Annotated in this window: 36 protein-coding genes (2 of these 36 cut by a window edge); 17 read left to right on the forward strand and 19 right to left on the reverse strand. The window is 40.5% G+C overall.

The features are described 5' to 3' along the window. From Q4574_RS08340 to Q4574_RS08360, 5 genes are all read right to left on the reverse strand, one after another. On the reverse strand, positions 1–1,055 hold the 5' portion of the coding sequence (locus tag Q4574_RS08340; protein ID WP_303473475.1) for an alpha-L-rhamnosidase N-terminal domain-containing protein. It extends 1,315 nt beyond the left edge of the window; 1,055 of the gene's 2,370 nt are visible here — the first part of the coding sequence; its start codon is at positions 1,053–1,055; the stop codon falls past the left edge of the window. Between the two features lie 90 nt (positions 1,056–1,145). Then, on the reverse strand, positions 1,146–4,631 hold the full coding sequence (locus Q4574_RS08345; RefSeq protein WP_303473477.1) for a glycosyl hydrolase: 3,486 nt from the start codon (positions 4,629–4,631) through the stop codon (positions 1,146–1,148). Positions 4,632–4,707: 76 nt separating this feature from the next. Beyond that, positions 4,708–5,649: a TIM barrel protein gene (locus tag Q4574_RS08350; protein ID WP_303473479.1), complete on the reverse strand. Its 942-nt coding sequence runs from the start codon at positions 5,647–5,649 to the stop codon at positions 4,708–4,710. Next, the gene (locus Q4574_RS08355) at positions 5,649–7,391 is read right to left on the reverse strand and encodes a GMC oxidoreductase (protein ID WP_303473481.1); all 1,743 of its coding nucleotides are present in this window, start codon (positions 7,389–7,391) and stop codon (positions 5,649–5,651) included. Before Q4574_RS08355 ends, Q4574_RS08350 begins: the two co-directional genes overlap by 1 nt. Further along, positions 7,388–7,957 (reverse strand): gluconate 2-dehydrogenase subunit 3 family protein, encoded by a 570-nt coding sequence (locus Q4574_RS08360; protein ID WP_303473484.1) that lies wholly within the window; start codon positions 7,955–7,957, stop codon positions 7,388–7,390. Before Q4574_RS08360 ends, Q4574_RS08355 begins: the two co-directional genes overlap by 4 nt. 205 nt (positions 7,958–8,162) lie before the next feature. Between Q4574_RS08360 and Q4574_RS08365 the strand changes: the two genes are divergently transcribed. The 6 genes from Q4574_RS08365 (at position 8,163) to Q4574_RS08390 (ending at position 18,963) form a co-directional block, all read left to right on the forward strand. Next, positions 8,163–9,914 (forward strand): sulfatase, encoded by a 1,752-nt coding sequence (locus Q4574_RS08365; RefSeq protein WP_303473486.1) that lies wholly within the window; start codon positions 8,163–8,165, stop codon positions 9,912–9,914. Between the two features lie 49 nt (positions 9,915–9,963). Then, on the forward strand, positions 9,964–12,768 hold the full coding sequence (locus Q4574_RS08370) for a family 78 glycoside hydrolase catalytic domain (RefSeq protein ID WP_303473490.1): 2,805 nt from the start codon (positions 9,964–9,966) through the stop codon (positions 12,766–12,768). Positions 12,769–12,828: 60 nt separating this feature from the next. Then, positions 12,829–14,247 carry a sulfatase gene (locus tag Q4574_RS08375; RefSeq protein WP_303473492.1) on the forward strand — a complete coding sequence of 473 codons (1,419 nt, stop codon included), beginning with the start codon at positions 12,829–12,831 and terminating at the stop codon, positions 14,245–14,247. 60 nt (positions 14,248–14,307) lie between these two features. Next, positions 14,308–15,741, forward strand: a complete 1,434-nt coding sequence (locus Q4574_RS08380; protein ID WP_303473494.1) for a BNR-4 repeat-containing protein — start codon at positions 14,308–14,310, stop codon at positions 15,739–15,741. A gap of 506 nt (positions 15,742–16,247) precedes the next feature. Continuing rightward, positions 16,248–17,948, forward strand: a complete 1,701-nt coding sequence (locus Q4574_RS08385) for a BNR-4 repeat-containing protein (RefSeq protein WP_303473496.1) — start codon at positions 16,248–16,250, stop codon at positions 17,946–17,948. A 67-nt stretch (positions 17,949–18,015) separates the two neighbouring features. Continuing rightward, the gene (locus Q4574_RS08390; protein ID WP_303473498.1) at positions 18,016–18,963 is read left to right on the forward strand and encodes a heparin lyase I family protein; all 948 of its coding nucleotides are present in this window, start codon (positions 18,016–18,018) and stop codon (positions 18,961–18,963) included. 173 nt (positions 18,964–19,136) lie between these two features. On the opposite strand, the gene Q4574_RS08395 is transcribed toward Q4574_RS08390, so the two are convergent. The 7 genes from Q4574_RS08395 to Q4574_RS08425 all read right to left on the reverse strand — a co-directional run bounded on the left by Q4574_RS08395 (position 19,137) and on the right by Q4574_RS08425 (position 31,226). Then, on the reverse strand, positions 19,137–20,588 hold the full coding sequence (locus tag Q4574_RS08395; RefSeq protein WP_303473501.1) for a BNR-4 repeat-containing protein: 1,452 nt from the start codon (positions 20,586–20,588) through the stop codon (positions 19,137–19,139). A 153-nt stretch (positions 20,589–20,741) separates the two neighbouring features. After that, complete coding sequence (locus tag Q4574_RS08400) at positions 20,742–21,269, reverse strand: hypothetical protein (protein ID WP_303473503.1); 528 nt, start codon at positions 21,267–21,269, stop codon at positions 20,742–20,744. A gap of 115 nt (positions 21,270–21,384) precedes the next feature. Next, positions 21,385–25,239, reverse strand: coding sequence for a BNR-4 repeat-containing protein (locus Q4574_RS08405; RefSeq protein WP_303473506.1), 3,855 nt, complete (start codon positions 25,237–25,239; stop codon positions 21,385–21,387). 457 nt (positions 25,240–25,696) lie between these two features. Further along, positions 25,697–27,211: a sulfatase gene (locus Q4574_RS08410; RefSeq protein ID WP_303473508.1), complete on the reverse strand. Its 1,515-nt coding sequence runs from the start codon at positions 27,209–27,211 to the stop codon at positions 25,697–25,699. Further along, entirely contained in the window at positions 27,208–28,410 is a 1,203-nt protein-coding gene (locus Q4574_RS08415) for a glycoside hydrolase family 105 protein (RefSeq protein ID WP_303473510.1), read from the reverse strand. The genes Q4574_RS08410 and Q4574_RS08415 overlap by 4 nt, the downstream gene beginning before the upstream one ends. Next, positions 28,410–29,639: a glycoside hydrolase family 105 protein gene (locus tag Q4574_RS08420; RefSeq protein WP_303473512.1), complete on the reverse strand. Its 1,230-nt coding sequence runs from the start codon at positions 29,637–29,639 to the stop codon at positions 28,410–28,412. The genes Q4574_RS08415 and Q4574_RS08420 overlap by 1 nt, the downstream gene beginning before the upstream one ends. 114 nt (positions 29,640–29,753) lie before the next feature. Next, positions 29,754–31,226 (reverse strand): sulfatase, encoded by a 1,473-nt coding sequence (locus Q4574_RS08425; RefSeq protein WP_303473515.1) that lies wholly within the window; start codon positions 31,224–31,226, stop codon positions 29,754–29,756. 619 nt (positions 31,227–31,845) lie between these two features. Here Q4574_RS08425 and Q4574_RS08430 point away from each other — a divergent pair. The 3 genes from Q4574_RS08430 (at position 31,846) to Q4574_RS08440 (ending at position 39,322) form a co-directional block, all read left to right on the forward strand. Then, positions 31,846–33,534 carry a hypothetical protein gene (locus tag Q4574_RS08430; RefSeq protein ID WP_303473518.1) on the forward strand — a complete coding sequence of 563 codons (1,689 nt, stop codon included), beginning with the start codon at positions 31,846–31,848 and terminating at the stop codon, positions 33,532–33,534. 68 nt (positions 33,535–33,602) lie between these two features. Then, complete coding sequence (locus tag Q4574_RS08435) at positions 33,603–36,455, forward strand: alpha-L-rhamnosidase (RefSeq protein WP_303473520.1); 2,853 nt, start codon at positions 33,603–33,605, stop codon at positions 36,453–36,455. A 35-nt stretch (positions 36,456–36,490) separates the two neighbouring features. Continuing rightward, a complete protein-coding gene (locus tag Q4574_RS08440) occupies positions 36,491–39,322 on the forward strand; it encodes an alpha-L-rhamnosidase (RefSeq protein WP_303473521.1) in 2,832 nt (943 codons plus the stop codon). 55 nt (positions 39,323–39,377) lie between these two features. Here Q4574_RS08440 and rhaM read toward each other — a convergent pair whose 3' ends face one another. Both rhaM and Q4574_RS08450 read right to left on the reverse strand, forming a co-directional pair. Then, positions 39,378–39,692, reverse strand: coding sequence for an L-rhamnose mutarotase (rhaM, locus tag Q4574_RS08445; protein ID WP_303473525.1), 315 nt, complete (start codon positions 39,690–39,692; stop codon positions 39,378–39,380). A 59-nt stretch (positions 39,693–39,751) separates the two neighbouring features. Then, the gene (locus tag Q4574_RS08450) at positions 39,752–40,654 is read right to left on the reverse strand and encodes a DUF4861 family protein (RefSeq protein ID WP_303473528.1); all 903 of its coding nucleotides are present in this window, start codon (positions 40,652–40,654) and stop codon (positions 39,752–39,754) included. Positions 40,655–41,549: 895 nt separating this feature from the next. Between Q4574_RS08450 and Q4574_RS08455 the strand changes: the two genes are divergently transcribed. The 3 genes from Q4574_RS08455 (at position 41,550) to Q4574_RS08465 (ending at position 45,746) form a co-directional block, all read left to right on the forward strand. After that, complete coding sequence (locus Q4574_RS08455) at positions 41,550–42,695, forward strand: alpha-hydroxy acid oxidase (RefSeq protein ID WP_303473530.1); 1,146 nt, start codon at positions 41,550–41,552, stop codon at positions 42,693–42,695. A gap of 99 nt (positions 42,696–42,794) precedes the next feature. Then, on the forward strand, positions 42,795–44,210 hold the full coding sequence (locus tag Q4574_RS08460; RefSeq protein ID WP_303473532.1) for a cellulase family glycosylhydrolase: 1,416 nt from the start codon (positions 42,795–42,797) through the stop codon (positions 44,208–44,210). A 63-nt stretch (positions 44,211–44,273) separates the two neighbouring features. Beyond that, entirely contained in the window at positions 44,274–45,746 is a 1,473-nt protein-coding gene (locus tag Q4574_RS08465; RefSeq protein WP_303473535.1) for a sulfatase, read from the forward strand. 176 nt (positions 45,747–45,922) lie between these two features. Here the strand turns inward: Q4574_RS08465 and Q4574_RS08470 are convergent, their stop codons facing one another. The 3 genes from Q4574_RS08470 to Q4574_RS08480 form a co-directional block, all read right to left on the reverse strand. Then, complete coding sequence (locus tag Q4574_RS08470; RefSeq protein WP_303473538.1) at positions 45,923–46,486, reverse strand: YgjV family protein; 564 nt, start codon at positions 46,484–46,486, stop codon at positions 45,923–45,925. Between the two features lie 122 nt (positions 46,487–46,608). Next, positions 46,609–47,706, reverse strand: coding sequence for a hypothetical protein (locus Q4574_RS08475; RefSeq protein WP_303473539.1), 1,098 nt, complete (start codon positions 47,704–47,706; stop codon positions 46,609–46,611). A gap of 252 nt (positions 47,707–47,958) precedes the next feature. Further along, positions 47,959–48,891 carry a hypothetical protein gene (locus Q4574_RS08480; RefSeq protein ID WP_303473541.1) on the reverse strand — a complete coding sequence of 311 codons (933 nt, stop codon included), beginning with the start codon at positions 48,889–48,891 and terminating at the stop codon, positions 47,959–47,961. 254 nt (positions 48,892–49,145) lie between these two features. Here Q4574_RS08480 and Q4574_RS08485 point away from each other — a divergent pair, with 254 nt between their 5' ends. Together Q4574_RS08485 and Q4574_RS08490 are read left to right on the forward strand one after the other, a co-directional pair. Continuing rightward, entirely contained in the window at positions 49,146–50,516 is a 1,371-nt protein-coding gene (locus Q4574_RS08485) for a BNR repeat-containing protein (protein ID WP_303473543.1), read from the forward strand. Between the two features lie 179 nt (positions 50,517–50,695). Continuing rightward, positions 50,696–51,334 carry an RpiB/LacA/LacB family sugar-phosphate isomerase gene (locus Q4574_RS08490; protein WP_303473545.1) on the forward strand — a complete coding sequence of 213 codons (639 nt, stop codon included), beginning with the start codon at positions 50,696–50,698 and terminating at the stop codon, positions 51,332–51,334. Positions 51,335–51,407: 73 nt separating this feature from the next. Here the strand turns inward: Q4574_RS08490 and Q4574_RS08495 are convergent, their stop codons facing one another. Further along, positions 51,408–53,087 carry a glycosyl hydrolase family 28-related protein gene (locus Q4574_RS08495; protein ID WP_303473547.1) on the reverse strand — a complete coding sequence of 560 codons (1,680 nt, stop codon included), beginning with the start codon at positions 53,085–53,087 and terminating at the stop codon, positions 51,408–51,410. A gap of 638 nt (positions 53,088–53,725) precedes the next feature. Between Q4574_RS08495 and Q4574_RS08500 the strand changes: the two genes are divergently transcribed. Genes Q4574_RS08500 through Q4574_RS08510 form a run of 3 tightly spaced genes read left to right on the forward strand, consistent with a single transcriptional unit; the run spans position 53,726 to position 56,541 of the window. Beyond that, positions 53,726–54,874: an NAD(P) transhydrogenase subunit alpha gene (locus Q4574_RS08500; RefSeq protein WP_303473549.1), complete on the forward strand. Its 1,149-nt coding sequence runs from the start codon at positions 53,726–53,728 to the stop codon at positions 54,872–54,874. Then, positions 54,874–55,149, forward strand: coding sequence for an NAD(P) transhydrogenase subunit alpha (locus tag Q4574_RS08505; protein WP_303473551.1), 276 nt, complete (start codon positions 54,874–54,876; stop codon positions 55,147–55,149). Before Q4574_RS08500 ends, Q4574_RS08505 begins: the two co-directional genes overlap by 1 nt. Positions 55,150–55,167: 18 nt before the next feature. Beyond that, entirely contained in the window at positions 55,168–56,541 is a 1,374-nt protein-coding gene (locus tag Q4574_RS08510) for an NAD(P)(+) transhydrogenase (Re/Si-specific) subunit beta (protein WP_303473794.1), read from the forward strand. Between the two features lie 156 nt (positions 56,542–56,697). Here Q4574_RS08510 and Q4574_RS08515 read toward each other — a convergent pair whose 3' ends face one another. Further along, positions 56,698–57,671, reverse strand: the 3' portion of a protein-coding gene (locus tag Q4574_RS08515; RefSeq protein WP_303473553.1) for an FGGY-family carbohydrate kinase. The gene runs 424 nt beyond the window's last position; the window shows 974 of its 1,398 coding nt (coding positions 425–1,398); its start codon lies off the right edge, out of view; it ends in the stop codon at positions 56,698–56,700.

Below are 57,671 nucleotides of genomic sequence, written 5' to 3' on the forward strand. Positions count from 1 at the left end.
GTATTGCCAATACCGGTCCAGCGGTACTTCAAACCATGTACTTTTACGCCTTTCGGTATGGTAAATTCGATCACACTGCCATTGGTCCATGAAAAAGATTCAAATTGTTGACGACCTGCTTTGGTAGTGTAGAAAGTTTCTATAGTGTTTAAGCGCATGTTTGATTTAATGTGGATATCCAGCCCAGCTTCACTTTCAATATCAAAATAAGGGGTAAAATTTTTATTAAAATCAAGTGTGCATTCAATCTTTTCGCCGTCAGCAATAAATGGAAATTTTGTAGTGGGGTAATTTGTGCAATTTGCCAATCCAAAATTGTTTAGAATAGGAATTTCACTCGCAAATAAATCATAAAAAGGAGCCCGAGGAATACTAAGAGCACGTTTTGGATGTTGCCATTGAGAGTCGTCAAAGTTGGGTAAATACCAGGCCCTATTACTCCAATCGTGCAGGTCGTTTCTGGCATCATATTTAATATTCCAAGCGGCAACTCGGTATGGTTTACGTTTATCTACGTGTTGTATATAAGCGGGATGACGTTTCACTTTCCATGTTGTATCAGTTGCGATAAGTGTGTTACCCGCTTGAGCTTGAAAGAAAAAGCCGCCATTACCAGAGGATAAATTAGTTCCTTTGTCACCGTTAGAACCGTAATACCAGACTAGCGCAGCAATTGTGTTATTTCCTGCCTTTAAGTATTTAGAAATATCCACAGTGTCGTAATAACGATTGCTGGCGACAGGAATTTTATCTATTCGGGGGCCGGCTTTTACCGGTGAGGGTCCACCCGTATAACTACCTTCAAACACGACCATTTCACCGTTAATCCATAGCCAATATTTAGTATCCGCGCTGATATAAGCCAGTGTCGGTGTACTTTCTAAATTATCTAATAACACTTGGTGGCGAAATGCCATCCATGAGTTAGGGATCATGGCATCTTTACCCCAGATCCAAGCTCCTTCCCATTTTTTTGGGGATGCGTGACTTGTGCAAGTGGTTAAGATAGTAAAAATAAGAATAACAAGCCAAAGAATTTTTGATGTTTGATACATAAACTTACCTAGTTCTAATTATTAGAAAATGAACGAGACTGAATAGCTACCTTGAATGTTTTTGTTTTCATTCTTTGCGCCGACCCAAAGCTACAGTTCCACAGTTTTAAGCGGAGTTAAGGTCACAGGTCCTAACAAACCTGAACTAACCAAAGGATCACCTTTGTTGACGAACTTATAGGTAGTGAAGGTCATCCGGTGGCCCTTTTTCCCAGACATAGGTAGAGGTTCATTGTTTGTATACCACGTGGGCATAACGCTTTCGGGTTTTCCATTGGATTGCCAAAATTCAGATGTGTCGGGATAGTTTTCATCGGTGATCATACGGTTTGTCCATGAACTTGCGACCTCAATGCGAATATCATTTTTACCTGGGATTAAGTAGCTAGTTACATCCAAGCTAAAGGGGGCTATCCAAACAATGCCTGCTTCAACACCATTAATAAACACTTGGGCGCTATCATCTACTTGGCCTAAATCTAAAATGACTTTTTGTTTGTTTACTAACATATCCTTTGATAAATCAAATGATTGTTCATATATACTAATTCCTGAATAGGCTTGGATTTCGGGATCTGAATGATCTTTAAAATGCGTAAGCCGATCAAAAGTGACTGTTTTTTCTAAACCATATTGTTTGAGAAATGTAACCTTCCAACTACCGTTTAAAGTTTGGGCTTTAGGCAAGGTATCAAATGAAACGCTTTGCTCTTGACCATTAACCAATAAGTTGAAGGTTTTATTGGTTTTACTGGAAACAGTTAGTTCCATGCGGTCGGTGTAGCTCACTTCAATGTCGTGTTCTCGAAGCAATTCAGGATCTATCGATTTCACACCTTTAGCTGATTGTTGAAATACAACAAAGGTCGACTCGTTTGGATCTAATCGAAACGTTAGCCGTGTTCCTGTATTATTTTCTTTAAAACTTGCTAGTTTTTTACTTTGACCTGTTCTTGCATCCCATAATTCAGGAATTTTGCCGCTTACTGCAAAGGTCGCGTCAAACAACTTTCGTTGGTCAGAATCGTTGTAAAGGAAGTAAATATCTTGTGAGCTCGTTTTTCGATGGGCGTAATATAAGTTGTCTAGGCCCTCCACTTGCAGATCATAGTTAAAACGGTGCTTTTTATATAAATCTTTCCACTCAGCTTCGTTTTTTACACTTAGGTGCGTATTTGGCTGTGACCAAATATATTCAACCATTTCGGAAAATTGTTGTTGTTGCTCTGGTGTGATGTTTCTACCTGCCAGTTGCTTGATTGGGGTACCAATAATCACACCACCTTGGGTGGCGAATTGATGAATTTTTTTAACCGAATCAAAATATAAAGTGGCGTTATTATTAAGTTTTAATACTTTGTATTTCACACCATGTGCTAATTGGTATCGACCGTTCTCAAAGTATAAATCTTGTAATTTTTCACGATTCAGACAATCGTAATTAATGTTAGTCGGAATATTTTTACCGTTATGTCGACGGTCCGGGCAAGTAGTAGGTGCTGCGTCACCCACGTACCATAAAACATCAGAAACTGGCTGGCCTTGGCGCAACATAAGTTGGCCACGGCTAAGATAAGTCATCCAATCTTTCCCCGCAGTTGCAAACCAAGGTTGTGTGGCATCGATATGAGCTCCCCATCGTTCCATGGTTATTCCAGGAACAACGTGAGTATTCGCTTGATGGACAAACCGGTGAAAAACAAACTGATTAATTCCTAAAGCCCAACTGAAATCACCGTCATATTTGGCATAGGCTGGATTAAAACGCCAATTGTGTTCAGGCAATGCAGTAAAAGCTTCAGCACTGATCACGTTTTTATCGTAAATATGCCCTGCTGAGGTGCTAGATTGAATCATGTAGATGTTTCGTTTTAGCCAAAACTCACCCATAGGAATATCCGCCTTACTACCTGCATCAAGGTCGTTAAACGGACCTATACCGTATGGTTCAATATAGGTTTTAATGCCATCAGCATTAGCAAGCTCGGTAAAGTATTGATAATAGTTTTTGGTAATGAGTTGATTATTTAAATCACGAATATCCCACAACACTGACTCTGTGGTGGCTGGAGTGTCAATAAATTTTCCAGCAAACAAAGGCAAAAACGGTACTAATTCATAATCGTATTGCTGCTTAAATTTTTCCTCGTAACCCTGTGTCCAGTTTTGACCACCCACTTCGTAACTGTCTATTTCTAAACTATGCATAACGCCCGGCGCAACTTGGTTCACTTTATTAATTACGTTGGTCACGTAGGCATCGTAATGCGCTTTGAAAGCTGTACGACTGTATTTATCTACTTCTAAACCTCTACCTTCAGGGGTGGGAGGAATATTTGTCGTTCCTTTAGCAGTATAACCAAAGCGCATAATCGTCCAATTGCCAGGAGGCAGGGAAGTTGTCAGATTTCCCGTTTCTGATAATTTATCACTTAGGTTAATAATTGTGCTTGGGTCGGTAATGTCTTGTTTACTGGGGGGAATATTTTCAGGCAACTGATTGTAATCAGTTCTCGTTGCTGACATGCGTCCCAGGTAGTTTCCGACTCTAGGAATACTCGATAAACTCGCTTCATAAATATTGAGCGTTTTGTTCGCCACAATTCTAAAATGTTTGGCAGTTATACCTTCAAATGCGCCGTCAAGTGCCCATCGTATCCGGCCTGGGCGGTTTACTTTTAAATCCACATGTTTTTGGAAGTTTTTGCCGTCGTTAGAATATTGCAATTCGTACTTAATGTGTTTACCAAAATTGATATCCATACTGGCAAACCGAATGGTGACAGGTTTGTCATAAGAAAATTGCAACCAAACAGCTTGACCATTATGAGATTTAATTGATGACATGTTCATTACTTCGATATTCGAAACAACACTAACGTCAAAGTCTGGATCGGAAGCACTTATTTTCGGCTCTAATTGCGCATCGATTAATTCGCTTTCGAGGGAGGGATAGGCTAGCACGGCAATATCTTGATAATAATCTAACATTGTCATTGGTTGAGGTATGTGCAAATTAATCTTGCCACCATTATTTGCATGGCTTTGGACAACTGTTTCATTCCAAGTGACTTGTTTCATTGAATGTTCTGGAGTAACCCAAGGGCCACCACTTGAAGACCAACCATCACAGTTGTGTAAACCAAAACTTAATCCTAAACGTTTCGATTCAGCTGCCATATGACCAATTAACTCGATATGTTGTTCTGAATTAAATAAGACCTTACCTTTAGGCATATTTAACCCAATATTAAATAGTATTGTTCCCCCTATGCCAGCGTCAGCCATGGCTTCCAAGTCTTTGGTGATACCTTCTTTAGACATATTGGCGTTCATCACGTGATACCATGTCAATGGTTTAGTTTCGTGTGGGGGAGTTTGAAAATTATGCTGTAAAGCGTCAGGATTAAGGCTAGTAAAAATTTCCGCAGCGTTTTTATGTTCAATACTACTTTCACTAGTAGAGTTGTTATTGATAGTCGCTTGGGGCGAAGCAACATCCTCATCAGTGCAACTTAGCAAAAAGCTAAAAGTGAATATAACAACTGAGTATTTTAATTTGCTTCTAAATTTCATTAATAGGGTCCATTTGTTTTAAAAACTAGTGCTAGTTAACAAGTGAATTACACACTAAGAAGATGTTTTATTTAATTTAGGTAATGATGGTGTCAGCCAAGTTAATCCGTTTTGCTATTTTGGCTATGTCAGACGCGGCTTTTAGTTGGTCTTTATCTTTAGGAAAAAACTCCGCACCGATATAGCCTTTGTATCCCAAGTCGCGGAGTTTGGTGAACACTCGGTCATAAGCGACTTCTCCTGTGCCTGGTTGGTTGCGGCCGGGTGAATCAGCGAACTGAACATAGCCTATTTGCTCAAAGCCACTTTCTAAGTGTGTAATTAAGTTGCCATTGCTGCGTTGCATATGAAAAAAGTCCCAATTCAATTTGATGCTTGGCGAATTGATTTCACGACAAATACTTAGTGCGGGTTCGTTTCCGTAAAGGAAATCTCCTTTATGATTAAAGGGATTGTATGGCTCAATCGTTGCCATCATATTTTCCGCTTCTAAGCGAGGAACGGCGAGTTTTAGAACACGGGTGTAGTTGGCAACCATTTGTTTTATCGATAAGCCTTCAACTAGCTTGTGTCCCGTTAAATTGAAATTGGCGACTTTAAGTGTTTTGCCTGCAGCTATCGCCATTTCTAACCACTGTAGAAATTTTTCTTCGTTTTTCGGGTCTGCCATTGCCGGCGCATTGGGTGAATAAGTCGTTATGCGTATGCCTTGTTCTTGTGCACGTTGGGCAATAGATTCTGGGGTTTTTCCTCGCTTTTCTTGATACGGATTCCATATTTCTACCGCTGAAAAACCTAAGGCTTTTGCCGCATTAATACGATCTAAAAACGGCATTGGCCTGAACCACTGTTCAATATTACAAGAGAAAGAACGTAGCCAGCGTTGTCGTTCTGGCAAAGGCATGATATCTGTTTGTGATTTTTCAATTATGCTTGGATTGGTATTTGAACATGCCGATAGCCCGCTAGCGGCTATGGCGGCTGCTGTTGAGCGAGCAATAAATTGACGTCTATCCATTATAGTTTTCCAGTGCGCATTAATTTTGCAGCATAGTCTGCCGCGCGAGCCGTAATCGCCATATAAGTAAGAGAGGGGTTTTGTGTGGCACAAGACGACATACAAGCGCCATCGGTTACGAACAAGTTTTCTACATCATGGCTTTGCGCCCACTTATTTAAAACTGATGTAGCAGGATTACTACCCATACATGCTCCACCCATTTCATGGGTTCGTTTACCGAGCGTAAAGTGTTTTTCCAAATCAGCTTGACTAATTTTTATATTGCTGCAGCCGGCTACTTTTAACATCTCTTCGATATCAGCTGCGGCTTGCTTAATCATCTTACGTTCGTTTTCGCCAATTTTGGCATCAATGTGTAATTGGGGAATACCCCATTGATCTGTTTTTGTGGGATGTAAGCTGGCCTTGTTGTCAAAATAAGGCAAAGTTTCACCGTACATTAAGGCCTTAAATTGCCATGGTTTAGCTTGTTTGGCGGCATTCTTAGCTTGTGCACCTATGCCCACAGATTTTGCTGTTGTACCAGAATTAGGGCGTGATCCTGCGGTGGCCTGAAAACCGTAGCCTCGGATAAAATCGACATCTTCAGTCTTTTCGTGGCGATAATTAGGAACATAGGTCGCGATGGGACGGCGTCCATAACTATATTTGTCTTCAAGCCCTAAAACGTCGGCTTTTGCAAATACACCCATAAAGTGGTCCATAATGTAGTGACCTACAGCGCCACTTGAGTTCGCTATGCCATTAGGAAATGTTTTTGATTTAGAGTTAAGCATTATTTGCACTGAAGCCAACGCTGATGCACACAAAAACACAACGCGAGCTTTGTAACTGCGTTGCTTTTTAGTTTTCGCATCGATGACTGTGATACCTGACGCTTTGCCTGTTTGTTCATCGTAATCAACAGTAGAAGCAATGGCATCTGTCACTACGGTTAAATTTCCCGTCTTCTTAGCACTTGGCAAGGTGGCTGACAGCGAACTAAAATAGGCGCCGAAAGTACACCCTCTCTGGCAATAGGAACGTGCTTGGCATTTTCCGCGTCCCAACCCCGTTTGCAATGCACTGGGTTCTGTCAGGTTGGCTGAACGTCCAATTATCAAATGACGGTCGCTATAGTGTTCCGCCCATTTTTTCGCTATATGTTTTTCGGCACTACTCATTTCCCAGGGTGTTTGAAACACACCATCAGGTAAAACATCTAGGCCATCTTTGTTAGCAGACACCCCAATATAAGATTCTACATAGTCATACCAAGGGGCTAAATCTTCGTAACCAATCGGCCAAGCTACGCCATGACCATCTTTGGCGTTAGCTGCAAAATCTTTTGCTCCCCAACGCAAAACTTGTCGGCCCCACGTTATTGAGCGACCGCCCAACTGGTAGCCGCGAGTCCACATAAATGGGCGTTCTTTAGGGTGGGAGTAAGGAAACTCTTTGTCATCAACAAAAAATTGAATGCTGTCTGATTTAAGTACCCCTTTTTTCGCTCTCAGTTGTGAGTAACGACCTTGCTCTGTAAGTTCTTCTGGTGCCAATCCCATGTTATCTAGTTGCCACGGGGCTTTCATATCATTGTACTCTGAACTAGGGTGATCTAAATGTCGGCCACGTTCAATTACTAAGGTTTTATACCCTTTTTCACAGAACTCTTTTGCGGCCCAGCCACCAGTGATCCCCGAACCGACAACGATGACATCATATTCATCATTAGTCTTTGTTTGGTTATATTGATTCATAAATAACCTCTTTTTTGAATTGCAGTTAACTCATTTTTCGTGATGTCTCCCCGATATCCACCGGGGATTAATACAAAATCAGGATTAGTGAGTTCTGAGGTGTAATACACGTGAAAAATCATTTCTTTTAATTTTCGGTAACTTTTCGACAACGCCGTGTTTTGCTTGTCAAAAGCGGTTTTGTCTAATTCCACTATTAACTTTTGTCGGATAGATAAGGCTAGGTGACTATAGGTTTGTTGATACGTAGCTTGAGCAATACTGTCGAGTTGACTGATAATGTAGCGGTATTGTTGTTTGGTTTTTTCGCCCGCCCATGTGACCATCAAGCCATCAAGCACCGAACTTACATTGACATCGGTGGCCCCGGGGGTATCTGTTTTCGGTATCATAATCTCAGCAATGTCAGTTAAAATAGTCAGTTCTTTAGCATTAAAAAATTGGCCATTGTCTACAATCTTGTGAATTTGGTTCTTGCTGCTGAAAATACTCGCCAATAGCGGCGCTGATACTATATAAGCGGTCGCCCCGATAAATACTCTTCGGCTTATTTTTATTTCATGCATAGTACTTCTCCAGAATAGTCAAACTAAAAACATCATCCAATTAATTGCATTTTTAATTACCGCCTAGAAAGCAGATAGAAAATAAAATTAGTGTATTTTTTATTTGCATATTGATTATAATAAAGTGAAAATGACGTAAAGTGATTGTAAATGAATTAATTTGGGGTGTCATCGTTTGTGCTTTATTTTATTGTAAAGGGTGTTTATGTTTTTTAAGATTTTGAAGACTTTCTCGCTATTGGTCATAAGCTTTCAGACCATGATCGTCTGCGATACTGTCGTAGCAGCAACACATAATTCTAAGCAAACACAACAACCCAACATTTTGTGGTTGGTATTAGAAGATATGAGCCCGATATTGCCTGCTTACGGTGATAACACCATCAGCACCCCAAACATTAGTTGGCTTGCGAACGAAGGGGTTAAATATACTAATGTTTATTCGACCTCAGGGGTCTGTGCTCCAAGTCGCGCTGGATTAGCCTTGGGGATGTATCCTTCGGCTGTCGGCGCAAATCATATGCGAACTACTTCTCATACCAATGTTACTGGCTTGCCTAAATATGCTGCTGTGCCACCGCCTGAAGCTAAAATGCTCAGTCAATATATGCGTGAATTAGGTTATTACACGACCAACAATTACAAAACCGACTATCAGTTTGAAGCACCAAAAAATGCGTGGGATGAAAGTGGTATTTATGCCCACTGGCGAAATCGTCCCACTGATAAACCTTTTTTTGCGGTAGTCAATTTTACCACTACCCACGAATCAGGCTTGTTCGAGCCTTATGGTATTCGGGAAATTGAATCAAGACATTATTTTGCTGACGATGCGGCACGTATTGCTAAGTTGTCAACAAATCCAAATCATAAAACAGCCCATGGGGATACGCCAATTCATGTGCCAAAAGACTTAGACTTTCCTATTCCTCCGTATCTGCCTGACACACCGGTAGTGCGACGAGATTTATGGAAGATGTATAACAATCTGGCAGAAACCGATCGTCAGATAGGAGCGGTTCTGGAGCAATTAAAGCAAGATGGTTTGTTAGATAGCACCATCATATTTTTCTATTCAGATCATGGGGGGCCCTTACCTCGACAAAAACGTTTGGTTTACGACAGTGGTTTGAAAGTACCCCTTATCATTCGCTTTCCTGATGGCCAACGAGCTGGGGAGGTAGATGATCGGTTGGTGAGTTTTGTTGACTTTGCACCCGCAACGATGAAGTTAGCCGGTATGGATACACCACGTCATATGCATGGCCAAGACTTTATTCAAAATGGCTTAAAAGAGCGAGAATATATCCATGCTGCCGCAGACCGATTTGATGAGTTTACTGACGTGATTAGAGCGGTTAAGAACAAACGGTTTAAGTATATTCGAAATTATCGTCCTGAACAGGGGTACTATTTACCGGTTACCTACCGAGAAAAGATACCCACTATGCAAGCGTTGTTGAGACTGCGTAACGCAGAAAAATTAACCCCCTATCAAGCACAGTGGTTTAGGCAATCTAAACAACCAGATGAGCTATTTGATACGCTCAATGATCCCCATGAATTACATAACTTAGCCAATGACCCTGCGTATGCCAAGGAATTAAAAACCTTGAGTAAAGAAATGGATAGGTGGTTGGCCGAAGTGGATGATAGACCAACGCTGCCCGAAAACGAACTTATTACTAAACTTTGGCAAGGTAGTAAAACGCAGCCTAAAACAGCGGATCCTGAGGTTAAAATTCGTGACGATAAAGTCTATCTGTCAAGTCGCACCCAAGGAGCCTCTATAAGTTACAAACTTATCTCGAATAACTACGAACCCGTGGCGTGGGAACAATATTTAGGTCCTTTTGATGTGTCTAAAGACACCCAGATTCAGGTAGTTGCGCAAAGAATTGGCTACCGAGAAAGTGAAATACAAAATTTAGTACTGCTAAATACCACAGGCCAATAGTGACCGGGTTTTATTTAGTTCATCATTTTTTACCTTTTACGGAGTATGTATGTCATTTTGGCGAAATGCACAGTGTAAACAAGTGACATTAAGTGTCATCTGTATTTTAACTTTACTTGTAGGTTGTGAAGCAGATAAAAGCGGATCTCTTGTTAACCCAAGTAAAACAAATACGGATGAGTTGGCCGCGCCTATAGCTCTTAAAGTCGGTGAGGGTTTTGAAAATCCCATAGGTTATTACGAAGCGCAGCCCAGATTTTCCTGGGAAATAGCACAAGACGCAAACACTAAATTTCAAACTGCTTATCAAATCCAAGTGACTTCGTCAAAAGCAGATTTTGCTGCTACTGACCCATTGTGGGATAGCAAAAAAGTAACATCGGACCAAACCTCATGGGTTAAATATTCGGGTAAACCTTTGTCGTCTCGTCAAACGCTTATGTGGCGAGTACGAATTTGGGATGAGCAAGATAAAGCGTCTACGTGGAGCAAGCCTCAATCCGTAGAACTAGGCCTATTAGATAATCAAGAGTGGCAGGCTAAATGGATTGGCCACCCTGATACCGACTTAACTAAAAATCCTTCTCAAGGGACATTAGCAACACCTCAGTACTTACGCAAAGAATTTGAAATAAAAGGCAACATTAAAAAGGCAAGGTTATATATTACGTCTAAGGGTTTGTTTAAGCCTTATATCAACGGTACTGAAGTTTCATCAGAAGATGTAATGACGCCTGGATGGACGCCCTATGCAAAGCGCATTGAGTCTTTGACTTATGACGTTACCAACAGCCTTGTAGAGGGCAATAATACTATTGCGGCGAGCATTGCAGGCGGTTGGTATGCTGGCCGCGTATATAAATTTAAAGATAGAGATCACAAATTACCAGCCCGTTTGTTGGCCCAGTTAGAAATCACCTATGAGGATGGAACTCGTCAAACAATAGCCACTGATGATACCTGGTCGGCCTCGCTAATGGGCCCCATTCGTTTTGCCAGTATTTACGACGGTGAACGATATGAGCAAAGCTTGGAAATGCCGGGTTGGACAAATATTGGGTTCGAGCAAGATGGTTGGCATTCTGCAATCTCAGAGACTCTCAACGATAACCTGTTGATTGCACCGAAGCGACATGCACCTATCCGCATTACCGAACAAATGCCTGTAAAAGATATCGTAAGTGTCAAAGACGGTGCGGTGATATTTGATTTTGGCCAAAATATGGTTGGTGTGCCGAGGTTGAATATACCTGTTGTGGCTGGCCAAGAAGTTAAAGTTAGGTACGCTGAAGCTCTGCATAAGGGGGATTTTTACACCGACAATTATCGCAGTGCGGAATCAACTAATTACTACTTGCCCAATGAGACAGGCGTAATTGAGTATCAGCCTACATTTACCTATCACGGCTATCGCTATATAGAAGTGTCTGGATTTGATGCGCAGAAAACGCCCAATAAAGGTTGGGCAACCGCAATGATTCAACATTCTGATGTGGATATTCACGCTAATTTCAAAAGTTCTCACCCTAAATTAAATCAACTGTCTGAAAATATTGTGTGGGGAATGAGAAGCAACTTTTTCGATATACCATTAGATTGCCCGCAACGGGATGAGCGTCTAGGTTGGACGGGTGACGCCCAAGTATTTGTTACTCCTTCTATGTATATGGCCGATGTATATGGATTTTGGTCTGCTTGGCTTCAAAGTATTCGAGAAGAGCAGGGCGCAGATGGAAAAATACCTTTATATATTCCCTTTGTAGAATGGATCAATTTTGCGTCTTCAGGTTGGGGCGACGCAGTAACGATTATTCCATGGGAACTTTATATGGTGACAGGGGATGAAACTATATTATCTGATAATTTTGAGATGATGAAAGGGTGGGTGAATTATCATCAAAAGAAAAGTGAAAATTTAATTTCAAACATGACAACCTTCGGTGATTGGTTACAACCGTATCCTGAAATTTTGCAAGAAGGTGACAATGGTAATCGAGGCAACACTGATTTTAGTTTAATCGGCACTGCGTATTTTGCCCGTTCAGTAGAGTTAACGTTAAAAACTGCTGAAGCGCTCAACAAAATAGAAGATGTACAGGCACTGACTGAATTACACGGCAAAATTAAAGATGCATTTATGCATAAATTTTTCGACGAACAGCTAAACCTTAAACAAGAAAATGCGATTCCAACACAAACTACTTATTTATTAGGTTTGGCCTATGATTTGTTTCCAGTTGAAAAGCGCGATATTGCTGTTGAAAAGCTAATAGAACTGATTCGTGACGCTGACTCTCATTTGCGCACAGGCTTCTTGGGAACCCCTTTATTAACCCAGGTGTTACAAGAAGCGGGTCGTAGTGATGTGATTTACGAACTATTATTTAAAGAAACTTATCCCTCTTGGTTTTATTCAATTAATAACGGCGCAACTACCACCTGGGAGCGCTGGAATTCTTACTCAATAGAAGATGGTTTTAATCCACAAGGGATGAACTCTTTGAACCACTACGCTTATGGCACTGTGTCGCGCTGGTTTTATGAAGGGATTTTAGGTATCACGCCAGCCACTCCTGGCTTTAAACATATTCGTATTGCCCCTCAATTTGACAGCAAATTATCCCATGCTGAAGGCAGTTATATCACTCCGCAAGGGGAAGTTAAGGTGGATTGGACGGTAAAAAATGACCAATTACACTTAAACGTTGTTGTGCCGAAAAATTCCACTGCAGAAATTGTCTTACCGCAAGTTGATGGTAAAACCTTGAAACTAAATGGCAAACACACCCCAGCGAATAAGTTCACGGATTTAGCTCCCGGACACTACCAAATTAAGGCACGCATCGGGTTGTAGTTCTCCTTTTGAAATGAATAGGGAATAACGGCAAATGAGCATAATAGATGAGAGAAACAGATGATTAATAGAATCGTTGCAACGAATAAAATTAAATTGGTCTTACTGGCCATGTGTCTGATGCTAACGGTGGCTTGCAATAGCTACAAAAGCAATACTGCGCTGACAGAAGAATTGAATCAAAATGACCAAACGTTACCCAATATTCTGTTAATTTTGTCAGATGATCATGCATGGAATGATTATGGCTTTATGGGGCATGATGTAGTGAAAACGCCCGCACTAGATCAATTGGCTGCTGAAGGCGTGACCTTTAAACGAGGTTATGTACCTACCTCTTTGTGTCGTCCATCTTTAGCCACAATTGCAACGGGCTATTATGCTTATCAGCATGGCATTACTGGAAATGATCCGTCGCGTAATTTACCTGGTGGAAAAGGCGGCGAATTATATGAGAAACAACGTGCTGAAATTATCGCCAAAATTGATGAAGTAGCAACATTGCCTCAGTTGTTAAAAGAGAAAGGGTATGTTTCGTTCCAAAGTGGCAAGTGGTGGGAAGGAAATTACAAGCGTGGTGGTTTTGATGAAGGCATGACCCGAGGTTTTCCTGAAAAAGGGGGGCGTCATGGTGATGATGGTTTAAATATTGGCCGCCAAGGACTCGCGCCAGTAACTGATTTTATTGATAAAGCCAGCGCCGCCAATCAGCCATTTTTGGTTTGGTACGCTCCTTTTATGCCACATGCACCGCATACTCCCCCGCAACGTATTTTGAATAAATATGAAAACAAAGGTTTACCCATCTCTATCGCAAAATATTACGCCATGATTGAATGGTTTGACGAAACCAATGGTCAGTTATTTGATCACCTAGAGAAAAAAGGCCTCAAAGACAATACCTTAATTGTCTATGTATCGGACAATGGCTGGGTTACCAATCCGACGCAAACGGGACGCTTTTTACCTCGCTCAAAGCAAAGCCCCGGGGAAAGTGGGGTTCGTACACCTATTATGTTTTCGTTGCCTGGCCAATTTAATCCACAAATGCGCTCTGAGGTAGTGAGTAGTATTGATATTGTCCCTACTATTTTAGGCGCTGCTGGGATAGACGTCCCTAAAGATTTACCGGGTAAGAATTTATTTGCCAACATGAAAAACGAAATCCCCATAGTTCGCGACGAAATATTTGGTGAAGGTTTTGCCCATGACATGGACGACCTAAACGATCCTGAGTCTACCTTATTGTATCGTTGGGTGATCGAGGGAAAATGGAAACTAATTTTAAGCTATGACGGTAAAAATGTGAGTTACCAGAAATATCACAAAGATGTCTTGTCTGGCCCGCGTCTATACAACTTGTTAGAAGATGAACATGAAACAGTCAACTTAGCTAGCGTTCACCCAGATCTGGTGAAACGTTTATCAGAAAAGCTAATGAATTGGTATCCAGTGAAGAAACGTAAGGTTTTACACTAAAGCTCGAGCATGTGTGCTCAATTTATAATAAGAAAATTAACGGTTTATGAGAAAATTACGATGAAAAAAAATGTAGCCAATTTAACTTTAGCTTTAATCGTTGCTTGCAGTAGTTTGCTGTCTGCTTGCAACAATCAAGTCGCAACTAAAAGTCATGTTACTTCGGAAAAAGTAGACTATTTTGCAGATAACGCATTTGGAAATGCACTTGCGATTGTGCAACATCCTGCAGGCGTGCATGCCAATGGTATTACTTACGTATCTTATCAGGGGCCTTTAGAAGATCCCTATGTGGCGTCGTATAATCATAAAACCGGTGAATGGAAGGGACCATTTAAAGCCGGAGTGAGTGAAATGGGAAAGGATCCATCTCGTCCAAAAATCGATAATCATGGTAAACCTACCATGTTAATAGATGACCTTGGTTATATTCATATCTTTTTTGGCGGGCATGGTGGTATGCCCAAACACGGCAAAAACCCTTTAGGAAATCATCACTACGGTCGCAATAAACATGTAGTGACTAAAAATCCAGGTGATATCAGCCAATGGCAAGAATTAGATAATATTCCCGCTTTTGGTACTTACAACCAGGCAGTTAAGATGGATAACGGTGATATTTATCTCTTTTACCGACATGGGGCACACCGCAGTGACTGGGTTTATCAAAAGTCTACTGATCACGGACGTACCTTCGCCGCCCCCGTATCCTTCTTAAAACATAAAAAGCGTGATGATATTAAAGCCGACGATAGTTGGTATGCCTGGGTAAGCAAAGGAAAAGATAACGATATTATTGTGTCTTACGATTATCACGTATGTTGGAATAACGGAGCCGGTATTAACGGTAGAGGACATACGACAGAACGTCATGATGCTTACTACATGGTTTTTGATACTGAACAGGGAACTTGGCACAACGTAAAAGATGAGAGTGTTAATATACCTGTTACTCGAGAGGTTGCCAACGACCAAACCTTAGTTGCCAGAACTGGCGCTGATTGGACCTTTAATGGCTCAGCACATATTGATGAAAATGGCTACCCACATATTGCTACCAACATTGGTATTGATCTAGGGCAAAAAATAGGTGGCCCGAAACAGACTAGTTATTTTCGTTGGACGGGTACCGAGTGGATAGGGGGGAGTTATGTGAACCCGCAATCTCGTATAGATAACACTGATTCCCGGGGAGACTTTTTCTTTAAATCTGCAAACGAAGTGACATTTGCCCTTGGATATCAACAACAAGATGATGGCGTGATAGCTTATTTTACGAGTGTCGATGGCGGTGAAACCTTTGAAAAGGAAAAAGAATTATTAAGGCGCAAAGGAGCCAATTGGGCGTTAACGGCCATTATTGAAAACGCGCATCCAGAAGCCCGAATGATTGTAGCTGAGAAGCAAAAAGGAAGTAATTGGCATAAGCTATATTTACTCGGAGATAGCGGGCCAGTTAAGCGCTTGAAACAAGATGCTAGCCTGCTTAACTAGCTTTTTGTAGTAAACCAAAAAAGCAGCAATAGGCTGCTTTTTTTGGATTAACTTTATAGATAATTAGCCGCTGACACAGCGTACAGAAAAAAGTTGATAAAGCATTGGGCGCTCAACTCATTCATTAAGCTTAATTCAAAATGGAAGTTGGATGTGTAAGCTCTTTTCACTGATAACCTGTTTGAGTGGTACAGATATTTCAGAGAAAAATCACCAATGTAGTAAAGCTTTCTTATTTTGGCCTAGGCATTAACCCATAGTCAATTGCAAATCAAGTCAAAGGCACTATGGCGATGTGTAATCACGGCAATTCAACGTATCTAAAGGTAGTGGTGTCGCAACATAAATTAACTAAGTATGGGGCTTATTTGGTTTTGTTGTTATTGTAAATGTAATATAATGATTGAATTTGATTAATTGTGGCGGTGCTCGGTCAGCTTGATAAAACTATCAGGATGATAAAACGACAGGCATTGCCGAGAGAGTAGCCCGGGAGGCGTTTTGTTATGAAGAGTGTGCAACATATATTAAGTTTTAAAGTTCCTAGGCCTGTAACTGTGGTGGCGACTTCACTACTGATCTCGTTGAGCCTTTTCTGTGCGGGTTGCGCTTCTACCGACTCTTCGACAGAGCAGACCTTCTTTGAAAAACGAAAAGCACTTATCGAAAAGTTTTCAGCCAAAGACAAGGTGTTTTCCGTGTTAAGAGCGCAGGTCGACCCAAAAGATCCTGAAAGTAAAGACTACTGGCGTTGGCGTATCGATCAATACATGTATGGACAATACCCAGAATATCAAGCAATTTACGATAGCTTTAAACAGGGTAAAACATTTCATCAGATATATGGATTGTCTGCAGAAGATTTGGGTTCTAAAACCCCATTACCCCAAAATATTCCTCAGTTACCGCAAGGTTACTTTACCGAAAACCTCCAAGGGAATCCCCACAGAGGGTGGCATTATGTATCAGGCGATACAGTTTATATTACTTATCAAGGTCATTTAACAGACCCTTATATTGCTAGTTACGACCTTAAAACACATCAATGGCAAGGCCCTTTAAAAGCTGCAGAGAGTACGCTGTCAAAAGGTGACAGAAAAATCGATAGTCATGGGCGACCTGTTATTGAGATGGATAGTAAAGGGCATTTGCATATCGTTTACGGTGGCCATGGCGGTGAAAGAGAAGACGGTCTTAATCCGCACTCTATTGATACCCCTCACGCTGGAGGCCGAATGCTACATGTAATGTCTGAAAAACCCTATGACATCAGCAGTTTTGTTTATAAGGACGATATCACACCATTTGCCTCCTACACCAAAAGCTACAAAATGGGAAATGGCGACATCTATCTATTTACGCGTGCTGGTACCCACAAGTCTCCTTGGGTTTACTACAAAATGAAAAGTGGTCAGCAACACTTTGAAGCGCCGGTGATGATTACTTGGCCTACACCACAACAAGACAATCCTATCAATGTCGATACGTTTTATATCAATCCGGTAAAAATCTCCGACACTGAAATCGCCATTAGCTTTTTGTGGCATGAATGTAATTTCAATGAAGTTCATAACAAACTTAACTACGGAAGAATAAATGCCTACTACATGAAACTAGTTACTGAAAACGGTAACTTTTATAACGCGCAGAATGAGGTACTAAGTTTGCCAATCACCCTGCAACAAGCCAATGAAAAAACCTTAGCATTCGATTCAACTAAACGTGAAGAAACCCCATTTGGAACAAGGCCCCTGGTTTTGCAGGGGGAGACACCTGCGGTAGCTTACGAGGCGCGCACTAAAGATTATAGTGAATGGCGGATGGCTGCTTATCAAAATGGCGAATGGCAACATAGTCTTCCCATGCCCGATACCGTTAATAGAACGTTGCACGATAGAGATAATCAAGAAGTTTCCAACATTCTTAGTCTCGAGGCTTTAGGTGTGCAAAACGGAATACATACTGCCGTTGTTATCTACCGAAACAAAGATAACAAGTCAGTTTTCGCGGAAGCGACGAGTGAGAATGGACAAGATTGGCAGGTAACGAAAGAACATTTGAGTTTGAAAAGTGTGCGTATGCAAATGGAAGCAGTCAAAAATAGTTTAAACAACACGGTTGCCATTGTTTTAAACCTTAAAAAAGGCGCTTCACAACGTTTATATTTATGGCACCAAGGTGAATTTCGAACCCCAGAAATGAATTAGGTCAAGGGTTTTTATGGGAAAGATCGAATACAAATATATAACTGCTTTTTAATAAGAGAATTCTTCTATGCTAAAGAAATGGGATCTTACTGTTTTTCTATCGTTGTTAATGGTTGGCTGTGTTCAGTCTGACAGTGGTTTGACTGATGACGCTAAGGCTACTTTAACGCCGGATAATAAAGCGCAGGAGAATGTGTCTATTATTTATGAATCATTTGAAAATGGTGGTTGGAATGCAGCTTCTCCTGGAGGTTTTACACCAGGATTGGTTGCTGATTTAGAAAAAAACTTTATGTTTAATCAGCATCAGGGAAATCATTCTTTTACGTTGGAAAACGAGATTGTTCGCGAAGGCAAACTCGCCGCTAAATTAGTTTGGCGACACCAAAATCCGCAGGCTTATAATGGTGATAAAAATAAACTGGATAACGTTGACCGCAAGGCGATGTTTCATGGTTTTAAAACGCAAAAAGTGAAAGGTGCTGAAGCCTGGTACGGTTTTAGTTTTTATTTTCCCAGTGAAGGAACAAAAGATGAGCTTAACGAATGGCTGTTTTTCCAAATTCACGGTAGTGCAGATAAACGTTTAAAGGAGCATTCTCGCAACCCACCATTTAGCCTCACTTTGACCAGCGAAGGTTTACGTGGAAATTGGAAATGGGATCCCTATGAGTTGAGCCCTACCAGGAACGGGGACGGCACTGAATATTTCGAGATAGCCGGAAATAAAAGTGAATACCTGGATAGATGGGTTGATTTTGTCTTACATGTAAAAGTAGATTATTCAGAGCAAAAAATGGGACTCATTGAACTTTGGGTTGACGCAAAAAAAGTGCTTAACAAACATAATATTCAATTTGGCTATAACGATGACAAAGGTATCTATCCCTCTTGGGGAATGTACTTTAACGGTGATCTCAGTGTGATGAAAAACGATCACTATTTGTATCTTGATGGAATTAGAATGACAGATGATGCAAACGCTAGTTATAGGAGTGTAGCACCGGTTAAATAGTCAACAGAATGATATCCTGTGGTCAATTATTAGTACTATTGCAGCTAATTATATAAAAATACGAGCAGTGGGTGAGGGCGAAACTAGTATCGGTCAATTTAACCTCGAATGGTCTTGTAGCTCGCCGCTTTTATTAGTATTTTCTTCTGTGGTTGAAAGGGAAAGATAGCAATCTATCTTTCCTCATAGACTCGGGTGATGGGACCATTGTCACCGATTAAATACATACGCCGCCAATTACTGTTCTTCGGCTTTTCTGCCACAATAAAGCGCGCATCAGGGTGGGCATTTCGAATGAATGAGCTTGCTGCTGAACCTGGACTGTCTAAATTACTTAGAGACTTGGGACGCTTCTGTTCCTGTTCATCCGTCGTGCCAAGATAATCTCCAAAACGGAGCAAATCCTCTCCTTTTGTAAAGGTGACCCCAGAGTCATGACTTTCCCACCAGCCCACGCGGGTTTTATCTGTTTTAGGATCTATACCACTTAACAAAAAGCGCACATTTTCACCGTCAGTTAAAAAATCCCCTCGTCCAATAGGGAGGCCACTTTTGAATCTACCTAGCCACTTTTTTCCGTCCCAAGTAAAATGTGCAGCATGTTTTGGGCCACCTATTTGCCAGCCAATATCCTCACCAATATAAGCGGCAATATGGGGGGTCCCTTGTTTGTCCACTTTGGTTGAACCGTTGAACGTCCATCGATCCCCGGTATTTATAGCGAGGGCTTTTTCATCAGCGACTTCTTTAGAAATTGGTATGGCTAGCGATTCACCTTTTACATTGCTCCACACATTTGTTTTAGTATTAAATTTTGCAAAGTATAGGTTTTTTCTCTCGGTTGAATGACCACCGCGGTTATTGCGAGGTGCGTCTTTATCCCAACAAAAGTGGTAGTCGAAACCAATCACAATTTCATCATTCAATCCCCTAGAAGCATAAGCATACCAGCTGTCTGTGCCAATATTGTCAGCTCGTCGTTTATATTGTAAAAATGAAACAGGCGTGGCAAAAGTGCGGCCATTATCTGTTGATTTTTGATAGACCCAGTCACTTCTATGTGCACCATGTCGATAAAACAGATAAATATCTCCGTTATCCATTTTTATGGCTTGATTGTATGTGCCAAACGGCGTGATATTGTCTAGGTTTTCCCAACTCGAAATATCGAAAGGCTTTTTGGAAACAGCGTGTTTGTTTTCGCCAGAGTGAGTTCCTGCTCCTAGTGGATTTTTACCATGTAAGGCTTCTACGCCGCCATGACCACCATAAAATATATGGATATAACCAGCGTTATCAATAATGAGAGTTGGTTTGCCGTGACTGTCTATTTTTTTGTTTGGATCTTTACCCAATACGCTAGTTCCGGCTTTATACGGACCAATCCATTGATTGTTGTTATGGTCATAAGCTGCCACATATGGATCTTCTTGCGCGCCTTGATAGGCGACATAAGTTATACCATTGAGGTGTTCCCCTGCAGGATGTTGAACAACGGCTACTCCTTCTCCCCAGCCATTATCAGCAAAAAAATTCTTTTCTACCTTGCTTACCGCGTCTTTTACGCATGCAGTAAATAATAGCCCTAACATACAAATAGATAATGAAACCTGTTTAACGTTCATGACGTTCCCTTTAGTTTTACAGTGATTAATTATTGCAAAGTAGCAACTAGATTTTAGATAAATAAGTAGAGTTCAAGTTTTCATTAAAAGGCCTGCAGACTGGAATAGGTACAAGCCTCAGATAATGAAATATCCATTTAAGGATTTTGGGCTCTATTTACTTGCATGACGTCTGCGAATTAAGAATATTCCCGCTGCAATGGAAAACAATGCTATCCCTGCAGGTTCTGATACGGTGATTTGTGGCTCAATGTCATTAAAGTTTACGTCTATCGCATCAACGATTGTGCTGCTAAATAGGGGCGTATTTGTGTTGGTTAGTGCAGTAAACTGCAATTCACCTAATTTAAATGAAGTACCGACAATATCGGTAATTCCGTCTAGGAAAAAAGCTTGCACGATAACGGTATTAGGCACAAACGTAAATGCATCACCAAATGCCCCGAAGTTAAATACGTCATCGGAGTCAAACCAGCTATTATCGACAAATTCGATTAACGAATCATCATAACCAAAATCAAATGCTAAAAAATCAATGGCAGGGTTGATGTCGTTAACCAGAATATCCACGGTGATAGTTTCGCCGCTACTGTAACTAGTTTGATCCGTTTCTGTGGTAATTAATCCAGCATTAGCGTTCATAGCCAACGTAGAAAATAATATAAATACTAAAAATTTCATTTTTTTACCTTTTCAATTTTAATCTGGGCTTGTAACCCGCTGAATAGTTTGATCGTCGTTTAAATACTATTTACTCACTTATGTTTTGCTATCAAATGGAGAGTCGTTCGGTTTTTCAATGCATTGTTGCCCCAGTGACTAATACCATGATGTCATCGAGCACTTGGGTTTCACCCACATAAATACCCCAGCGGAAACCAATTTCTTCGGTCCGTTGCCATTGCCCTGTACCAACTGATTCACCGTTGACCCACATCTCGTAATCCAAGCCATTATCGCGAACCTTCATATCAAAAGGTTGATTGATTACATTGGCGGCAATTTGAACCGGGGAGGCACCGCGCGGATAGAACCATAAGCTTCCGTCTCCATGCACACGTAGCATCACTGACCAGTGATCTACATTGTTACCTTTCGCTTGGAAAATTGAGCAATAGTGCTGCTTTACTGGTTGGTTAGAACAACCCGCTGATTTTAATACTGTAAACTTTGCGCTGAATTCTCGCCATACACCAGGTTCAGGTAACCAACGGTCGTCGGAACTAAATACTTCAACACGGGCTGCTAAAGCACGACTATTGGAAACATTTTCTTCATCTTTAAATAAACGGAATATTTGAGTATTGCCATCTTCTTGATACCAACGACTCCACCGATGGAAGTTATCCGAACGAATTGCGCTATTTCCCACGGTATGTATTTTGTAGTTACTCGTATCTATGGCTCTACTACCATATTCTCCGGTTTCTAGAAGGGCCTTATTGACAGTAACTGTTGAACCCATCACACCGGCACTAGTAAAAGTGCCTAGAGGTTGCAAACTATCTGTTGCTAATACTTCAGCCCAAGTCGGGTCATTTCCTTCTTGTCTGTATATCCAACTTGTATCTGGTTCATCTTCAGTTGGTTTAATCGCACAGCGAGCACGTGAACATAAACTTGTGAAACCTTGAACATCTCGGCTGTTAACGACCCCATCGCCATTAAAGTCATAATTTAAATTGGTTATTTTTCTGTTTCTAACGGCTAAGGTAAATGCGCGCATATCGTATTTATCGACGTCTCCATCCGCGTTTAAGTCACCAAAAATACCGACTTCAATAAGCATTGATGCCTCATTGGTGCGACCTTCGCTGTCCATAACAACAGCCTTAACGGTATGGATCCCAGCCGTTAAACCTAGTAATTCAGTCTCGTAAAAGTCACTTCCCCAAAGAAAGGGAGCTTCATATAATTCACGAACGAGTGAATCATCAAAGTACAAGCCTACAACTGTAATTTCATCATTTTCTTCCACACTGGTAATATCTACAGATAATGAAAAGCTGTCGTAACCACCAGGCAATGAAACATCAGACTCATTGAAGGTAATAGTAGGGGCGGGAGACGGCTTAACTATTAAAGTCATGCTTGCTTCGCCTTCTAATCCTTCGCTATCCACGGCTATTGCAGTAAAAGTGTGTTCACCAGCAAGCAACGGATTAGGATTGGGTTCATGACATGGGCTAGGCACTGGATCTTCATCACAACTAATCCAGCCCATGGCACCCAGCTCATATGGGGCATATTTATGTCCAAAATTCCACACTGGTTTGGTATCAACCCGCACTAGTTCGCCATTTCGATATAAGGTTACTGACACTATGGAGCGTCCTGAGACGGGTGACTCAGCATTTATGGTTAAACCTAACTGTTCATATCCCTCTGTTACCTCATATACTTCTTTTGGAAATTGGACTACCGGAGGTTGAGGTAAGCCATTTACCATAAGTGTCATGCTTGCTTGGCTGGTTTCCCCAGCACTATCAATGGCTACTGCAGTGAATGTATGTTCACCTTCTCCTAGGGGAGAAGGGTTTGGAGGATGGCAAGGGCTAGGTACTGGATCTTGGTCACAGCTAATCCAGCCCATAGCACCTGTTTCATGTGGTTTATATTGATGACCGAAATTATAAGGTGAGGAGGTATCTTCACGAACAATTTCACCGTTAAGATAAAGGGTGACAGATTCAATTGTTCGATCTGCAACTGAGGGTTGGGCATCGATGGTGATGCCTAATTTCTCATAACCTAAATCAACACTCATTGAAGACTGAGGAAAAGTAACAATAGGTGCTGTAGAGTTAACTGTTAATTGCATATACGCTGAGGCTGTTTGACCTTCGCTATCTAGTGCAACAGCTTTAAAAATGTGTACACCCGGACCTAAAGGGGTTGGGTTGGGTTCGTGATCGTCTCGCCAACCCATTGCACCCGTTTCATGTGGCTTAGAACCATGCCCAAATAAGTAGGGGAGTGTGTCATCAACCCGCACTAATTCATCATCAATATATAAGGTCACTGATTCAATGCTACGATCTTCGATTGGACTTGATGCCGATAGTGTTAAGGCCAATTTTTCGTAACCCTGCTCAACAATGACTGATGGGTTCGGAAAAGATATAGTTGGACGAGTTGCATCAGCTTCAATATCCAAATCAATGACTTGTAAATGAAGTGGCATTGCATTGCCGGATGTACGCTCCATTAGATAGTAATAGACCTTTCCATTTTTTACATACACGGTCCCATGGTCAAATACAGGGCCTTCAGTTTCTTCATAAACTCGCTCAAAGTCACTTGTACCGCCAACCGCTTTTTCAACGTAGGGACGACCATTTTGCAAGCCGATAATATAAATATTGTCGCCAGCCGTATAGATATTTGATGCACCCACAAAGTCAGTGTCGATGATAAAATCATCAGCACCTGCGGGTTTATAAGAATGAATGTAAACTTCTTCATAGTCGGGACGAGTACGATCTGTTGAACGCACAAGACTAATAATATGAACATCACCTTTTTCGGTTACAGTCCAATCAAAATCTCCAACGATGTATACTGAGTTTGGTTCTTGATGAGATATATAATCACCAGGTTCAAACACCTTGATTTCGTCGGAATTAACTAAGGGCCAAGTCATTGGCTCATTTTTGTGATTTTTCCATTCACCTAGTCCTTCTGGGTGATCTGAATAGGCATAATAAACACCGTTTTGATATATATATCGATCATTATTATCGTTGCTGCGCTGTTGGAAACCCACTCTAAGTTTGCCATTGACGTACTTCATATTGCCGTATAGACCCCAGTTATAAGCGTTTCCATGAGTCGTTTTTTGATTTTTATGGTTAAACGGCGTAAAGGTTGACCATTTCTGCTCGGATGCGTCATAACGATTAAAATAATAAGCACCGTTATTATTTCCGCCCCAACGCATGTAAAGAAGTAAGGTACCGTCATTGGTTTCAAAAAATTTGGGGTAAGTTAATGCTGAAAAATTATCTCTATCGGCTAAATCACCGGTCATTACAAGATGTTTATAGTCGACATAACCTGTGGCCGGGTCGCTTTGGCTGATATCACTGCTATCTTCAACAAACTGCTCGAGAGTGAACTCATCATCTGGCACTTCCGCTGCACCAGGCACTGAAAAACTATAACGGAAATAGTCATCTTCAAATTTGCCATCATATTTTGAGTTATCATAGGCATGCATATCGTAAACCATATGAATAGTGCCATTTATCGGGCTGACGGCTAAACCTATAGTGTTATGTGATTCACCAACCCACCAATCACCTCTAAAACCAGTGTGGCGATGGGGAAATTCAATGGTCTTTACCGTGCCTGTTTCAGTGTTATAGCGTGATAACATGACATGACGATCATCTTTTCCACCTCTATACCAAGTCATAAATACATAATGTTTATACGATTTTACGCTATCGCCATGTGCTGATATGTTTTTTCCAAAATGATAGTCATACACATCTGTACCATTATTAGGTGCGTCAAAACCTACTTTTTGGCCATCAAAATGCAACCCTTGATCAGTAATTTTTACTTGGCTTTCTAAGGTTACGTCCGCTTGAGCGCTTGGGACTGTAAAACCAATAGAGCTTGTCAGCAGTAAAATATATTTGAGCATCGACCTGTTTTTGTTTGTTATAGACATAGTTTTTACTCTGTTTTAAAGATAAACGATACGCAATCCAGTCCTGAATCAATTAATGATGCGATCATGTTAAAGCAATTTAGGTCATTGATTGCGATGTTAACGGTCTTAAAGCCATCTTAAGGTACTTTATTTAGAATATTTAAATATTATTAGGGCTATAAAACGCAATAATGATAACAAACTATTTTATATAATCATAACATTTCAATAACAATCTTTATCGGTCTTGTTAGGTCTTGCTGTTTGCTGCTGATTTTATTAATAAAAAATAATGGTTGCTTTATTGATGAGCAGATCTCACTTCTGCAAAATTGATCTGAAATGTTAAATTATTTTTTTGTATCATAAGGAGGAAAGGGAGTGGGTAGAACTCCCTTCTTATGTAAGTGGTATTTTGTTAACAGCACGTCCACAATCAATAAACTCATTAATTCTTATTAGGCGTAGTTGAAGCGGAATTATTGTCTAACTTAGGTTTGTTATGAAAAGGGGGAGAATGAGAAGGGAAATTCGTATCTAATAACGTTTTTAAACGCTGCTGTATTAGGTTAACGTGTTTTTGGCCGGCAACATTTTCAACTGCAACAAGACTGTCTTTGTGAAAGTATAATTCTGTAAACTCTATTGCTTGGCTGTCAGCATTTCGCCATTCGGTATATCGCCATATGCCATCAGTTACACTAACGCCCATCCGTTTTTTACCCCGTGTAAATAAACTATAGGCGGCATTATCCCATGCCATATTGGGTTGATCTAATAACGTTAGTAGGCTTTTACCATCTAAGTTGGGTAACGGTAAACCCGCCGCTTCGGCGATGGTTGGGAATATGTCTATATTTTCAATTAATGCAGCAGAAGTCGCTCCGGCCACTCGATTTTTATGAGCAGTTTCGCGGCTGATGATTAGTGGTACACGAGTATCAAGTTCCATATTAGTGTGTTTATTCCAAGCCCCATATTCACCCAATTTATAACCATGGTCACTCATAAAAACGATCATAGTATTGTCACGAAGTTGCAAATCATCGAGGGCTTGCATCACTTTGCCGACTTGAGCATCCATATAACTAACCGAAGCATAATAAGCATGAATTAAGGTTTTAGTTAACTCATCATCGGTATCGCCTTCCTTTGGGATACCGCCGTACATTCTTAATTCATTCCATTTGGTTAAGGCTAAACGGTACATATTATCTGGTTTTTTGCGACTCGGAACGGTAAATTGCTTTCGGTCGTACAAGTCCCAATATTTTTTAGGGGCATTAAAAGGTAGGTGTGGTTTGCTAAATCCAACAACCATTAAGAATTTATCGTTTTTTACATTTTTTAAGGTCGCGATTGCATCGTTAGCCACTTTGCCGTCTTTATAAAAATCATCCGCAACGTCTCCTGCTTCATAGGCAAATTTCTTTTCTTTGTTTCCAGCAATGGCATAAAAGTTATCCAGCTTTTTAATGTGTGTTGTCCAGTTTTCCTGGTCGTCGGTAACACTGTGATAAACTTTTCCAATACTGATGGTTTGGTAACCATTTTCCTTAAATAGCTGAGGCATAGATACAACGTTCGGTTGATTAGGTCGTAATCGACCGGCTCTATCTATGCTATATAAGCCAGTTGTTTCAGGGCGCAAACCCGTCATTATGCTGACCCGAGAAGGTCCACATATGGCCTGTTGCGCATAAGCATGAGTAAATTTGACTCCTTGTTTCGCTAAGTCATCAATATTGGGGCTAATGACGTGTTCACTGCCATAGGTGCCTAAATCTACACGTAAATCATCAACTAAAAAAATCACAATATTAGGCGTATTTTGCTGTGCTTTGACAGTAAAACAGAGGGATACTAACAATGCCGTTAATAGTGACGATAAATGCAAAAATTTAATGAGTACACTAAACTTGTTTTTGCCGTTAACTTCGAGCCTGTTGTTCTTATCAATCATCGTTTCCACTTGGTCATTTCTGATGCCGCTAGTAGCACGGCGCCAGCCCCATAAAATTGGGTTTCATGCTCTGCGACCGGATCGGGAGATTTACCCACCTGTTGCACCCAGTTAACTTTACCGTTGGCTTGGGTGGCTCTTTCTATCGCTTGCCAGCCTTTTAATGCCGCGGTTTTGTATTTAGGATCAGTCAGCAACCCATTGTTTACTCCCCAGGCTAATCCGAAGGTGATAAACCCAGTACCGCTGGTTTCAGGTGTTGTCACTTTGTTTGGATCTAGCAAAGAGGGCGACCAATAACCACTGGGGTTTTGGATAGGTTGTAATGCCGCAGCAAAGCGTTTAAATAATGCGATGTATTTATTGCGAGAAGGATGGTCTTTGGGTAAGTCATCAATAATTAAAGGTAAACCGGCGAATACCCAGCCATTACCTCTGCTCCAAAATACGGGTTGGCCATTGTCACTCTTTTTCTCAAAATAACGACTATCTCGAAAAAACAAATCATATTTTTCAGAATACAAATAATCAACAGTGGCCCAATATTCTTTGTCAGCGTAATTAAAATACTTTTCATCGCCAGTGATGTTAGATAATTTTAACCAAGTACGAGGTGCCATAAATAACGCATCCGACCAGCACCATCGGTCCTGACAGGCGCCTTCAAAGCCTCGTCGTGGAGGCTCTTCTTCAATCATCTCTAAGCTAACTTTAGGGGGATTAGCTAATATTGAGTCGAACAATTGTTGGGTAGGTTTAAAAGCTGCTGTGTTGTCTGTTTGTTCACTCAACCACAAGAACGTTTGACCAATAGCATGGTCGTCGCCATGCAAAGGGCGTTTGAGCATCAATTGATAACCTTGGTCTTTGGCCATTTTTTCTATATGGGCTAAAGAGGTTTGATCATCTACAGTTTCAACCCAGCGAGTCAAACCAATGTAAAATGCCCCTTGGATCCAGCCTAAAGGATTCGAAGAACTAGTATGATATCGTTTGTCTAAATAGTCATAATTGTTATTTTCGACCTGTTCAATTTGCCAACCAGCTACATGTTGCCCGACTGAAAGAGCAGATTGTCGTATTTGCAGCGACGAGTTGTCTGTTACTTGTGTTGATTGTGTGTGAGACGCAGAACCGCAACCACCGACAGCTAATGCGATAATAATCCCTAGTCCAATCGTTGCAATTTTTGTCTTCATTAATCAGTCCACTTAATCATTTCAGATGCCGCCAATAGCACAGCGCCCACCCCATACAATTGTGAATCGGTCTTTTTCACTGGATCAGGAGATTTACCTACGTGTTGTACCCAATTGACTCGTCCACTGGGTTCGATGGCCTGTGTAATTGCCGACCAACCTTTTCGAACTGCCTGTTTCGCATTTTCATCAGTTAAGATGCCATTGTTAACTCCCCAAGCTAAACCAAAAGTGATGAACCCTGTTCCACTCACTTCAGGTGTTTTAACCTTGTTCGGATCTAATAATGACGCTGGCCAATAGCCATTTTCCGTCTGTAGTTTTATTAGGCCTGCTGCATTTTTCTTATACAACTCAATGTAGCGAGGTTTAGATGGGTGGTCATCGGGTAGTTCATCAATTATTAACGGAATCGCAGCAAATACCCAGCCATTTCCGCGCCCCCAAAATACCGGTTCACCATTGTCACTTTTCATATCAAAGTAGCGACTATCGCGAAAAAATAACCCATACTTGTCAGAGAATAAATAATCTGCACTTGCCCAGAATTCCTTATCTGCATATTCAGCGTATTTGCTATCACCGGTGATATTGGTCATTTGAAACCACGCGCGAGGAGCCATAAATAACGCGTCTGCCCAACACCAACGAAGTTGACAATTACCTTCTAAGTGCACTTTTCCTGATCCGGATGCCGTTTCATCCAACATTTCAAGGCCTACGTTCGGCTTATTATCTAAAATCATGTCGAATACAGCTTGAGTCGGTTTGATAGCATCTTTATTCTTTGTTTGTTCTGCTAACCATATGTAAGTTTGAGCAATGGTATGGTCGTCTGCGTGAAAGGGGCGATCCATCAATAGTTCAAAATTCTCCTGTTCGGCTACCTTTTCCATAAAGCCTAAAAAGGACTGGTTTTTTGTGGTTTCCGTCCAGCGAGTTAAACCAATATAAAAAGCCGCTTGAATCCAAAATTTTGCGTTTTCAGATTTGGCCCGATGGGACTCGGGAATGTAATCTAAATTACCCAACTGTTCGATTTGCCAATTAGCCACTCGATCGGCTATTTCTTTTACATTTTGCTGATTGCTTTGAGTCGAATGGTATGTACTAGATTGATTCGGCTCTATATTGGTTTGAGTCGTAACTGATTGTTCTTTGCCGCATCCGGCCAATAACAAACTGATTGTTAGGGGCAGTACTGCTAGTGATTTTTTGAATTTTTGCATAATCTGTCTCATTATCTGTTTTAACGTTTAACTGGTTATCGGCGAAGTCTATATAAGGTGCTTTTACAATGACTGCTACCGTTTTAAATTTGAGTTCTCTTTATATAGCTAGTGTTATTGTCCATATTTAGGATTGGCTTGATGTCGTAAGTTGATAAATGAATCTCTTTGTTTTACTTCTTTTGACCTTTGTTGTTCATAGGTTTGGATGTATTGATCAACTTTTTGGCTAAGACCCTTAACTACGCCTTGGTGCTGTTTAGATTCAATCAGGTTGAATTTCTCTTCGGGATCGTTTTCCAAGTCATACAGTTGTTGAAACCCATTCTTGTAGAAATCTATGTATTTCCATTTTTCGGTTCTTAGGCCTACGGTAGGAGGGATGAAAGATCGCTTAGGCTGATACATGTGCTCAAAGAAAAACTCGTCACGCCATTTTACATCTGTAGATCCACTTAGAAGTGGAAGTAAGCTCTCACCTTGATAGTTGGCTGGGGCATCTAGGCCTGCTAAATCAACTATGGTTGAGGCTATGTCAATATTCAGTGCGATGGAATCTAGTTGTTGATTTTGGGCCGCTTTGTTTCGTGGGTCATAGATTATCAATGGTATCCGCAGATCCTCTTCCCAACCAAACCATTTACCTGCCAATTGACGTTCATTGAGGTTGTAACCATTGTCACCCATATAAATGATTACGGTGTTGTCGGCCATACCTGTTTCTTCTAATTTTTGGTAGATCATCCCAACCGCTTTATCAACGGCGCTAATTGCCCGATAATAACGTTTAACCATTCTTTGGTATTTTTCAGGCGTATCGTAGCGCCATTTCCATCGTTCGCGACCAATAGAACGTTTTAAAAACTCAGGTAGCTCCTGAAATGTGGCGTCATCAGAAAACTTTGCAGGCGGAATAGTGACATCTGCATACATACTTTCAAATTCTTCAGGGTAGTGATATTGGTCTTGTAAATCATTGTCGTGAGCATGGGGATTCCAAAAATTAACTGACATCGTCCAAGGTTTACCCGCAGTTTTTGATTGTTCGATGAATTCTTTTGCTAATTCTGCAATGTAGTATGTTTGGGGTAAGGTTTTGCCTTTATACTGCTCTTTTTTTGACTGCAGAAGCGGTTTAAAAAAATCAAATCTATCTTCATCATTACCAGAAATACCAATTTCATATTTTCCAACAAACGCTGAACTGTAGCCGCCTCGTTTGAGTACCGCTGGATACATGTTGGCTGATTCCTCTATCCCAGTTTTCGGGCGACCAAAGGTAAAATCATGAGTACGCTCAGTTAAGCCGGTTAAAATACTGATTCTGCTTGTTGCGCAAATAGGAGTTGTTACAAAAGCATTGTTAAATAGTGTGCCCTTGTTTGCTAGTTCATCTAAATTAGGGGTTTTAATGATGGGATGGAATTTGCCCAACATATCCCAACGATGATCATCCGCTAAAATAAACAGAATATTAGGCTTAGTTGAACCCATGTTTGGCGTTTTAGAGCTGGAGCTACATGCACTCAAAATAGTGAATATCGTGCAAATAGATAGCAGTATCTTAAATTTAGTTGTGGTACTCATTACGTGAACTCGTTCATTTACTTAAAACGCTAAAGCGTTCTGTACTGGTAATTATGCATGCTATTTGAGGTTTAAAACTGAAGTCTCAAAGATATTACACGCATTTAACTATTTTATCACAATAACAGACATTTTAAGTCAAATAAACTCATATTAAGCCTTTTGTGGGTAGTTGATTCAACCCTAGTCCTCTACAAATGGGCATTTCATTCTCATTTTTTGGATTAGGCGTGCTGCTGAATGACTGCTTGGATACACACTAAACCTCTTTCTTAAGTGAACTTTTCGGCTAGGCCTATTCCCTATGCAGTGCATTTTATGGGGTCTACAATTACTTTTTGTCAATTGTTCGTTTTTATAGAGCTATGTCAAAGACTGCTAAGAACCATTCAACTATAAGATTCTATATCTTCTGATTGTATTTACTTTAATTTGATTGAATATGATAGTAGGATTGCCTGGTGTTATTAACTTGTTGCGAAATTGTTTCCTGATTTGAATTGAGTTGGGCTAAATGGAGTAAAGGGTACTGATGATAGCAAACATGTATTTAAGGCTATAAAACTCAGTTTGTTAGAGGTGAGTTCTTTAAATCTGGGTTTCACAAAGGTTTGGATTGATGATAAATAAATCTCGTATATTTGTACTTCTAATAGCATTCACAACATTCACACATAGCAGCTCCGGTGAAGGGGCAAAGCCACAAGTAAATGCACTAATTTTAAAAGCTGACTTTACTGATACAAGCAACAAAATAGGTCCAATTAACGATTTTTTTGATGTGGCAGTTAGAACGGATAAAGCATCGCCCCATTCCAAACCTGCTAATTTGGGGCAAACGCCCCAAGTTAATACCGTCAGGATATTAGGTGGCTGGGCTTCCAAAGATATCGAGGGGGATGCGTATAAATGGGACGGAGAAAAATTTGTTTATGATTTCCATAAGGTCACCAATAGAATTGATCGTTGGTTAAACAATGGTTGGGAAATTTTTCAAATTGTATTAGACAATCCACCTTGGGCTTTTCAACGGGGGATGAAATTTGTAGAAGAGCCTAATGGAACCGATTATTTGTTGAAAGACGCCAACAGTGTTTATGGTAATGGTTTACCTCCAAATGATTCAGTGGCCTGGCACAATTTCATAGGCCACTTGCTGCAACATTTAGTTAAAAAATATGGTAAAGAAACCGTTTCAAAATGGCGTTTTCGAGTAGGTTCAGAAATAGATACTCGGCCACAACATTGGGTAGGAACGCGGACACAGTTTTTCGAGCATTATCGAAATACCGTGAGTGCAGTGCGCAGCGTATTACCTAACGCTTCCGTAGGGGCGCATTTTAGGGAGTCCTCTTTTCAAAGTCGTTATGTTGATTACACAGGCAATACAGAAGATGCCTACGCCCCCCATTTTATCGCATGGGCAAAGGCTAACAATGTGCCTTATGATTTTGTCGCAATTTCTTATTATCCCCATATTCATAAAGAGCACGAGTTAGATATGCAGCGTGTTTATAAGTATGACTTTGCGCCTATCGCGCAACACCCCGACTGGAATACAAATGCCAGTTTAGAAATTCATGAATTTAAACTTATTTCAAAAATGCAGCGCGCCGGTTTTGTCAGTGTTTCCACGTCTCATAGCTCGTCTTTTTTTGCCATGTTGGCGAAATTCATGCTTAACCACAATATTAAAGAAATATTCCAGTGGGGGACGGGGCACGATGGTCGTTACGCGCCTGAAGTCCTAACGCAGTTTGCTTTGTTGCCAATGGTCGGTAATCAGTTATATAGAAATTCAGTACACGGACAACCATCTATTGAGGGCAATCTTGTTGATGGGATTTTTAGTAAACGACCGGATTCAAAGGCATACGATATACTTTTATATAATTTTAATAGGCATAATTTAGCCCATGAGTTACCTGAAATAAACGTTATTGATCTTGACGTTTCCCACCCTGTTTCTACTCCCTATCAATTTCGCATCGGCACCATAGATAAACGCAACAATGCTGAGGAAATGTTTATAGCGGCCTATCCTAAAGCCAGGATTCCAATAGAGGAGGGCGGCTGGTGGAATGAACGTTTTCATCCAACCGCTTCTGGATCTATAGGACTCAATGCAGAAGGAAAGCAAGTTTATTTGAATTACAAACATAAATATCAGGAATCAAACATGATTATCTGGGGGGATTGGCAAACAGGGAAAACGTCGAGTGGTAACAACAAGGTTTCAAGGATTCAGATTGAGTCTGAGATCGGTTCATTTAGTGTGCAAAAAATAGAAATACGCGTACTACCATAAACGCTGTCGCCACTTATAAAGTGTTTTCTAAATTCTCTAAAGAAAGATTAAAATTAGGACAATGTTGGATGAAAAATATATTACTAATCACTTTTTTCAGTGTGTTTTTAACAGCATGCACCAGTGAATTATCTAAAAGCCGAAGCATTAAAAATTTAACTAGTCCTACCCATTTGCGGGTTGAAGGAATTCAATCTCCTTTGAATGTGCACAATTCAGCTCCAAGACTGTCATGGCATGCCAACGTAACAACACAAGATGCTTATCAAGTGCAAGTCGCCAGTTCGAAGGAACTGCTAAGCTCGGGAATCCCGGATTTATGGGACAGTGGTAAAGTCAACACAAGAAAATCTCTTAATATTACTTACCAAGGTAAAAAGCTCAAAAGTGGCCAAACAGCTTATTGGAGAGTTAGAGTATGGTCAGATGAGCAAACTACAACGCAAGTCCAAGGATGGAGTGAAGCTAATAAATGGGAAATGGGATTAATTAATAAACAAGATTGGCATGCTAAATGGATACAAGTTGAAAAACCAAGTGTAGCCGACATTACCAAGTCAGTGACTAATTGGATGTTATTTGCTGCTAATCTGCATGAAAGCGATTCTGAAGGTTTATCTGAAAGTAAACGGCAAACACAAAAAAGAGTACTAGCACAATTAACTGAACAGCCCACAGCAAGCTTGTTTCGTCATACATTTGAGATAATGGCATATAAAAAAGTGGTAAAGGCCCGTCTACACAGCACCGCAGCGGGATATTATGAAATATTTATCAACGGTAAAAAAGTTGATGACCGTATAGCCGATCCCGGCCAAACAGATTTTGATAAACGTATTTTATACAACACAGATGATGTATTACCATTTTTATTTGCTGGCAACAATAGCATAGGTGTGCACCTTGGCAGTGGTTGGTACGACGAAAATATAGCCTTTAGTAAATGGGAAAATCCAGACGCTAAAGAAAAAAGTCAAGTTTCTCGTTCGTTATCTTATGGGCAGCCTAAGTTTATTGCTCAATTAGAGCTGACTTTTGAGGATGGCTCTAAACAAATAGTGGTGTCGGACCAAAATTGGTTGAGCCACCCGTCACCAGTATTAAAAGAAGGTATATTCTCCGGCGAGTTATTTGACGCGAATAAAGCTATCAAAACTTGGCATAGCGTGCGTGAAGTAAAAAAAGATGAAAGTTGGAAATCCGTGCAAGTGTTAAGTTATTGGCCAACCAGAGCACTTGAACCTCAACTTTTGCCGCCAATTAGAACAATTGAAAAAATGACAGCTAAAACACTTTATCAACCTAAAGAAAAGGTTTGGGTATTGGACTTTGGTCAGAATTTTACCGGTGTTCCTACTTTGCATTTAGATAAACTGGATTTAAAACAAGGTCAGACGATTCATTTACGTTACGCAGAGTGGGCAGATATTGATGGAAATATTAGTCAAAAGACAGGTGGTGGGGCTCCCTTGTTAAAACAAGTAGATAGCTATATTGCTGCATCCGATGAAGCCAAAACTTGGCGCCCTAGTTTTACGTGGCATGGTTTTCGTTATATCGAAATTACTGGTTTAGAAAAAGCACCTGAGCTTGACGCAGTCACCGCGCATTTAGTCAGAAGTGACGTGGCTAGAGTGGGGCAGTTTTCTAGCTCTAATGCTTTGATCAATCGTATTCACGATATGGCGCTGTGGAGTTATGAAAGTAATTTAATGGCACTGCCAATGGATTGTCCTATTCGTGAGCGAGCTGGCTGGACAGGAGATGCTCATGCCGCGCTTATTACTGGCAATTATAATTTTAATATGCAAAATTTTTGGCAGAAATATTTAGGCGATTTTAAAACCGCACAATATGTTGCTCCGGCAGTGGTGCCGGGTAAGCGCACTCATGGTGGAAATTTTGATTGGGCTGCGGCGGAAATCATAATCGCGTGGGAGAATTATCGACATTATGGTGACATACAAACGCTTGATGACCAGTACGCCAGCATGATGAAATATATGCAGGCCGGCGAAGCTAAACTGGAAGATTCTTTACTGCGCATAGGGTACGGCGACTGGTGCGATCCTGTTCGCAAACCCGGGATGGGCCGACAACGTTGTAACCCAGAATACACACCACCTACTGCTACTAGTTCTGCTTTGTTTGCGCATACAGCAAATTTAATGGCAAAAATATCATCACTGTTAAACAAGCCGAGTGAAGCAAAACATTTTTCTCATTTATACAATCGTATTGCAAAACAATACCATCAGGAATTTTACGATCCGGACACTGGACATTATGGAAGTCAGACCGCAGATGCAATGGCCTTACAGTTTGGTTTAGCTCCGCTAGAATTGCGTCAAAAAGTGGCGGCTGGCTTAAACAGAGATGTGCTTGAAAATTGGAATGGCCATGGCTCGGTTGGTGCTTTAGGACAGACTTATTTGTATAAGTCTTTGAGTGACTTTGGTTATGGTGATACCGCGTTCAATATCTTTACGGCAGAGGGCTATCCAGGGTACCAGTGGCAATTTGACAAATTAAACGCCACTACATTATGGGAGCGAAAAGGCGTGATAGATCCTAGTTTAGATCCTGATCGTCGCAATGCGCCAGGCCGTTCTCTTAACCATCCTTTTCATAGTGGTTATGATGGTTGGTTTTATGAAGGCCTAGGAGGAATTCGATTACGAGAAGACAGTGTTGGTTATCAAGATTTTGCACTCAAACCGGTGTTTGCTAAAGACCTAGACTCAGTAACGGTCTCCTATAAAACCGGTTATGGGACGATTCAAAGTCGTTGGTGGCGTGAAAATAGTCGGGTGAAATGGGAGTTTGTTGTGCCAAACAACACCACTGCTTTGGTGACATTACCTAACCAAAAAAGCAAATTATATCGCGCTGGCGCGTATACCTTGGTTGCGGCCGAATAATCGATTCGCATATGCTAATTTGGAATAGACATAAAATGATAAAACATTTTCTATTACTTAGTTTATTGGGTTTGGTTGCCTGTATTAATATTCCAAATGGTACAAATAAACCTGGTTTTCCTAGCACATTGTTAGTGGAAGGGCTTACATTCCCTATGAATGTGCATACTGCAAGACCAAGACTGTCATGGCATGCAAACGTAAATACACAAGACGCTTATCAAGTGCAAGTCGCCAGTTCGAAGGAACTGCTGAGTGCGGGAATCCCAGATTTATGGGACAGTGGTAAAGTCGCATCTCGTCATTCCCGTAATATTGGCTATCAAGGTAAAAAATTAAATACCAATGATACGGCTTATTGGCGCGTGAGAGTTTGGCCATCTAGTGGCGATAAAGCGTTAAATTGGAGTCCTATGAGTCGGTGGCAAATGGGCTTATTAGACAGTAGCGACTGGCAAGCTAAGTGGATACAAATTGAAACGCAGCAATCAGTTAAGAGTGATTCTGCTGTTAGTCAATGGGTGAATTTGGTGGGGACAGTAGAAAACGAAGATGGCAGCGTGGGTACGCCAGCTTTAGAACAATTGCATAATATGCCTACTGCGGGATTATTCAGATATGAATTCTCGCTGGAAAAAACAGTAGTAAGTGCCAAATTGCACAGTACTGCAGCGGGTTATTATGAGGTGTTCATCAATGGTAAACGCGTCAAAGATCGTATAATGGATCCCGGTCAGACTGATTTTGATAAACGCATTTTATATAATACAGATCAGGTTACTGACTTCATAGGCAGTGGAAACAATGTTATTGCTGTGCATTTAGGCAGTGGCTGGTACGATGAAGATATTGCGTTTAGTGGGTGGAAAGATCCAGATAACACCGGATCAAATCCATCGAGAAAAACCTATTCTTTCGGTCAGCCGAGTTTTATTGCTCAACTAGAGTTGGAGTTCAGCGATGGCAGTAAAAAAATAGTATCTTCAAATGAAAATTGGCTTACCCATGCTTCGCCAATAGTTAAAGAAGGGATATTTTCGGGCGAGTTGTTTGATGGAAATAAAATCGTAAAAGGGTGGAAACACAAAACTAAAGAAACTAATGATCCCCAGGACGTCAAACAAAAATGGGCCCTTTGGAAACCAGCAAAAGTGTTAGACTCGTGGCCGACTAAACAGTTAGAACCTCAATTATTACCTCCCATACGGCCTGTAAAAAAACTCCAACCTAAGCAAATTTTAACGCCAAAAGATAACGTATGGGTGTTTGACTTTGGTCAAAATTTTACCGGTATACCTAGCTTGCATCTTAATAAAATGTCACTAAAACAAGGGCAGGCTGTTTATCTTAGGTTTGCGGAGTGGGCTGATGATAAAGGAAACATTAGCCAATTAAGTGGCGGAGGTTGGGCGACTAACCTAAATGCTGTTGATGGCTATATTGCTGGCAAAGAAAATCCAGCAAAGTGGACGCCGAGTTTTACATGGCATGGATTCAGATACGTTGAAATTACTGGCTTAGATGAGAAACCTTTTTTGGACATATTAAGCGCTCAGTTAGTGCGTAGTGACGTTGATCGGGTTGGTTTATTCAGTAGTTCAGATCCCTTACTCAATCGTATTCATCATACTGCTTTGTGGAGTTATGAGAGTAACTTAATGAGTGTGCCTTTAGACTGTCCTATACGTGAGAAGGCCGGTTGGACCGGAGATGCTCATGCTACCTTGGTGACGGCTAATTACAATTTCAATATGGAGACTTTTTGGCCAAAGTATTTAGGTGATTTTAGAACCGCTCTAAAAGTGGCACCCACGGTTGTGCCAGGTAAGCGCACAGGTGGCGGCAAAGTCGATTGGGCTGTCGCTGAAGTGTTAATTGCATGGGAGCATTATCGCCATCATGGAGATATTCAACTGTTAGAAAAGCAGTATCAAAGTTTGCTTGAATACATGGATTTTGGTCAACGGCAAATGAGCGATTTTTTAATTCACAGTGGCTATGGTGATTGGTGTGATCCTGTTGCGTCACCCGGTACCCCTAGAATCGGAGGGCGAGGTACGCCACAGTGGACTTCTACTACCGTTACTAGTACCGCATTATTTACCCAAGCCGCCAATTATATGAGTAAAATTTCTCAAGTATTGGGTAAACAAGCGGCCTCTGAGCAATACCAAGCACTTTATCAAAACTTGAGAAAAGGCTTTCACACCGCCCTTTATGATCTTAAAACGGGACATTACGGTAGCCAAACCGCCGACGCGATGGCATTGAGATTCGGTATAACGCCGATTGAACTTAGACAAAGTGTGGCTGACGCTTTAAATAAAGATGTGCTAGAAAAATGGCAAGGTCATTCTTCGGTAGGTGCCTTGGGACAAACATATTTATATCTCGCATTAAGTGATTATGGCTATGCCGACACTGCATTTAATATTTTTAAAGCCAAAGGTTACCCGGGATTCTCATACTTATTTGACGAACTGAATGGTACCACTTTATGGGAACGCAAAGGGGCGTTTGATCCGAGTAAAGGTCGTGGACCTATTCGTTCCTTAAATCATCCATTTCACGGTGGTTATGATGGCTGGTTTTACCAAGGTTTGGGGGGGATTCGTCCTTTAGAAAATACCGTTGGCTACCAAACCTTTGCCCTTAGGCCTGTATTTCCGAAAAAGCTAGATTCGATAAAGGTGTCCTACACCACGGGATATGGTGAAATTAAAAGTCGCTGGAAAAGAGCAGGAAAGCAGATCATTTGGCACTTTACGATTCCTAACAATAGTCGTGCGTATGTGACTTTACCGAATCAAGAAACCAAGCTTTATCGTGCCGGAGAATTCTCCCTAGGGTATACACAATCGGATTAGACTCCAATCGTTACTGGATTATTACTTTTCTATAAATAAGCACGATATAAATGATTTAATCTAAATGGAAAACCATTGGGATGTCGTTAACTTGCGGAGAGTTGTCAGGGTTCGTGAGCATAATATCAGCCATATATGCCCACCACTTTTTAACAATTGGGTTTAGGGGGAGTTGGTCCATTTCGTGATTTGAAGTACGTTTAAGTACGGCAAATAACTTATTCGAATTTTTCTCAAAAAATATAGAATAGTCAGATACACCAGCTTCTTTTAAAGCAGTGACAAGTTCTGGCCAAATTTCGTCATGGCGTTTTTCATATTCAGCTTCAAAGCCAGGTAGTAAGGTCATTACAAATGCGATTTTTTCCATTTTATATGCTCTCATTATTTCAGAAAAAAACCTGCCCTTGGGCAGGTTTGGTATGACGTTTAATTTTTGACATTATCTAAATAGTTTTGCCAAGCTTGATTACTGGTAATTTTACCGGCTCCTTCCCAGGCAAAGCCTGATTTGTACGATAGTTTTCCTTGTTTATCCGTTGTGGTAAACATCCAAATGTGGCTTTCGTCTTTTATGTCACTTGGAATATGTTTAATACCTTCAACTTGAGAAGGGTTGAGTAAAGCGCCTGTGCCGACACCTAAATTATCAATAACTTCCCAAGCTGAAATGCGTCCGGTGTCTTTGTTGTAAGCTACTTTGGCTTTTTCGTCGTGAGTGGCTACGCCTATTGCGATGGGTAAAGCTTGAGGTTTACCGTCGAGAGTGAATACTGAATCGACTTGGAATAGTTGTGTTCCCATTGGTAAGGAAATCGTTTTTATCTCTTTGACTATTCCTAGGGGAGTGAACCATTCATATTCTAATTCAAAGGCAGCTTTGTCATTACCACTTTCTATGATGTTGTAGCGTTTGAAACTGTGGGCAGTATACGCTTGTCCATCTAACCAAATTGCAGTACCGCCGACACCTCGACTAATACCTGTGTGATAAGGATCATAACCTTCACCACGATCTTCATGGTATGAAATTCCATTCACGTAATTTTTGTACCATTTATCGATAATTGAATAATCTACCTTTTTAAACCAAGCATCCACTCCACTTGAATGGCCTTTTAGTGGTGCTGCAGGGCCGTATACACGAAAGGCAACGCGGTCATTTTCCCAAGCAAAGTCGTCACGGCGCTCTGGAACAAATCGAGCATAGGCTTTGACTTCGGGAGTATTGGCGTTTGATTGAGTGTTAGTTTGAGTTTGCGTGTTGGTACAACCCATTAAAATTGCACTGGCAGCTAACGCGACTAATGGTAATTTAAATCTCATTTGCATGAATACTTTCCTGTTCTTGAATTTTGAATATAAAGGTAAATATTGGAATGTAATACTCATCTCGTTCAGGGTTAATTGCTGAAACTACAATCAACTTTTCTTTCTAATACATGATTATTGACGGAAATGAACACTCTGCTAATTCATTGAAATAATTGCAGAATTGCTCGTTGATATTGCCTGATATAACCCTGTGTTTTTTTACATTTTTGATTGTTTTTCATGAAATCGTACTTAAATTTGATATTATTTATGTACTTTATTGTGTTAACTCTGAACTTACATTAGTAACACCGCCATAACACCATTAAAATCACACCATGTCAACATCAATCATTTTAGAGCGTAAAGGTAACCTATATACTGAATAACCAAACCCTGTAGCCCTTACAAGCCCATACTCTCTGCTAAACTAGAGCAGGGTCGGAAAGCTATTTATTCGCCCAATACTCAATAAAAAGAGCATAAAAACAAAGGGAAATATAAGTTGAATGAATTCAAGATTAACAGGCCCTGAAATCGTGCGAATCGATGAATATTAACATGTATAAAGGCCTTAGCATTTTACCCAATTTTGATTAAATAAACTGGGTTCCATTACTGTTTCTAAAGCGGCTATTTGGATGTTCTAATGCAACACATATGACTGTAAATGATTGACAACGATTGATGTTGAGGTGTATTGTTGTTGTTATTACTAAAAGTTCGAAAGTATTTAACAAATAATTCTCAAAAATTTAGATATGGCTTCCTGTATTAACGCTAAAAACAAGGCTTAAAGGCAAATTATTGGAAATATGTTAATTTTTTGGGCTGAATAAGTAACAACAGTCGGGTAATACAACAAGCATTATTCTGAGTAAAGCCTAATACAAATAAAATGAGATAAACGTATATGATGTTACGCAACTGTCACAACTACCATGACTTAAGAAAGTTAGCAAAGAGTCGACTTCCTGGACCGATCTTTAACTATATTGATGGTGGTGCTGACGACGAGGTTACAATGCGTCGCAACTCTGAAGCCTTTCAGACTTGCGACCTTATTCCGAATGTACTAACAGGTGTGAAAGACATTGATTTAAGTGTTGAGGTAATGGGGCAGAAGCTTGACTTACCTGTATATTTATCACCTACGGCGTTACAGCGTTTGTTTCACCATCAGGGGGAACGCGCTACAGCAGCGGCCGCTGAAAAATTTGGAACTATGTTCGGGGTTTCATCCCTAGGTACTGTCAGCATGGAAGAAATTGCACAACAGTATGACACGCCTCAAGTATATCAATTTTATTTTCATAAAGATCGCGGCCTAAACAATGCCATGATGCAAAGGGCTAAAGAGTCAAACGTCAATGTGATGATGTTAACTGTCGATTCCATAACCGGAGGCAACAGAGAGCGCGATCTACGAACGGGCTTTTCCATTCCTTTTCGACTTAATTTGAGTGGACTTTGGCAATTCGCGACTAGACCCATGTGGGGAATAAACTATTTAACCCACGAAAAGTTTTCACTACCTCAACTTGACGCTCACATTGATATGGGCAGTGGCGCAAGTTCTATTGGTGATTATTTTACCAATATGCTCGATCCTTCTATGAACTGGAAAGATGTAGAAGAAATGGTCAAATTCTGGGATGGAGAGTTTTGTCTCAAAGGGGTGATGAGTGTTGAGGATGCTAAGCGGGCTGTTGATATTGGCTGTACAGGCATCGTCATTTCAAACCATGGAGGGCGTCAACTTGATGGCTCCCGTAGCTCTTTTGACCACTTAGCTGAAATTGTTGACGCAGTTGGTGATCAAATAGATGTTGTGTTTGATAGCGGTGTGCAACGTGGTACCCACGTTCTCAAAGCTCTGGCTATAGGCGCTAAAGCCGTAGGGTTGGGGCGTTACTATCTATTTGCCCTCGCTGCAGCGGGTCAAGCTGGCGTCGAGCGAGCTATGACACTGCTGGTTGCGGAAATTGAGCGTGACATGCGTCTAATGGGCTGTTCTAAAATAAGCGATTTGAATAGAGAACATGTCAGGTTTCGGTAGTGATTCATATTTTTATCTTTCAGCTAAATATTATTTGAATTTAAAACACGACTCATTTTAGCAAGGTATAACTGGAAACCTATCAACTAAGGAGAACTTGTGCACTTTAGTAAATTTGGAATTTTGTTCATTTTGTTATTACAGGGTGTTAGTTATGATGCTAGCGCTTACATAAAACATGGCCTTAGAGACGCACAAGAGCGTCATATGATACCAAGAGGCTTTGTAGCAAATACAAATGATCATGCTGGAGATGTCGATTTTCAACCACAAGACTATTTAAGAATGGCGCGCATGGGAGCCAATGTCCAAGTCATCCGCTTGGAGATGGGGAAATTGAGTCGCTTCGGTAAAAGTCGTTTTGATCCTGCTTATATGGAGCGAATAAAAAGAGGTACTAAACTGGCCAGAGAAGCGGGGATTAAGACCGTCTTTAAGTTAACTGTTTATGGTGCTGGTGGATTTAGTTGGGAAGCCCTTTGGCGAAATAAACACAATGAACAAGAAGTTTATATTGATGCATGGCGTCATGTTTGGGAGGCGTTTAAGGACGATGATTATGTGATTGGATACGATTTGGTAAATGAGCCTAGAAAGCTTGAAATGGATATTAGCTATGATGACCTTACCAATAAGTACCTTCTGCCTTTTTATGAAAAAATCATAGATGCCGCATTGCCATATAGTGATGAAAAAAACTTCCTTATACAAACGATATTTATGAACAAAGGTGATGCCGTTAACCATAACCAATATCACCAGATAACCCGAAAAATAAATCGTAAAAATATAATATTTGCGCCCCATATTTATCAGGAAAATATCGATTACATTGCCCCCACTATGCAGCGTTTTGAAAAAGAAGCTGAGATACTAGATGCCCCTATACTAGTTGGGGAGTGGGGCTTTCCTACCTTTGTAACAACCGACAATTCTGTTAAAGAACAGCTTAATTATATTGATTTTTATATAAAAACAGCCGAGGTATTCGATGAAATGGGGATCGGTTCAATAAAAGCGTGGTTTTTAGGAAATCGAAGTTATCAGAATTTTTTACCGGGTGGAGAATCTACTTGGGCTATTTTTTCAGACAAACAAGCTGTAGGCACAGTTGAAAGAAAGTACATTACAGACATAATTGCCAGACCATACCCGAAATTAATTGCGGGCGATATACAGCGTTTTATGTTTCATTTTGCCACGCGAATATTGGATTTAACTATTCGAACTGATAACGCGCGCGGCGCTTCAAAAATATTTATTGCCGCAGATCGTCATTATCCTGATGGGTTTTCAGTGCAGGTAGGTGATGACCTGATAATCAGCAAGAGCCCAATTTCAACAGGTTTTACTGTGCATCACTCATCGCCTAACACCGATGTGAGTAACTTTATATGGGATGAGAGCAAACAACAGCTGATAGTATTGGCTTGGCCAAAAGACAATGCTGAAATAAACGTAAAAGTCAGCCCAGGGATATTTAAATTTCCTGATCCTAATGCTAAAAATAATTAATTTTACTACCCAGAGTCAGTTGTTACAGGGTTTTGATAAAATAGCTTCGACGAGAATATTTCTATGATCAATAGACGACATTTTATGTTAGGTATGTCTGCATGTACAACCGCAGCTATGACTCCTTTTCAAGTATGGAGCCAGCTTAAAAAAGAGTATCCTAATGTATTGATGCTGATTGTTGATGATTTGAATGATTGGGTTGGCGCAATGGGGGGACACCCGAATGCGAAAACCCCTAATATCGATAAACTTGCCCAACAGGGAACACTCTTTACAAATGCACATGCGTCTGCGCCTTTGTGTGGCCCTTCTCGTGCTAGCGTTATGAGCGGTCTTGCGCCTTCAACGACGGGGATCTATGGTCATATTCATGATAATGATATTCGTAAAGTGAATGAGAAAACGGCTCATTCCACATTTCTAAGTGAATATTTTAGACAGCATGGATACTATACAGCTGCAGTAGGCAAGGTATTTCATCATGCCATAGCAGACGGAAGTTTTGATGATTTTGGTGGTCGCTATAAAGGGTTTGGCCCATCTCCAAAAAAGCATGTTAAATGGGATAATCCCAAAACCAACACAGATTGGGGACCTTTCCCAGACCGTGATGATCAAATGCCTGATTATGACTCTGCCCATTGGATCGCAAATAAACTAAGTGAACAACACGATAAACCATTTTTTATGGCATGCGGATTCTTACGTCCTCATGTTCCGTGGCACGTGCCGCAAAAATGGTTTGATATGCATCCTGCTAAAGATTTATTCCTGCCGCCCTATATGAAAGATGACCTTAGGGACACCCCAGAGATTGCTCGACTCATTACTGATCACCCAATGATGCCAACAACTGAATGGGCGTTAGAAAATGGCGAGTATCGTAATATTGTTCAAGCCTATTTGGCCAGTGTTTCCTTCGTTGACTCTATGGTAGGTATCGTTTTAGATGCGTTAGAAAACAGTCAATATGCTAATAATACTGCCGTTGTACTGTGGGGGGACCATGGCTATCACTTAGGTGAAAAAGAAAAATTCGCTAAAATGACGTTATGGGAGCGGGCTACCCGCACTCCGCTGATCATTAAACCGCCAAAATCAAAGGGAAAACAAGTCAGCAACAAGCCCGTTAGCTTATTAGACTTATATCCAACCTTAGTTAAAATGTGTGGTTTGCCAGCTAATCCTCTGAATGAAGGCCAAGACATCACGCCTTTACTGAGCAATCCTAATTTGCCTTGGGATCACGCCGCTGTGACCACCTATGGTAAAAATAACCATGCTGTTAAAACTGAGCGTTATCGTTACATTCGTTATGAAGATGGTTCAGAAGAACTTTATGACCACCAAATTGATAAGGAAGAATGGCGCAATGTCGTTAATGATCCTGCTTATCAAAAAGTAAAGACTGAGCTTGCCAAACAACTACCTAGAATCAATGAAAAATGGACAGAATACTCAGCTTATAGAAATAATGAATATTTTAACCAGAAAACTCTGGAAGCGGGCTGGAAAGAACCCCCAAACAACTAAATTTCTAATTGAGTTTAAGAATTTCAAAGGGAAATGGGAAAAGTGAATGGTATTTCAATTGAGTGACCGGTGAGTGTTTAAAAAGTTGCATACAATCATCACTCAAATGGTTTTATACATTTCTTTAACAGAGACCCCCGTTTAAGTTGCTATCTAAATCTAGGATTCACTTAATGTTATAAGTGTTTAGGGCGTCTAATTCGATAGATAGTGATGAGGTTAGTAGAAATCACAAAAATTTCCATCAAAGTCCCCCCGATACTGCCAATTAGAGCATTGTTGACTAACCAGAGCGATGCACCTGCAATGATCCCCAAGCGTAAATATACACCTTGTAAACAGAATAACGAATACACGCCAACTATGTTTGCGAGTATCACGAGAATATCTAAATAAGACTGGTAGTTAAATAAACCAACGAGTATCGATATGACAATAAATGCCAAAGCCGTGGTAAGCGAACGGGTATAAATTGCAATGATGGTTCTTACCATGCTCAATAAACAAAGGAGGGCAGGGACAATTGCGTCCAAAAGATAAAAATGGGTAGCGTGGACTATGAAAAGCAGCGCTAGAAACACTTTTAAATTCACATCTTGTTTCTGATAATAAGCGACTATTGCTAATAGTAAACTGATTCCACCAACAAGTTGTCCCGCTATCTGTGTATCCAAAATATACATGGCCTCAATTAAAAATGATATTTGCTGGGTGAAAGTTTTAGCTCGTTTGGGGAGCATTTATCTGTCTATATCTTGGTGCGCTATGTAAAGTTTTTGCAGTTTAAAGATATAATACTAGTGTAGCTTTTATCCACATGATCATTTGCTCTCTTCAGCACTATATAACTCACTATTACTATTTATTCTTTACTCAAGACTAGTGCGCGCCACCTACCTCTTGCGAAAGCGGTCCCGTTATTCTCTGGGATCTTGCCGTTTGTTACTGCTTTAGAAGCCACCCGAATTCTGTCACCTTTATTAAGATTGACTTGATGAAGATGAAAGTATATTTCTTGATAATCTTCGAGTGTTTTCGGGTTAGTAAACCGGCCTATCTCCTGGCCATTTATTGACACTGTATAAGTGGACTCACCGTCTATTTCAGCTAGCGTCACTAAAGTGAGAGTTTGCATACCTGCTTCTTTCGCCTCCACCGTATAGTCAGCATAGGCAAATTTGTTTCGATAATGTGTATTCACGGCGTTAATGGCGAGCGCGTTTTCGGCTTTATGTCGGTAATAAGGAACCTCTCCGGTTCTTTCAATGGTGAATGCCTCTGTGGCATACAAAATACGCGTGTAGTCGCTAATTTCAAAAAGTTGTTTTTTTTCCTGCAATGGCTTGCGGAGACTAAAGGTTTCAGGCTTATCTTGGCCGGTAGGTTGATAACTTGCATCTTGAGTTAATAGCAGTTTATCTAGCTCAAAACCATCTTCCCGCATTGATACCATAAGATTATGGACGCCTTTATGGGGGATATCGATAACAATGGTGTTGGGTGTGCCACAATGATTACCGCTAACCCGCTGCGCCGATGACCAGGTCCACTTGTGTTTACCTTGGCAAAATTGCAAACGTTGTGATGATGTTGGCCATTGACCATTAATGCCTATGTGTACACCATTGTCTTCACTACCGGTGCTAAATGCTCGGGCCCACACGTAGTACTTTCCTGGTGTTTGAAAATAAGCCGGATAACTGAGTACAGCCATAGCACCAGCATTATTGCTAAAGTTTTCGTTTATTATAAGTGTTTCATGATGGTTGCTTCGAGTGTCGGGAAGTATTTCAATATATCGTCCGTTGCTGGCGTCTAAATAATGAGCTCGATCTGCATCGGGATAATTATGGTGCGGCGTATTCTTCGAAAAAATTATCCATCTTCTTGCATTGTCTAAATGTTGGGTTGCAAAGTTTTCCGCTTCAATCACCAACAAGCCTGAAGACTCTTGATGCACTGGTACCCCATGAGTCTTTATCACATTTCCGGTATACATGGTGCATATAATGAATAGCTGAAAAAGCCTCAGTTTCATGTTTATTTATCTCTAAAATTTGTTTCTAAATCATTATTGTTATCTGGTGACTAATACTGCAAAAATACCTGGCCACATGGCTAATGCATCCTACAATAGCCATAAGGTTTACAAGCAATGTTAGCTAATTCACTTAATCACTGGCTGAGTTATCGAAACACACTAATGGTCTTGTTAATCTGTAATGACAGCATCTAACAGTAGTAGCTCTTTAATCTCTGCAGGCGTTGCATGCTTATTGCCGTTGTTGTTTGCACCGGTTATCCACCAATAAACCATTCCCGCGTCAGAGCAATCGAACTTATTGCTTTGGAAGGGGACAACGCCGTCTTTTTCGGCATAGGCCATCATTTCCCATATAAACGAAATCCCTGCATTTGAATGATTTTGAGCCCAATCCCAGGCAGCAATAGGGCCCTGCAGCCCAACATTTTGATCGCCTATTTGATGCTCTATTACGCCAAAGTCTAGAATTTGTTGCCAAGTAAAATAATCGCCGCTGTTGTCGTTTGCTGGATGGTGAGATATTACGTGAACATGCTGTATTTTATTTTCTTGCGCAGCTTCTAGGGCATAGCCAATGAGGTCCGGTTCACCAGCTTCAATAATCCAAAGGGGATTGTCCAGAGATGATGCATTGATTGCATTAACCAGATCTTGCGTTGCGCCAGCCTGGTCAACACGACAGTTGTAAAACGATTTCAAATGCTTAAATGGTCCAAATAAATTCATTGCTCTACTGCTTAGTTCGTCAAGCTTATTTTGTCGGCGAAGCTCGTTTTCAGCATCAATTTGATAACGAGCTTTGTTTTTAAAAGGATCTAAATCACAAGAGTGTGATAAGTGGACAAGGCGATTCGATAGGCCGGTTTTTTCCAGTAGCGCCAACATAACAGGTGTTGCGCCAATATCATCTGGGTCGGGAGAGTTTCCATCAATCACTATGGCTAAACGGCCCGGTGGTGGATTGATATTTTGATGCTGCTTTCCAATCTGAAGTTTCGTTGATTTATGATTTTCAGTACTTTCTGAATTCGTGCTGTGCTGGCTACATGCTACGCTTAAAAGGGCGCTTAAAACAATGAAGGGGATTAAAATTCGTTTCATAATAAATTTTCTCAATCTTAATAAAATCAGTGCTAAAGGTTGCAGTTGATTACCAACCACCCTTAGTTTTTTGCATTGATGACAGTTCCATACTCAATACCAATAAACCAACTCTGTGAATGTGTATTTAAGCGGGATAGGCATTTTCTTTGATGAAAATAGTTTTCAATTGACCTAAAATGAATTAACATGATTGTAATTGAATTTTAACAAATTGACAAATCAACAATTTAATTATTTATGGTAATAGCGTAATGAAACTATCAAATGCCTTAACAGCGCTCCAGACAACGCTTTTAATTTCACTCTTGCTCATTGCAAGTCCTTTTGTGTCTCACGCAGCTGAACAGATTGTGCACTCTGAAGCTATTGACAATGTTTGGTCAGCACACCGAATTAAACCGTTTCTATTGACGCGAGGTAAACATCAATTTGTTGCTTATTTTGATGGAAATCGCCAAATGACAGTGGCACATCGAGAACTTAATAAACCATGGCGGTATTACAAGGTTGATAGCCATTTAGGTTGGGATAGCCATAACTATGTGACAATGGAACTTGATAAAAGTGGTCATTTGCATGTCATGGGAAATATGCATCGTGACCCAATTGAATACTTTAGGACAACAGAGCCTTATCAAGTAAGAAGCTTAAAGCGTGTTGGTATGATGGTAGATAAGTCTATTGAAAAGCAAATGACTTATCCGATTTTTATGCTAAACAAGCAAAATGAACTTATCGTTAAATATCGTGATGGTGGTAGTGGCAATGGCAACGAAATCTACAATATTTACGATACCGAATCGAAACAATGGTCAAAGCTACATCAAAATCAGTTTTTAGACGGTGAGGGTAAAATGAGCGGTTATTTTGAAGGGCCTGTTAAGGGACCTGAAGGTAACTTCCACCTTATATGGGTCTGGCGAAATACACCGAATGCAGCTACAAACCACAGTTTATCTTACGCCAAAAGTAAAGACCTAGTGCATTGGACCGATTCGAATGATCAACCAATATCATTGCCAATCACACTTGATAAAACCGAAGTTATTGCACCAGTTCCTCCATTTGGAGGCATGATCAACGGGAACGTAAAAATTGGTTTTGATCAAAATGGCAAACCCGTTGTGACTTACCATAGATATGATGAAGAAGGTAACACACAAATTTATGTGACACGCAAACAAGGTAACACGTGGAAGAGCCAACAAATAAGCCAATGGCGAAATTTTCGCTGGGAATTTGGTGGTCACGGCTCTTTGGGTAAATTTTTAGTACAGCCTTATGCCGTTGAAGTTTTTGATGAAAATAAGCTTGCGGTTAAGGTTCGCAAAAATGACGACATAATGCGATTTGTGCTAGATAGCAAAACCTTGCAGACACTTAGGGTTGAAAATATAAATTTATATCCACCTCAGATTGCTGAAATTAGTCAAGTATCTAATCATTTACTTGAAAATTCCACCGACCTCCCGTTGGAACAACATGTTTTCAAGGGAGTAGGGGATAAAAGTCCGTCGGGCGGTAACTATTATTTATCTTGGTTTAGTCAACCGGGAAACCGGGACCGAGCACATGTATTTATTTCTTCACCCAGTGTCCTGTTGTTACATGAGAGTAAATAACAAAAACACTGATTAAACTTTCATTATGATATACAGAGGTATTGATTGTGTTTAATGCAGATTGTTCTAAGTGCGTAGATGGTTAATGTCTCATGACACAATAAATCATTTTAGTACAAATTTTATCAATGTTATCATTTTGAGTCACAATGCATTTAACTTAATTTCAGGATATTCAAATGAAAATTGCGTTACTGATGGAAAATAGTCAAGCAGGTAAAAACCCTGTAGTGTTAAACGAATTAAAAACAGTGGCAGATCCTTTAGGTCATGAAGTCTTTAATGTGGGCATGGATGGTGAAAACGATCACCACTTAACTTATATTCATCTTGGCATCATGGCGAGTTTACTGATTAACTCAAAAGCGGTCGATTTTGTGGTTGCTGGTTGTGGAACAGGCCAAGGCGCTATGATGTCACTTAATCTGCACCCCGGTGTATTTTGTGGTTACTGCCTTGATCCTTCAGATGCTTTTCTTTTTAACCAAATTAATAACGGAAATGCCCTTGCCCTTGCATTTGCTAAAGGTTTTGGTTGGGGAGCTGAATTAAACGTGCGTTACATGTTTGAAAAAGCCCTTACCGGAGAGCGCGGCGCAGGCTACCCAATAGAAAGAAAAGAACCTCAAGTCAAAAACGCAGGTATTTTGGCTGAAGTAAAAGCAGCAGTATTAAAGAGTGATTACCTAGAAACCCTTAAAAGTATTGATCAGTCGTTAGTTAAAACAGCGGTATCAGGGGAACGTTTCCAAAGTTGTTTTTTTGAACACTGCAAAAATCCAGAATTGGCTAACTACGTAAAATCAATGATTGAGTAATTAATCTAAAAACGTATACAAGTAGGCAAGGTAATTATCCTACTTGTATACAAAATATCTCTATTTCAACTAGTTAAGGCGTTAAGGCTTTCTTTTTCCTTTGCAAAAGCTGATATGTATAAAGAGAAGGCACATTATCAACACGTTTATTCAAGCTTTCGACATAAGGTTTGGGAACATATTCTAACGTCAACGGACGATTGCCTGATAAACCTATTATACGAGCGTCAGGGCCTTCCGCTAAGCCTTCCACGCGCAGAGTTTGCATAGCTGGCGCACCGCTTTCCACCACAATTCGTAAATTCCATGTTGTGCTGAACCGACCATGTCCGGGTTGCCAATATCCAGCCCCAGAACCATCATAAATAGGGTAGGAGGCATACTCCTCACCTGGAATTGCATTGACATGCAACGTAATATTATCAAATAGATTTTGGTGGTTGGCACCGGCGTGTTGATCCAAATTTGGCAGTATGAATACTTCAGAATCTTTATATACGCTGCGCGTAGATTGTGTATTAAAGGTTAAAGAGTGGGTTACAGGATTAAATATCTGAATGTTTTGAGCTAGCACATTATGCACATTTCCCATGTGCACCGCATAATGAGCCTGACGTTCTCCAGAAGTTCTCACATCTGTTATTGTTAAATTAGCACTATCGTAGGTTATAATCGCACTATCAGCATTAATAAAGCTTAAGTTCTGCATCCAACTGTCAGCTAAACCGACAAAATAAATCCCGTTGTACCCTTGTTCTACATGATGACCAAAATAGGGCGCATTCGGAAATTCAAACCTAAAATCTTTAATTCCTACATTTTCTAGTGGTGACCAAGTTGCTATATTTGTGGGTAAATCGGAATTAATATCGTGCAGCAAGGTATCGGCTATGGTAATCACATTACCTTTAATATTTGTAATTACGGTGCGCTGTTGTACCAATGGGTAATCTGCTCTTGTCCAATGACGTGAGCCAATTTTGACCTTTGTATTGTTATATAATGATTTTAGCAATGGACCATTTTCACCTTGGCGATTATGCCAAAGTAATTGTACACGTTGTCCCACTTCCAACTGTTCTGTATTCTTCACCCGAATCTGGCGATGCCCTTGTTTTCCTTTTACTCCTTCAGATAAGGAAATAGGAGGGGCTTGGTCATATTTATCTAGGTACGCGAATCCTCGCTTGTTTTCTTCGCCCACCCATATAAAGCCGGCAGTCCATGAATATTCCGAGTACAAGACATCGAGATTATGGTTCTTTTCAACTTGGCGTTTATTGTTGCTAACAAGGTACTCGCGTATTTCATCGAGTTTTCCGCCATCATCTACCATTTTTAGAGGCCTTGGAAAATAAAGAGTCGTTCCGGCTTCGCCTCTTCCAGCTCCTTGCAACACGAAGTCACTACGGGTTATTTCAATGATGTCAGTAATGATAAACTTACCTTTTGGAAATTCTACCGTTACAGGACCTTGAATTTTATTCGCGGCTTTAACGGCTTTGATTATAGCGTCGGTATCATCTAAATTATCATCTGCGATAGCGCCGAAATCTGTCACTCGTATTACTGTTGACTTAACTATTGGAATGTCTTCCAAGCCAAATTTATAACCTGCATATGAAAAATCAGGTAAATATTCTGCTCCGTCAGTTAATATTTCCGGCAGGTTCTGCGCAGCTACGATTTGGGGAGATATTAAAAAGATTGTAGATAGAAATAGAACCCTAACCTTCTTGCGACAAATATTCATTGTATGATTCCTTTTTAGCAGCCTAGCAAACAATTCAAGTTACACGTTGAGTACATTTAAGAAAATGAGAAACATTTATATAACGTTCTGTTTACATTAGGTTATAGTCATTTCATGTCATAATCAATCCCAAATGCGCTTTATAAAGCAAGAGTTAGGATCCTCGATGTAAATTAGCGGGTAAACAGGCTGAATAAATTCATTCTTATTTCGAGCTTTTGTAAGGGGGGAATCGCTTATGAAGTACAACTGTTGTTTCTTAATTCCCTCTTACCACTTTCCGTTTGCTTCATTAGTTAAAGGTTCATCATAGGGTTACCCTACTTTTTATTTAGCCCACACTAGGGTGAAAACTTAGAATATTATTAATTATCATATTCAATCATTTATTTGCATTTATGGTCATTGTTGGTTAGTGTCTCGTCCTTAAAGTGTGTTCTAGTTTTTATGACTAACAACCCCTTTGTGTTTTTTTCATTTAGCTAATATTTGAAACGAACAATCTCTAATAATAAAAGAAATATTTTAAGTTTCTAACAGTTAACTATACCGACAGAGAATCCTGGCTAAGCTCAGGAGGTGTGCTTGCGCCTAAAAGCAAGAAAACATATAGGTTAATCAAGGATTAAGGAGGCGTAATGAGCACTGTAGTGTTTGTTAAAGAACAAAAAAATAACGAGAGTCGGTGTAGCTGTTTACCACAAAACATATCTTCGTTCGTTAAGCGAGGTATGAAGGTGTGCGTTGAAAGTGGTATTGGTGAGACGATTCATATTTCTGATGCTGAATATGCTGCGGTTGGAGCGAGGGTAGTAATTGATAGAAGAGAGCTTTTAAAGGATGCCGATTTTATTCTTTCAATTCATCCTTTATCTAAAGACGAACTGGAGTTCAGTAAACCAAGTGCTTGTTGCATCAGTTTCTTAGATCCCTTCAATGCCCGTGAGCATATTTCCTGGTTACAAAACTCGGGGCGATCAGCTTTGTCAATGGAATTAATTCCAAGAAGTAGCAGATGTCAAAAGATGGATGCCCTAAGCTCTCAAGCCAGTTTAGCCGGATATGTGATGGTGGCTCAAGCAATGTTAGCTTTACCCAAGGTATTTCCTATGATGATGACTCCATCAGGAACCATTAAACCCACAAAAGTGTTTGTTATTGGAGCGGGGGTTGCCGGCTTGCAGGCCATTGCGACGGCAAAAAGACTAGGCGCATCGGTTATTGCTTACGACACGCGCGAGACGGTTGCGGAGCAGGTGCGTTCGTTGGGGGCAAAATTCTTAGATATTGATTTAGGTGAAACAGGTCAGAATGAACAAGGCTATGCAAATGCCTTGAGCCAAGAGCAGATTGAATTGCAGCTACAAGCACAAGCAGACTGTATTAAAGATGCTGATGTTGTTATCACAACCGCCCAGTTGTTTGGTCGAAAACCTCCTGTACTGATTAAAAAAGACGTCATCCGTGAAATGAAAGCCGGTAGCGTAATTGTGGATATGGCAGTAGAGAGCGGTGGAAATGTAGAAGGCAGTATCTCGGGTGAAAATGTTGTTTATGAGGGGGTTACTTTAATTGGCAAGGGAAATTGGAGTAGTGATGTGGCTTATCATGCCAGTCAAATGTATGCCAATAATTTACAAGCATTACTGTTTGAATTTTGGAACGACGAAGAAAAACGGCCAGTTCTGGATTTAAATGATGAAATTCTACAAACGGCATTAATCACTCATCAAAACCAATTTATTAACCCAAGCATAAAAGCCTTATTTTCACAGGAGATCAACTAATGTCCGTTATATATTTATCGACCATCCTAATTCTTGCTATTTTTTTGGGGTTTGAACTTATTCGTAAAGTTCCAGCGACGTTGCATACACCTTTAATGTCAGGCGCGAATGCAATATCAGGTATTACTTTAGTCGGGGCGCTAGTTTATGCCGGTGGCGAGTTCACTGTTGTAACAAAGGTTTTTGCGTGTATCTCGGTAATGTTGGCAACGATTAATGTCGTTGGTGGCTATTTAGTGACTGACCGCATGTTAGCAATGTTTAAAGGTAAATAAGGAGATAACGTGGAAAATATGGAATTTACAATTAACGCTATCTACATTGCCTGTGTAGTGCTCTTTATTTTAGGTCTCAAACTATTAAGTCATCCTTCTACGGCTCGAAAAGGGAATACCTTATCAGCGCTAGGGATGTTAATTGCCATTGTGGCGACATTATTGGATCAAAACATCATTTCCTACCAATGGATTATTGTTTCCATTTTCCTGGGAAGTGTTATTGGGGCGGCAATGGCGAAGTATGTCGAAATGACCAAAATGCCAGAAATGGTATCGTTACTCAATGGTGTGGGAGGGTTGGCTAGCCTTTTAGTTGCTTTTGCAGTGGTAATTAGTGGTGAAGAAATTGACACTTACATTTTAGTCATTGTTTTATTTGCTATTGCCATAGGCAGCATTACTTTTACCGGGAGTATTATTGCCTGGGCTAAATTAAGCGGTGAAATTCCCAAATTAGTTAGTAGTGCAGCGACTGTTTTCAAAGGTCAGGCAATTATCAACTTTTTGATAGTCGTGTCTATTGGCTTATTAGGGACGCTATTTGTACTTAGCCCTGAAAATATCGATTTTATTATTTATTTTTCACTACTTTGTTTAGTCCTGGGTGTCATGCTGGTGTTGCCGATTGGTGGTGCAGATATGCCTGTCGTGATTTCGTTATTAAATAGTTATTCTGGGTTGGCCGCGTGTGCTGCTGGATTTGCAATAAATAACAACCTGTTAATTGTAGCGGGTGCGTTAGTGGGGGCAAGCGGTATTATTTTGACCAGCGTAATGTGCAAAGCGATGAATCGCTCCTTAAGTAATGTTTTATTTTCAGGCTTTAAAGCAGCCACATCAAGTACAATTGAAATCGAAGGTGAAATGACACCTATGGTGGCGGAAGATGCATTTTTTGTTTTGGAAGCGGCACAATCTGTATTGGTTATTCCTGGCTATGGTATGGCCGTTGCCCAAGCGCAACATGCTATGAAAGAGCTTCAGGTGTTGTTGGAAGAAAACGATGCAGAAGTTGTATATGGTATCCATCCTGTTGCTGGACGCATGCCTGGGCATATGAACGTTTTGTTGGCCGAGGCCGATGTTCCTTATGAGTTATTATTGGAAATGGATGAAGTAAATGCTCGTATGGAAGGGTTTGATATTGCAATTGTTATTGGTGCGAATGATGTGGTTAATCCGGCAGCCAGAGATATGCAAGGAAGCCCAATCTACGGAATGCCTGTTATCAATGCAGATTTAGCAAAGAATGTTTTTATACTGAAAAGAGGTATGTCGTCAGGCTTTGCTGGTGTAGATAATCCATTATTCTTTAAATCGAATGCCCGTATGATCTTCGGCGATGCAAAAGATACGATTAATACGATTATTAGGCAGTTTTCTGACTAACAGGAGGCTGTTCATATTTAGGTTCTGAACCCCTTTAGAACTTAACGATCGTAAAATAACAGGGGGCAATTAGAAAAGGGTATAAATAAATTTATACCCTTTTCTTTTGTTGTCTAAACGTTTTCGGCAACTAATATTATAATCAGACTGGTTTCATTAACTAGTTTGAACTCGCTCCCGCCAAACATCTCTGTAACGATGTATATTTGATAATCGAGTGGGAACCGCTGGTTTCAGATCTATCTTTAAAGGTTCGCCGCTGGATATTTTTTGCCAATCAATTAATGAAGCACACCCTTGTACTGTTCCCGTGTTATCTGCTGAAAGCCAGACAGGTTGATTTGGACGCAACTGTGCAATGATTGAGCACAGTAGGGGGTTTTGCAAGAAAGCCCCTTCGATATATATGTCACTTTGTGATTGTAATAAATCTAATTGAAAATCGATCATCAGTGCACAATACAGGGTTGCCGTTTCAGTTCCTTGTTTTGGTTCAATTTCACCAATAAAGGCCGGTGTATGTCCTCCGAAAGGACCGCTTCCCCCACTAAAGTCAGGAATAGCCATTACTTCCTTATCAATTAACTCTTGTAATACAGAAGATTCAACCGGATCCCCAAAAGCGCCACCCAACATTGCACAAATTTTTTCAAATTCTCGACCACCCATAAAGCGAGCACATGGGACAGGAGATGACATAGCATCCACATTGCCAAGCATATCCCGTTTAGCTGATAAGCAAGATGTAGAGGTTCCTGAACTCATCAGTACCGTCCATGTACCAGTCGATATCACTGTGAATGGTTTATTATTTTGTCGAATTTTGTATCGTAAGAAGCTAGCGTTACTATCATGGATCCCTGCAAAAACCTCACATGACGTGCTTAGGCCAGTTAATTTAGCGATGGCAGGACTAATTGCACCAAGATTTTGCCAAGCCGGCACAATCTTGGGAAACAACGGAAGCCAATTGCTGTTTTTAACCATACTTGAGTAATCATTTTGCAATGGCGCCCAAAGATCAGTGTGACAGCCTAAAGACGTTACTTCAGTACAGCGTTGTCCGGTTAATCTCCAAACCCAGTATTGTGGATACATTAAAATATCAGTGCATTTGGCAAATGCGTCTG

This window comes from Aliiglaciecola sp. 3_MG-2023, assembly GCF_030548205.1.
Taxonomy (GTDB): domain Bacteria; phylum Pseudomonadota; class Gammaproteobacteria; order Enterobacterales; family Alteromonadaceae; genus Aliiglaciecola.

Coding starts and splice junctions, on each gene's coding strand:
- Q4574_RS08345 (WP_303473477.1), bottom strand. CDS start 4,631: ATGAAATTTAGAAGCAAATTAAAATACTCAGTTGTTATATTCACTTTT.
- Q4574_RS08350 (WP_303473479.1), bottom strand. CDS start 5,649: ATGGATAGACGTCAATTTATTGCTCGCTCAACAGCAGCCGCCATAGCC.
- Q4574_RS08355 (WP_303473481.1), bottom strand. CDS start 7,391: ATGAATCAATATAACCAAACAAAGACTAATGATGAATATGATGTCATC.
- Q4574_RS08360 (WP_303473484.1), bottom strand. CDS start 7,957: ATGCATGAAATAAAAATAAGCCGAAGAGTATTTATCGGGGCGACCGCT.
- Q4574_RS08365 (WP_303473486.1), top strand. CDS start 8,163: ATGTTTTTTAAGATTTTGAAGACTTTCTCGCTATTGGTCATAAGCTTT.
- Q4574_RS08370 (WP_303473490.1), top strand. CDS start 9,964: ATGTCATTTTGGCGAAATGCACAGTGTAAACAAGTGACATTAAGTGTC.
- Q4574_RS08375 (WP_303473492.1), top strand. CDS start 12,829: ATGATTAATAGAATCGTTGCAACGAATAAAATTAAATTGGTCTTACTG.
- Q4574_RS08380 (WP_303473494.1), top strand. CDS start 14,308: ATGAAAAAAAATGTAGCCAATTTAACTTTAGCTTTAATCGTTGCTTGC.
- Q4574_RS08385 (WP_303473496.1), top strand. CDS start 16,248: ATGAAGAGTGTGCAACATATATTAAGTTTTAAAGTTCCTAGGCCTGTA.
- Q4574_RS08390 (WP_303473498.1), top strand. CDS start 18,016: ATGCTAAAGAAATGGGATCTTACTGTTTTTCTATCGTTGTTAATGGTT.
- Q4574_RS08395 (WP_303473501.1), bottom strand. CDS start 20,588: ATGAACGTTAAACAGGTTTCATTATCTATTTGTATGTTAGGGCTATTA.
- Q4574_RS08400 (WP_303473503.1), bottom strand. CDS start 21,269: ATGAAATTTTTAGTATTTATATTATTTTCTACGTTGGCTATGAACGCT.
- Q4574_RS08405 (WP_303473506.1), bottom strand. CDS start 25,239: ATGCTCAAATATATTTTACTGCTGACAAGCTCTATTGGTTTTACAGTC.
- Q4574_RS08410 (WP_303473508.1), bottom strand. CDS start 27,211: ATGATTGATAAGAACAACAGGCTCGAAGTTAACGGCAAAAACAAGTTT.
- Q4574_RS08415 (WP_303473510.1), bottom strand. CDS start 28,410: ATGAAGACAAAAATTGCAACGATTGGACTAGGGATTATTATCGCATTA.
- Q4574_RS08420 (WP_303473512.1), bottom strand. CDS start 29,639: ATGCAAAAATTCAAAAAATCACTAGCAGTACTGCCCCTAACAATCAGT.
- Q4574_RS08425 (WP_303473515.1), bottom strand. CDS start 31,226: ATGAGTACCACAACTAAATTTAAGATACTGCTATCTATTTGCACGATA.
- Q4574_RS08430 (WP_303473518.1), top strand. CDS start 31,846: ATGATAAATAAATCTCGTATATTTGTACTTCTAATAGCATTCACAACA.
- Q4574_RS08435 (WP_303473520.1), top strand. CDS start 33,603: ATGAAAAATATATTACTAATCACTTTTTTCAGTGTGTTTTTAACAGCA.
- Q4574_RS08440 (WP_303473521.1), top strand. CDS start 36,491: ATGATAAAACATTTTCTATTACTTAGTTTATTGGGTTTGGTTGCCTGT.
- rhaM (WP_303473525.1), bottom strand. CDS start 39,692: ATGGAAAAAATCGCATTTGTAATGACCTTACTACCTGGCTTTGAAGCT.
- Q4574_RS08450 (WP_303473528.1), bottom strand. CDS start 40,654: ATGCAAATGAGATTTAAATTACCATTAGTCGCGTTAGCTGCCAGTGCA.
- Q4574_RS08455 (WP_303473530.1), top strand. CDS start 41,550: ATGATGTTACGCAACTGTCACAACTACCATGACTTAAGAAAGTTAGCA.
- Q4574_RS08465 (WP_303473535.1), top strand. CDS start 44,274: ATGATCAATAGACGACATTTTATGTTAGGTATGTCTGCATGTACAACC.
- Q4574_RS08470 (WP_303473538.1), bottom strand. CDS start 46,486: ATGCTCCCCAAACGAGCTAAAACTTTCACCCAGCAAATATCATTTTTA.
- Q4574_RS08480 (WP_303473541.1), bottom strand. CDS start 48,891: ATGAAACGAATTTTAATCCCCTTCATTGTTTTAAGCGCCCTTTTAAGC.
- Q4574_RS08485 (WP_303473543.1), top strand. CDS start 49,146: ATGAAACTATCAAATGCCTTAACAGCGCTCCAGACAACGCTTTTAATT.
- Q4574_RS08490 (WP_303473545.1), top strand. CDS start 50,696: ATGAAAATTGCGTTACTGATGGAAAATAGTCAAGCAGGTAAAAACCCT.
- Q4574_RS08495 (WP_303473547.1), bottom strand. CDS start 53,087: ATGAATATTTGTCGCAAGAAGGTTAGGGTTCTATTTCTATCTACAATC.
- Q4574_RS08500 (WP_303473549.1), top strand. CDS start 53,726: ATGAGCACTGTAGTGTTTGTTAAAGAACAAAAAAATAACGAGAGTCGG.
- Q4574_RS08505 (WP_303473551.1), top strand. CDS start 54,874: ATGTCCGTTATATATTTATCGACCATCCTAATTCTTGCTATTTTTTTG.
- Q4574_RS08510 (WP_303473794.1), top strand. CDS start 55,168: ATGGAATTTACAATTAACGCTATCTACATTGCCTGTGTAGTGCTCTTT.